Annotated in this window: 56 protein-coding genes (1 of these 56 running past the window's edge); 20 read left to right on the forward strand and 36 right to left on the reverse strand. The window is 68.2% G+C overall.

Annotated elements, in window-relative coordinates:
• The 3 genes from R8G01_08750 to R8G01_08760 form a co-directional block, all read right to left on the reverse strand.
• Positions 1-101, reverse strand: the 5' end (the start) of a protein-coding gene (locus R8G01_08750; protein MDW3214069.1) for a hypothetical protein. The gene continues 574 nt to the left of window position 1, outside the view; only the first 101 of its 675 coding nucleotides appear in the window; the start codon lies at positions 99-101; the stop codon falls past the left edge of the window.
• 104 nt (positions 102-205) lie between these two features.
• Positions 206-1,513, reverse strand: coding sequence for a HAMP domain-containing sensor histidine kinase (locus R8G01_08755; protein MDW3214070.1), 1,308 nt, complete (start codon positions 1,511-1,513; stop codon positions 206-208).
• Complete coding sequence (locus tag R8G01_08760) at positions 1,510-2,196, reverse strand: response regulator transcription factor (GenBank protein ID MDW3214071.1); 687 nt, start codon at positions 2,194-2,196, stop codon at positions 1,510-1,512. Before R8G01_08760 ends, R8G01_08755 begins: the two co-directional genes overlap by 4 nt.
• Positions 2,197-2,244: 48 nt before the next feature.
• On the opposite strand from R8G01_08760, the gene R8G01_08765 reads away from it, so the two are divergent.
• The gene (locus tag R8G01_08765; GenBank protein ID MDW3214072.1) at positions 2,245-2,607 is read left to right on the forward strand and encodes a CrcB family protein; all 363 of its coding nucleotides are present in this window, start codon (positions 2,245-2,247) and stop codon (positions 2,605-2,607) included.
• Entirely contained in the window at positions 2,604-2,921 is a 318-nt protein-coding gene (locus tag R8G01_08770; GenBank protein MDW3214073.1) for a CrcB family protein, read from the forward strand. Before R8G01_08765 ends, R8G01_08770 begins: the two co-directional genes overlap by 4 nt.
• Before the next feature lies 1 nt (position 2,922).
• Here the strand turns inward: R8G01_08770 and R8G01_08775 are convergent, their stop codons facing one another.
• From R8G01_08775 to R8G01_08785, 3 genes are read right to left on the reverse strand one after another with little or no spacing between them, the layout of a single operon-like run.
• Entirely contained in the window at positions 2,923-3,750 is an 828-nt protein-coding gene (locus R8G01_08775) for a class I SAM-dependent methyltransferase (GenBank protein ID MDW3214074.1), read from the reverse strand.
• Positions 3,747-4,964: a cytochrome P450 gene (locus R8G01_08780; GenBank protein ID MDW3214075.1), complete on the reverse strand. Its 1,218-nt coding sequence runs from the start codon at positions 4,962-4,964 to the stop codon at positions 3,747-3,749. Before R8G01_08780 ends, R8G01_08775 begins: the two co-directional genes overlap by 4 nt.
• Positions 4,961-5,155 (reverse strand): ferredoxin, encoded by a 195-nt coding sequence (locus R8G01_08785; protein MDW3214076.1) that lies wholly within the window; start codon positions 5,153-5,155, stop codon positions 4,961-4,963. The genes R8G01_08780 and R8G01_08785 overlap by 4 nt, the downstream gene beginning before the upstream one ends.
• 276 nt (positions 5,156-5,431) lie before the next feature.
• Here R8G01_08785 and R8G01_08790 point away from each other — a divergent pair, with 276 nt between their 5' ends.
• Positions 5,432-6,040 (forward strand): TetR/AcrR family transcriptional regulator, encoded by a 609-nt coding sequence (locus R8G01_08790; protein ID MDW3214077.1) that lies wholly within the window; start codon positions 5,432-5,434, stop codon positions 6,038-6,040.
• A 43-nt stretch (positions 6,041-6,083) separates the two neighbouring features.
• The gene (locus R8G01_08795; protein ID MDW3214078.1) at positions 6,084-6,707 is read left to right on the forward strand and encodes a DedA family protein; all 624 of its coding nucleotides are present in this window, start codon (positions 6,084-6,086) and stop codon (positions 6,705-6,707) included.
• A gap of 146 nt (positions 6,708-6,853) precedes the next feature.
• Here the strand turns inward: R8G01_08795 and R8G01_08800 are convergent, their stop codons facing one another.
• From R8G01_08800 to R8G01_08825, 6 genes are read right to left on the reverse strand one after another with little or no spacing between them, the layout of a single operon-like run.
• Positions 6,854-7,237 (reverse strand): SRPBCC family protein, encoded by a 384-nt coding sequence (locus R8G01_08800; protein ID MDW3214079.1) that lies wholly within the window; start codon positions 7,235-7,237, stop codon positions 6,854-6,856.
• Between the two features lie 21 nt (positions 7,238-7,258).
• The gene (locus R8G01_08805; GenBank protein ID MDW3214080.1) at positions 7,259-8,038 is read right to left on the reverse strand and encodes an alpha/beta hydrolase; all 780 of its coding nucleotides are present in this window, start codon (positions 8,036-8,038) and stop codon (positions 7,259-7,261) included.
• Positions 8,039-8,048: 10 nt separating this feature from the next.
• Positions 8,049-8,420 (reverse strand): NYN domain-containing protein, encoded by a 372-nt coding sequence (locus R8G01_08810; GenBank protein ID MDW3214081.1) that lies wholly within the window; start codon positions 8,418-8,420, stop codon positions 8,049-8,051.
• A gap of 1 nt (position 8,421) precedes the next feature.
• Positions 8,422-10,179, reverse strand: coding sequence for an acyclic terpene utilization AtuA family protein (locus R8G01_08815; protein ID MDW3214082.1), 1,758 nt, complete (start codon positions 10,177-10,179; stop codon positions 8,422-8,424).
• Position 10,180: 1 nt separating this feature from the next.
• Positions 10,181-12,190, reverse strand: coding sequence for a biotin carboxylase N-terminal domain-containing protein (locus tag R8G01_08820; protein MDW3214083.1), 2,010 nt, complete (start codon positions 12,188-12,190; stop codon positions 10,181-10,183).
• Positions 12,190-13,788, reverse strand: coding sequence for a carboxyl transferase domain-containing protein (locus tag R8G01_08825; GenBank protein MDW3214084.1), 1,599 nt, complete (start codon positions 13,786-13,788; stop codon positions 12,190-12,192). Before R8G01_08825 ends, R8G01_08820 begins: the two co-directional genes overlap by 1 nt.
• 76 nt (positions 13,789-13,864) lie before the next feature.
• Here R8G01_08825 and R8G01_08830 point away from each other — a divergent pair, with 76 nt between their 5' ends.
• The 3 genes from R8G01_08830 (at position 13,865) to R8G01_08840 (ending at position 17,206) form a co-directional block, all read left to right on the forward strand.
• Positions 13,865-15,097 (forward strand): GAF domain-containing SpoIIE family protein phosphatase, encoded by a 1,233-nt coding sequence (locus R8G01_08830; GenBank protein ID MDW3214085.1) that lies wholly within the window; start codon positions 13,865-13,867, stop codon positions 15,095-15,097.
• 73 nt (positions 15,098-15,170) lie between these two features.
• On the forward strand, positions 15,171-15,968 hold the full coding sequence (locus R8G01_08835) for a TIGR03084 family metal-binding protein (GenBank protein MDW3214086.1): 798 nt from the start codon (positions 15,171-15,173) through the stop codon (positions 15,966-15,968).
• Positions 15,968-17,206, forward strand: coding sequence for an acyl-CoA dehydrogenase family protein (locus R8G01_08840; protein ID MDW3214087.1), 1,239 nt, complete (start codon positions 15,968-15,970; stop codon positions 17,204-17,206). The genes R8G01_08835 and R8G01_08840 overlap by 1 nt, the downstream gene beginning before the upstream one ends.
• A gap of 26 nt (positions 17,207-17,232) precedes the next feature.
• Here R8G01_08840 and R8G01_08845 read toward each other — a convergent pair whose 3' ends face one another.
• Both R8G01_08845 and R8G01_08850 read right to left on the reverse strand, forming a co-directional pair.
• Positions 17,233-17,613 (reverse strand): nuclear transport factor 2 family protein, encoded by a 381-nt coding sequence (locus R8G01_08845; GenBank protein ID MDW3214088.1) that lies wholly within the window; start codon positions 17,611-17,613, stop codon positions 17,233-17,235.
• A gap of 57 nt (positions 17,614-17,670) precedes the next feature.
• Complete coding sequence (locus R8G01_08850) at positions 17,671-18,489, reverse strand: hypothetical protein (GenBank protein ID MDW3214089.1); 819 nt, start codon at positions 18,487-18,489, stop codon at positions 17,671-17,673.
• 142 nt (positions 18,490-18,631) lie between these two features.
• Here R8G01_08850 and R8G01_08855 point away from each other — a divergent pair, with 142 nt between their 5' ends.
• The 3 genes from R8G01_08855 (at position 18,632) to R8G01_08865 (ending at position 21,270) form a co-directional block, all read left to right on the forward strand.
• Positions 18,632-20,047 (forward strand): MFS transporter, encoded by a 1,416-nt coding sequence (locus tag R8G01_08855; protein MDW3214090.1) that lies wholly within the window; start codon positions 18,632-18,634, stop codon positions 20,045-20,047.
• Between the two features lie 183 nt (positions 20,048-20,230).
• The gene (locus R8G01_08860) at positions 20,231-20,497 is read left to right on the forward strand and encodes a hypothetical protein (GenBank protein MDW3214091.1); all 267 of its coding nucleotides are present in this window, start codon (positions 20,231-20,233) and stop codon (positions 20,495-20,497) included.
• Between the two features lie 80 nt (positions 20,498-20,577).
• Positions 20,578-21,270 (forward strand): TetR/AcrR family transcriptional regulator, encoded by a 693-nt coding sequence (locus R8G01_08865; GenBank protein MDW3214092.1) that lies wholly within the window; start codon positions 20,578-20,580, stop codon positions 21,268-21,270.
• Positions 21,271-21,289: 19 nt separating this feature from the next.
• Here R8G01_08865 and R8G01_08870 read toward each other — a convergent pair whose 3' ends face one another.
• Positions 21,290-21,838: a hypothetical protein gene (locus R8G01_08870; GenBank protein ID MDW3214093.1), complete on the reverse strand. Its 549-nt coding sequence runs from the start codon at positions 21,836-21,838 to the stop codon at positions 21,290-21,292.
• Between the two features lie 118 nt (positions 21,839-21,956).
• Between R8G01_08870 and R8G01_08875 the strand changes: the two genes are divergently transcribed.
• The 3 genes from R8G01_08875 to R8G01_08885 all read left to right on the forward strand — a co-directional run bounded on the left by R8G01_08875 (position 21,957) and on the right by R8G01_08885 (position 24,950).
• Positions 21,957-23,006: a LuxR C-terminal-related transcriptional regulator gene (locus R8G01_08875; protein ID MDW3214094.1), complete on the forward strand. Its 1,050-nt coding sequence runs from the start codon at positions 21,957-21,959 to the stop codon at positions 23,004-23,006.
• 106 nt (positions 23,007-23,112) lie between these two features.
• Positions 23,113-23,547 (forward strand): Rrf2 family transcriptional regulator, encoded by a 435-nt coding sequence (locus R8G01_08880; protein MDW3214095.1) that lies wholly within the window; start codon positions 23,113-23,115, stop codon positions 23,545-23,547.
• Positions 23,544-24,950: a multicopper oxidase domain-containing protein gene (locus R8G01_08885; protein ID MDW3214096.1), complete on the forward strand. Its 1,407-nt coding sequence runs from the start codon at positions 23,544-23,546 to the stop codon at positions 24,948-24,950. Before R8G01_08880 ends, R8G01_08885 begins: the two co-directional genes overlap by 4 nt.
• 728 nt (positions 24,951-25,678) lie before the next feature.
• Here R8G01_08885 and R8G01_08890 read toward each other — a convergent pair.
• Complete coding sequence (locus R8G01_08890; protein MDW3214097.1) at positions 25,679-25,972, reverse strand: hypothetical protein; 294 nt, start codon at positions 25,970-25,972, stop codon at positions 25,679-25,681.
• Positions 25,973-26,266: 294 nt separating this feature from the next.
• On the opposite strand from R8G01_08890, the gene R8G01_08895 reads away from it, so the two are divergent.
• From R8G01_08895 to R8G01_08910, 4 genes are all read left to right on the forward strand, one after another.
• Entirely contained in the window at positions 26,267-27,520 is a 1,254-nt protein-coding gene (locus R8G01_08895) for a hypothetical protein (protein ID MDW3214098.1), read from the forward strand.
• A gap of 41 nt (positions 27,521-27,561) precedes the next feature.
• A complete protein-coding gene (locus R8G01_08900; protein ID MDW3214099.1) occupies positions 27,562-28,386 on the forward strand; it encodes a hypothetical protein in 825 nt (274 codons plus the stop codon).
• A 64-nt stretch (positions 28,387-28,450) separates the two neighbouring features.
• Positions 28,451-29,185 carry a hypothetical protein gene (locus R8G01_08905; protein ID MDW3214100.1) on the forward strand — a complete coding sequence of 245 codons (735 nt, stop codon included), beginning with the start codon at positions 28,451-28,453 and terminating at the stop codon, positions 29,183-29,185.
• A gap of 131 nt (positions 29,186-29,316) precedes the next feature.
• Positions 29,317-31,275, forward strand: a complete 1,959-nt coding sequence (locus R8G01_08910) for a DUF4365 domain-containing protein (protein ID MDW3214101.1) — start codon at positions 29,317-29,319, stop codon at positions 31,273-31,275.
• Positions 31,276-31,306: 31 nt separating this feature from the next.
• Here R8G01_08910 and mobF read toward each other — a convergent pair whose 3' ends face one another.
• From mobF to R8G01_08925, 3 genes are all read right to left on the reverse strand, one after another.
• Complete coding sequence (mobF, locus tag R8G01_08915; GenBank protein ID MDW3214102.1) at positions 31,307-33,955, reverse strand: MobF family relaxase; 2,649 nt, start codon at positions 33,953-33,955, stop codon at positions 31,307-31,309.
• Positions 33,956-34,052: 97 nt separating this feature from the next.
• On the reverse strand, positions 34,053-34,472 hold the full coding sequence (locus R8G01_08920; GenBank protein MDW3214103.1) for a winged helix-turn-helix transcriptional regulator: 420 nt from the start codon (positions 34,470-34,472) through the stop codon (positions 34,053-34,055).
• Positions 34,462-34,737 carry a hypothetical protein gene (locus tag R8G01_08925; GenBank protein ID MDW3214104.1) on the reverse strand — a complete coding sequence of 92 codons (276 nt, stop codon included), beginning with the start codon at positions 34,735-34,737 and terminating at the stop codon, positions 34,462-34,464. Before R8G01_08925 ends, R8G01_08920 begins: the two co-directional genes overlap by 11 nt.
• 219 nt (positions 34,738-34,956) lie before the next feature.
• Between R8G01_08925 and R8G01_08930 the strand changes: the two genes are divergently transcribed.
• Positions 34,957-35,676: a DUF2071 domain-containing protein gene (locus R8G01_08930; GenBank protein MDW3214105.1), complete on the forward strand. Its 720-nt coding sequence runs from the start codon at positions 34,957-34,959 to the stop codon at positions 35,674-35,676.
• Positions 35,677-35,946: 270 nt separating this feature from the next.
• Here R8G01_08930 and R8G01_08935 read toward each other — a convergent pair whose 3' ends face one another.
• The 8 genes from R8G01_08935 to R8G01_08970 form a co-directional block, all read right to left on the reverse strand.
• Entirely contained in the window at positions 35,947-36,402 is a 456-nt protein-coding gene (locus R8G01_08935) for a VanZ family protein (protein ID MDW3214106.1), read from the reverse strand.
• 364 nt (positions 36,403-36,766) lie between these two features.
• Positions 36,767-37,285 carry a hypothetical protein gene (locus R8G01_08940; GenBank protein ID MDW3214107.1) on the reverse strand — a complete coding sequence of 173 codons (519 nt, stop codon included), beginning with the start codon at positions 37,283-37,285 and terminating at the stop codon, positions 36,767-36,769.
• Positions 37,285-37,512: a hypothetical protein gene (locus R8G01_08945; protein ID MDW3214108.1), complete on the reverse strand. Its 228-nt coding sequence runs from the start codon at positions 37,510-37,512 to the stop codon at positions 37,285-37,287. Before R8G01_08945 ends, R8G01_08940 begins: the two co-directional genes overlap by 1 nt.
• 352 nt (positions 37,513-37,864) lie before the next feature.
• The gene (locus R8G01_08950) at positions 37,865-38,956 is read right to left on the reverse strand and encodes a site-specific integrase (GenBank protein MDW3214109.1); all 1,092 of its coding nucleotides are present in this window, start codon (positions 38,954-38,956) and stop codon (positions 37,865-37,867) included.
• 119 nt (positions 38,957-39,075) lie between these two features.
• Positions 39,076-40,290, reverse strand: a complete 1,215-nt coding sequence (locus R8G01_08955) for an acyl-CoA dehydrogenase family protein (GenBank protein MDW3214110.1) — start codon at positions 40,288-40,290, stop codon at positions 39,076-39,078.
• A 32-nt stretch (positions 40,291-40,322) separates the two neighbouring features.
• Entirely contained in the window at positions 40,323-41,789 is a 1,467-nt protein-coding gene (locus tag R8G01_08960) for an O-antigen ligase family protein (protein ID MDW3214111.1), read from the reverse strand.
• Positions 41,790-41,919: 130 nt separating this feature from the next.
• A complete protein-coding gene (gene cysS / locus R8G01_08965; protein MDW3214112.1) occupies positions 41,920-43,278 on the reverse strand; it encodes a cysteine--tRNA ligase in 1,359 nt (452 codons plus the stop codon).
• A 48-nt stretch (positions 43,279-43,326) separates the two neighbouring features.
• Positions 43,327-43,815: a formaldehyde-activating enzyme gene (locus tag R8G01_08970; protein MDW3214113.1), complete on the reverse strand. Its 489-nt coding sequence runs from the start codon at positions 43,813-43,815 to the stop codon at positions 43,327-43,329.
• Between the two features lie 48 nt (positions 43,816-43,863).
• On the opposite strand from R8G01_08970, the gene R8G01_08975 reads away from it, so the two are divergent.
• Complete coding sequence (locus tag R8G01_08975; protein ID MDW3214114.1) at positions 43,864-44,577, forward strand: hypothetical protein; 714 nt, start codon at positions 43,864-43,866, stop codon at positions 44,575-44,577.
• Here R8G01_08975 and R8G01_08980 read toward each other — a convergent pair.
• From R8G01_08980 to R8G01_08995, 4 genes are all read right to left on the reverse strand, one after another.
• Positions 44,570-45,934: an SEC-C domain-containing protein gene (locus tag R8G01_08980; protein ID MDW3214115.1), complete on the reverse strand. Its 1,365-nt coding sequence runs from the start codon at positions 45,932-45,934 to the stop codon at positions 44,570-44,572. The genes R8G01_08975 and R8G01_08980 overlap by 8 nt on opposite strands.
• Before the next feature lie 181 nt (positions 45,935-46,115).
• The gene (ilvC, locus tag R8G01_08985; GenBank protein MDW3214116.1) at positions 46,116-47,144 is read right to left on the reverse strand and encodes a ketol-acid reductoisomerase; all 1,029 of its coding nucleotides are present in this window, start codon (positions 47,142-47,144) and stop codon (positions 46,116-46,118) included.
• A gap of 47 nt (positions 47,145-47,191) precedes the next feature.
• Complete coding sequence (ilvN, locus tag R8G01_08990; protein MDW3214117.1) at positions 47,192-47,722, reverse strand: acetolactate synthase small subunit; 531 nt, start codon at positions 47,720-47,722, stop codon at positions 47,192-47,194.
• On the reverse strand, positions 47,719-49,533 hold the full coding sequence (locus R8G01_08995; protein MDW3214118.1) for an acetolactate synthase large subunit: 1,815 nt from the start codon (positions 49,531-49,533) through the stop codon (positions 47,719-47,721). Before R8G01_08995 ends, ilvN begins: the two co-directional genes overlap by 4 nt.
• A gap of 190 nt (positions 49,534-49,723) precedes the next feature.
• Here R8G01_08995 and R8G01_09000 point away from each other — a divergent pair, with 190 nt between their 5' ends.
• Positions 49,724-50,416 (forward strand): MOSC N-terminal beta barrel domain-containing protein, encoded by a 693-nt coding sequence (locus R8G01_09000; GenBank protein ID MDW3214119.1) that lies wholly within the window; start codon positions 49,724-49,726, stop codon positions 50,414-50,416.
• Positions 50,417-50,450: 34 nt separating this feature from the next.
• On the opposite strand, the gene R8G01_09005 is transcribed toward R8G01_09000, so the two are convergent.
• From R8G01_09005 to R8G01_09025, 5 genes are all read right to left on the reverse strand, one after another.
• A complete protein-coding gene (locus tag R8G01_09005) occupies positions 50,451-52,490 on the reverse strand; it encodes a S9 family peptidase (protein MDW3214120.1) in 2,040 nt (679 codons plus the stop codon).
• Between the two features lie 110 nt (positions 52,491-52,600).
• Positions 52,601-53,698 carry a cupin domain-containing protein gene (locus R8G01_09010; GenBank protein MDW3214121.1) on the reverse strand — a complete coding sequence of 366 codons (1,098 nt, stop codon included), beginning with the start codon at positions 53,696-53,698 and terminating at the stop codon, positions 52,601-52,603.
• Positions 53,699-53,702: 4 nt separating this feature from the next.
• Positions 53,703-53,882 (reverse strand): hypothetical protein, encoded by a 180-nt coding sequence (locus R8G01_09015; protein MDW3214122.1) that lies wholly within the window; start codon positions 53,880-53,882, stop codon positions 53,703-53,705.
• Between the two features lie 5 nt (positions 53,883-53,887).
• Positions 53,888-54,427, reverse strand: a complete 540-nt coding sequence (locus R8G01_09020; protein MDW3214123.1) for a hypothetical protein — start codon at positions 54,425-54,427, stop codon at positions 53,888-53,890.
• Positions 54,424-56,532: a catalase gene (locus tag R8G01_09025; GenBank protein MDW3214124.1), complete on the reverse strand. Its 2,109-nt coding sequence runs from the start codon at positions 56,530-56,532 to the stop codon at positions 54,424-54,426. The genes R8G01_09020 and R8G01_09025 overlap by 4 nt, the downstream gene beginning before the upstream one ends.
• Positions 56,533-56,612 lie beyond the last annotated feature (80 nt).

Here is a 56,612-nt window from a genome sequence, read left to right on the forward strand (position 1 = left end):
ATCGCGCCGCCGGCGAGCAGACCGGCGGCGACGCCGATCGTGGTGGAACGCTTCGACCCTGAGGTCGAGGTGTCGGTGGTGGGAGTCGGGGTGTCGTTCATGGTGGTTCCTTTCGGGGTACGTCTGACGAGAACAACGATGACGACCCTCGGTGTGAACGAAACCGGAGCGAGTTGAGAGCCGGGTAAGAACCCGGCCGACCCGGCTACTCGGCGGTCGGAGGCGGGAGGCGACCGAGCCGAAACCCGACCGCTGCCCCGCCGCCGGGACGGTTGGAGGCGAACGCATCGCCACCGTGATGCTGTGCCACCTCACGCACGATCGACAGCCCGAGCCCCGACCCGGACATCGCTCGGGCCGCATCGGACCGGTGGAACCGATCGAACACCCTGTCGAGGTCGGCCTCGGGGATCCCGGTGCCGCGGTCGAGCACGGTGACGGTGTCGTCGCCGACGGTGACCACGATCGGGCCGCCCGTGGTGTCGAACTTGGTCGCGTTCTCGAGCAGGCAGGAAACCGCTCGTTGCACCGCCGAACGGTGCGCGGTGACGACATCCGATGCTCCGTCGACCTCGATGACACGATCGGTCCGACGGGCGTACCGGTCGGCCTGCTCCGTGACCACGTCGACCAGATCGAACGACGTCGCCGGCTCGTCGCGGGCGCCGCCGACCGCCACCGCGACCACCTCGTCGACGAGCGAGGTCAACTCCTGGGTCTCGGCGTGCAGGTCGTCGACGATCGCCCGCCGGTCGGCATCGGAGAGGTCGGGGTACCGACGCAGGGTGTCGAGGTTGGTGCGCAAGCTGGTCAGCGGGGTGCGGAGTTCGTGCCCGGCGTCCTGCACGAGACGGCGCTGCTCGTCCTTCGATCGGGCGAGTGCGGCCAGCATCCGGTCGAACGCGACGCCGAGCCGACCGACCTCGTCGCCGCCCTCCTCCCCGACGGCGACGTCGAGTCGCCCGGTGCTCTCGACGTGTTCCGCCGCCGCGGTGAGGCGCCGCAGCGAGGCGGTCGCACGTCCGGAGATCCACAGTCCGAGTGCGATGGCGGCGGCCGAGACCAGCCCAGCGATCAGCAGGGTTCTCCGGCGGAGACTGTCGAGGATCCGTTCCGTTTCGTCGAGCGACCGTCCGACCTGGACCGCCCCTCGCGACACGCCGATCGTGCGAACCCGATAGGTGCCATCGGCGGTCTCGACCGTGGAGAAGCGGCTGACACCGCGGCGCCCGAGGACACGGCTGTCGGGCTCCGAGATCGGGAGCGGGCTCGGGAAGGTGGTGCCGGTGATCGTCCCGTCGAGCAGGACGATCTGCGCATCGAACCCGACCAGCGGCCCGCGGTCCGGCACACCCTGCTGGCCGAGCAGGCGGCCGTCGATGCTCAGGAGCGATCGATCGATCTCGGCGAACAGTCGATCGCTGGTCGACCGGTAGCTGACGGTGCCGAACGCGACGGCGGTGGTCGCGACGATCGCCGCCAACGCCAGCGCGAACTTCCAGCGGAGACTCATGCGGGGTCCGCTCGAGCGACGTACCCGACACCACGAACGGTGTGGATCAGCCGTTCGGCACCGTCGGTCTCGGTCTTGCGACGGAGATAGCCGATGTAGACCGCCAGGTTCTTCGAATCAGGGCCGAAGTCGTAGTTCCAGATCCGCTCGTAGATCGTCGAGTGGTCGAGCACGACGCCGGCATTGCGGACCAGCAACTCGAGCAGGTCGAACTCGGTCTTGCTGAGTTCGATCTCGGTGCCCGCGCGGCTGGCGCGACGCCCGGCGAGGTCGAGGCGGAGGTCGGCGAGTTCGAGGTTGGCGTCGTCGTCGTTCGCTGTTCCGGTCCGGCGCCGCGACAGCGCGCGCATCCTGGCGAACAGTTCGGCGAGATCGAACGGCTTGGGGACGTAGTCATCGGCTCCCGCGTCGAGGCCGGCGACGCGGTCGCTCGTCTCGGTGCGGGCGGTCAGCATCAGGATCGGCACGTCGTTGCCTTCGGAGCGCAGCACACGGCAAGCCGTCAGCCCGTCGATGACCGGCATCGACACATCGAGCAGGACGATCTCGACCGGCCGTGAACGGAGGTGTTCGAGCGCCTGCGCGCCGTTCGTGACCGCCGTGACCTCGTGGCCCTCGAGGGTGAGCGCGCGCACCAGCGACTCCCGAACGGCCCGGTCGTCTTCTGCCAACAGCACCTGCACGAGTACGAGTACACCAGAATCACGTGAGAGATCGGTGAGAATGTCCGAATGCGTTCCCTGCTGGTCGTCGCCGCCGGCGGCGCGATCGGTGCCGGCGCCCGCTGGGGCGTCGGTGAGGTCGTCACCGGTACCGACGGCGGATTCCCATGGGCGACGTTCATCGCCAACGTCGTCGGTTGTCTCCTGATCGGCCTGGCGACGCATCGGCTGACGCGCGGATCCGATGCCTGGCTGGCGGTCGTCGTCGGCGGACTCGGCGGGTTCACGACGTTCTCGGCGTTCGCCGTCGAGACACGAACGCTGCTCGACAGCGGTCACGGTGCCACCGCCCTCGTCTACATCGGGGCATCGCTGATCGTCGGGCTCGGGGCGGTCGAGCTGACCCGAGCCGAGGACCCGCCGCAGCGATGACCGCGATGTGGTTCGTGCTGGCGGCGGCCGGCGGTGCCGTGGCCCGGCATCAGGTCAACCGACTCGGCACCGGATGGCGCGGCACCATGGCGCTCAACGTGCTCGGTGCGTTCGCACTCGGACTCCTCGTCGCCGCCGAACCCGGGCAAGCGACCGTGATCGTGGTCGGCACCGGCCTGCTCGGCAGCCTCACGACGTTCTCCACGTTCGCGCTCGAGTTCGCCGAGGCACCCCGACGCATCCGACTGGTCATCCTCGTCGGCACGGTGGTACTCGGCCTCGCTGCCGCGGCGCTCGGCTGCTCGCTCGGCTGATTCAACCGACCGGCTCGGCCGCGCCGGGCCAGCGCACCGTCGCCACCTGCGCGACGAACACGGGCGGGTTCGCGTCCAGCCACGTCGCCAACTCCTGGTCGCGCGACGCCGGGAGGCAGAGCCTGCGCCGCGCCGTCGGGACCAACACGGCGGGGTCGGCTGCCGAGCGCGACAGCGGGTTCCGGCGGCTGACCTCGATCTCGGGATCAACGCCGATCTCGCGCAGCACCGCGACGAAATCGTCGGCGGTCGGCCCCGGCGGACGGGTCACACCCCAGAAGTGCTCCCACGCCGCCGACCACGCGGACATCGGATGTGCGGTCGGGAGTTCGACCACCACCGCGAGCCGCGCGTGATCGGTGAGCGCCAACACGAACGGCAAGATCTCGGGCACGTTGAAGACGACGTGGTGGCAGACCACGACATCGGCGACCGGTGTGTGACCTGCCACGTCGGGCCACTCGCCGTGCACGGTGCGTCGGGCGACGCCCACCTCGGCAGCTGCGGCGACGAACCCGTCGAGCATCGCGCCGCTGGCGTCGACACCGATCAGCTCGGTCGCAGGGGGTACGAGCGGGATCGCTGAGCGCCCGCCGCCGCACCCGACGTCGAGCACCGTGCCACCGAGCGGCGGCAGCACTTCGCGCGCCCATCGTGCCGACAGGCCGTCACGGGTCAGGGTGTCGTCGACATCGAAGCGGCCCGGATCGTGGAACCACGGCGATTCCGGTGCCTGGTCGAGGATCTCCTGCGGGATGCCCCATCCTTCGAGCTGCGCGGCCCAACGTTCCGCCGCGGGGAACAGCGACGGCGCATCGTCGGCGGTCACGCGGTGTCGAGCACCCGGATCGGCAGCTCGCGCGGTCCGCGGATCTGACCGACACTCCAGCGGGTCGACCCGGCCAACTCGAACGCAGGGAACCGCACGATGAACTCTTCGATGGCGATCTTGAGTTCGAGGCGGGCGAGGTTGGAGCCGAGGCACCGATGGATGCCCAACCCGAACGCCGCGTGTCGATTGGCTTCGCGGTCGATCACGAACCCGCCGGCGTCGTCGAAGAACTCGGGATCGCGGTTGGCCGCCGGGAACGGCAGGAGGACCCACTCGTTCTCCTTCATCGGACAACCGTGGAAGTCGTGGTCCTTGGCGACGAGCCGGGCCATCGTCACGGGCGCGTAGGCCCGCAGGAACTCTTCGAGCGCGAACAGCATCACGTCGGGCTCGTCGACCAGCCGCTGCAGGTCGTCGGGATGTGAAGCGAGATGCCAGATCGACGACCCGATCGCGCTCCAGGTGGTGTCGATGCCCGCGATCAACAGCAGCACCATCGACCCGCGCACGTGCTCGTGGCTGAGCTTGTTGCCACCGATCTCGGCGTTGAGGAGGTACGTGGTGAGGTCGTCGCGTGGATCTTGCCGGTGCTCTTCGATCTGGCGATCGAGGTACGCGTCGAGATGGAGGTCGCTCTGTTCGCGTTCCTCGACGGGCACGTTGACGAGTTCGAGGAACTCGTGCACGCAACGGCGGAAGTAGTCGTCGTCCTCCACCGGGAAGCCGAGCATGCGCGAGATCACGTTGACCGGGATGTGCTGCGCGTACTGGAGCGCCGCGTCGACGATCGTCTCGCCGGGCTCGATCTCGCCCATCTCGTCGAGCAGCTGGTTGCACAGCCGCCGGATCTCGGGCTCCCACGGGTTGATCGCCTTGGGCGAGAACGGCGGGAGCAGCAACCGGCGCGCATGCTGGTGGAACGGCGGATCGCTCGTGATGGGCGGTGCCGGCCCGACCGGTGCCTCGGCGATCGGGCGCCCGGTGTTGACCACGACGCCACGGCTCGTGAAGTTCTCGGTGTCGTACGCGACCTCTTTGACGTACTCGTGCGTGAGCGGTGCCCACATGCCGCCGTAGCGGTCGGTGTGGGCGACGGGACAGCCGCCTTCACGGAGCTCGTCCCAGATCTCGTGGGCGCGTTCGTTGTACTCGGGTTCGGCGTGGTCGATGTCGTTCGCCCAGTCGCTGACGGGGCCGTATGCGCTCGTCATTCGATGATCGTGATCGCATACTCGGGGCAGTTGGCGACGGCCAGCTTGGCCTTCTCCTCCAACTCCGGGGTCACCGTGCCGTCGCCGATGACGACCGCCGTGCCGTAATCATCGACGTCGAACAGTTCGGGCGCCAGCGCATAACAGCGATTGTGCCCCTGGCAGAGATCCGCGTTCACCTCGACTCGCATGGACCGATCGTAGAGGTTCGCGTGCGGCCGTGGCGGGTCGGCGGCGGGCGGGACGAGGTCGTTGCCGACACAATCACTGCGGTCCGTCGCCACACCGAACGGTTCGCCACGCAGAGCGTTCGGTCGCCTGCCATTCGCGAGAAAAGTACGGAATATGGTGCGAATGGACCGGTTCGCCGCCAGTCCGAGCGCATAGCTTCGTTTGTGTTCACGTGACCATGACACGTCAGCGTGAACGTTCCGCCGCCCCCTGCGCGAACAGAGGACATATTTCTCATGCAATCGAACCACGACGAGACGAGCCTGGCGTTACTCGAGGCCGCACACCGTCTGCTGGCCGAACACGGCTCCGAAGCGCTCACCGTGCGACGCATCGCCACCGAGGCCGGAATGAGCACGATGAACGTGTACTCCCGGTTCGGGGGGAAGGACGGCGTCATCGACGAGCTCTACATCGACGGCTTCTCGCGGATGTACGCCGCCATCGACGCCGTCCCGACCACCGGCGACTTCGCGGCCGACCTCGTCGCGATGGCGAACGCGTACCGCCGATTCGCGCTCGAGAATCCCACGTACTACAAGGTGATGTTCCGCACCGCCATCCACGAGTTCGCACCGTCGGCTCGAGCCGCCGAGCTGGCTCGCTCCGGTCTCGCGGTCATCGCCGAGCGTGTTCGACTGGGCCAGGACGCCGACCAGGTGCGCAGCGACGACGGGCACGAGGCAATGGTCGTCGCCGCCTGGCTGTGGGCGTCCTGCCACGGGCTCGTGACGCTCGAGATCTTCTCGGTCGGGAACAACCAGGTCGACTGGTCGTCGGTGTTCGATCGCGGTATCCGCACCTCGGTCGCCGGGTTGCACCCGTCGGCGATCAGCCCCGGCTGAGCCGACCCCCGCCAACGGGCCGACCCGGTAGCGTGCAGCGACAATGCTCGCCGCTGTCCTCGCCAACGTCTTCACGGACGTCTCCGACTGGCTCGCCGACTTCTCGTCGAACTGGTACTTCCTCGCCATCATCTTCGCCGTGGCGTTCTTCGACTCCGTCGTACCCGTCGTGCCCAGCGAGACCATGGTCATCATCGGTGGGGTCGCCGCCGGCATCGGAGAACAGCAGTTGCTCGCCGTCATCGCCTCCGGAGCGGTCGGCGCCTTCCTCGGCGACAACACGGCCTACCTGCTCGGCGATCGGCTGAGCGGATTCATCCGCCGTCGGGCGAGCACCCGCCCGAAGCTCGGACGACAGCTCGCCTGGGCCGACGAACAGATCCGGGTCCGGGGCGGGCTCCTCCTGATCACCGCCCGCTTCATCCCCGGCGGCCGCACCGCACTCACCGTCACGTCGGGGATCACCGCCCAACCGCGTCGCTGGTTCATGGGCTGGGTCGCACTCGCCGTCGTGATCTGGGCCACGTACGCCGGGCTCCTCGGCTACCTCGGCGGGCAGGCGTTCGAGGACAACCACACCATGGCGTTCCTCGTCGCGTTCGGTGCCGCCCTGGCGATGACGGGCGTCATCGAACTCGTGCGACACCTCCGCCAACGGGCCCGCTGACCCCATCGGCAGGATGGAGGCGATGCTCCGAGGCCGTCGCCGCCCGCCGCTCGAACCCGCCTCCGGCCCCGACGCTCCCATCAACTCGCTGTCGAGCGAGCGGTTGCCACTCGATCAGCGGGCGGTCTGCGTCGACCGAGCGACCGTCACTCCGGAGTCGGAGCGGCGAGATCGGCGATCCGCTCGGCCGCCACCCGGCACACCGCCAGGTACGGCGCCGCGAACCACGGCACCCCGAACGTCAGTGCGCAACGATCGGCACCGAGCGGCTGCACGGAATGACTCGTGGCCGGCATCCCGGCGACGTCCCACGACCACCGCTCGCCGGCGACCCACCGGGTCACGACGAACGGGACGCTGACGCCGACGGCCGTGGTCACCGTCCCACGAGCGGCGGCGCGCAGTCGCCGACCGCCGCGGTCGAGTTCTGCGGCGCGCACGGTCGGCCCCCACCCCGGCCACTGGTCGAGATCGACGAGCACGTCCCACACCGCCGCCGCCGGCGCCGCTGCCTCGATCGTCGTGTGCACGAAGCGCATCGCCGCCCGCCGTCAGAGCGCGGCGAGGAACTCGGCGAGCGCAGGATTGACCACGTCGGGGTGGGTCATGTTCGGGGCGTGAGCGGCGCCGTCGACCTTCACGATGCCCCGATGGTCGGTCGACGATGCAGCGAGCGCCTCGGCCCGCTCGATCGCGATCGCCTGATCGTCCGTGCCGTGGACGCCGAGGATCGGGCAGGAGATCTCCCCGACCCGGCCGCTCACGTCGTCCCGGCCGAGCAGGGCTCCGCCGGCGAGGACCAGTTGGTCGCTGTCGATCGCCATCCACTTCGGGATCCAGTCGGCCGCCAGGTCGTCGTCGCCGAGGATCAGACCGGCGACGATGGCGAAGACGCCCGCCCGGTCGTCGTCGGTGCCGTGCTCGAACACGTGGAGCATGCCCTGGTACCCCTGGATCGTCTCGTCGTCGTCGACGTCGGCCGCCGAGTCGATCAACACGACCGCACGCACTCGATCCGGATGCGCGAGCGCAGCGCGCAACGAGAGGAAGCCTCCCTGCGACATCCCGACGAACACGGCCGACTCGACCCCGAGATGATCGAGCAGTGCGACGGCGTCGGCGGCGGAGTCCCAGTAGGTGAACGGGCCGTCGGCCCTGGTGCCGCCGAAGCCGCGCTCGTCCCATCGGATGCACCGATACCGGTCGCGGAGCGCCTCGACCTGGCGGTCGAACATCGTGTGGTCCATCAGGAACCCGTGGCTGAAGAGCACCGCCGGCCCGTCACCACCCGTGTCCTCGAAGTGAACCTCGATGCCGTTGATCCGTGCCATCCCGAGGACACTACGCGTCGAGCATCGACAGGAAACGACCGGAACCCATCACCCGTGCACGGTCGGGCAGCCTGGCCCGGAGCCCGCGATCCGAGGTGACGACCTGCGGTTCGTCGTCGAGCTCGCGTACCAACTCGACGATCCGGTCGTCGGCGGCGTTACGCCCGCGGCGACGCGACTCGACGATCGTCAGGTTCCCGCCGCCGAGTTCGAACGTCGTGGGCGCCACCGGCGCGTCGAACACGAGGGCGACCTCGTCATCGTGGGTGCGACACCACTCGGCGACCGACTGCGCCAATCGTCGTGCGGCGGCGTCACGGTCGTTCCACCATCCGTCGGGCCGCGACCCGAACACGTTGTTGCCGTCGATGATCCAGCGCACGTCAGGCCAGCAGCGACGTCGGCACATCGACCACGCGAGCCCGGAGCCACTCGCCGAGGCTCTTGGCCTGCCCGTCGATGCGGGTCGATGCGGCGACGCCCTCGTCGAGCAACCCGTGCACGACGAAGTTCAGCGACCACAGGTTGGCGAGGTCGTGGCGCTCGACACGCAGTTCGGCGGTCTCGGGCAACAGTTCCCGGAACCGTTCGACGGTGAGGAACGCGTCGAGCCACGCGAACGCATCCGCCGTTCGGGCGAAGACACCGAGGTTGGCGTTGCCGCCCTTGTCGCCGGACCGTGCGCCGATCACCCGACCGATCGGTGCACGGGTCGTCGGCGCGTGCGTCACGGGCGTCCCCGGCGTGTCCGTCGGGATCGGCGCCTCGACGCCCAGCGCCGGAGCCACCGAGCCGATCTCGGTCGTTCGGCCGTCGACGTGCACGTACGCCGGGGCGAGATCGGCGGGAACGGTCGCCGGCCGGTACACGCCGTACGGTGTCGCGGCGGTGGGACCACCCGTCAGACCGTAGAACCCTGGGATGCTCGCCAACGCCGTCTCGACGAAGGCGTTGGAGAAGGCGCGCCCGACCTTGCGCTCGTCGGCGTCCTTCACCGTGAGTCGCCACTGCGCCGTCGCCGCCTCGTTGGACGTCGGATCGTCGTGATCGGTGCGGATGACGCGCGAGCTGACGGCGTCGAAGTCGTCGGGATCGTGCGGACACGCCCGCCAGAAGGCCGCCGCTGCCGCCTCGGCCTTGGCCTCGATGTCGAGCCCGGTGAGCGCCACGCCGAGGGTGTTGCGAAAGCCTCCGAGTTCGTTCATCGCGACCTTCAGCGTCGGCGGTGGTGGCTCGCCGACCGTGCCGGAGATGCGCACCCGGTCGGGTTCGACCTGTTCGAGCCGGATCGTGTCGAACCGTGCCGTGACGTCGGGGCCCAGGTAGCGGGCACCGCCGATCTCGTAGAGGAGCTGCGAGGTGACGGTGCCGATCGAGACCTGCCCGCCGGTGCCGTCGTGCTTGCCGATGACACACGAGCCGTCGTCGGCGACCTCGGCCCACGGGAAGCCGAGGCGTTCGATGCCGGGGACTTCGGTGAAGAACGAGTAGTTGCCGCCCGTCGTCTGCGCCGAGCACTCGATCACGTGCCCGGCCACGACCGCGCCGGCGAGCCGGTCCCAGTCGTCCCGGGCCCAGCCGTGGTGCCAGGCGGCCGGGCCGCAGGCCACGGCGGCGTCGGTGACCCGGCCGGTGATCACGATGTCGGCACCGCTGCGGAGCGCTTCGACGATGCCCCAGCACCCCAGGTACGCGTTCGCCGTCAGGTAGCGGCCGACGTCGCCGAGGTCGCCGTGCTCGTCGAAGGGTCGGAGTGCGCCCGACTCGGCCAGTTCGTCGATCCGGGGCAGGAGGTCGTCGCCGTCGACGTAGGCGATCGTCGGTGAGAGCCCGAGCCGGTCGGCGACCTCGTGCACGGCCTCGGCGCAGCCGGCAGGGTCGAGGCCCCCGGCGTTGGAGACGACCTTGATGCCACGGTCGAGGCACGGGCCCATCACATCGTCCATCTGACGGACGAACGTCGACGCGAACCCACCGCCCGGCTTCTTCGCGCGTATCCGGCTCAGGATCAGCATCGTCAGTTCGGCCAGCCAGTCACCGGTCAGGACGTCGATCGGCCCGCCCTCGACCATCTCCGCGGCACCCGACTGGCGGTCGCCGAAGAACCCCGAACAGTTCGCGATCCGGATCGGGTCGGACACGTCACTCCCCTCCGTCAGCGACGTCGAGCGCCACGAGCAGATCGCCGGTGTCGACTCGGTCACCGACGCCGAACCGGACCTGGGTCACCGTCGACGCAGCCGGCGCGAGGATCCGGTGCTCCATCTTCATCGCCTCGACGACCATCAGCAATTGTCCTTCGGCGACCTCGGCGCCGTCGTCGACGTGGACGGCGATCACCGTGCCGGGCAACGGGCAGATCGGGCCACCCCCGGCCGCGACGTCGTCATGGTCGACGAACCGTGGTGGGCGCTGCCAGACGAGCGAGCCGGACGGCCCGGCCGTGCGCATCATGTCGCCGTCGAACCGGACGTCGACCACATGGCGGGCCCCGTCGAGCTCGACCACCTGGCGGTCGGGTGTCCGGTCGAGCAGCCGAACGGCGACGGCGCGACGGGGGTCGTCGGGCAGCGAGCCGTCGGCTCCGGCGACGGGAGGTGCACCGACCAGCGCCGTGGCAGCGTCGCCCGTCAGCACGTACTCGATCTCGTATTCGTCGTCGTCGAGGAGCCACGTTCGTCGCTGCCCCCGCGTGCGCAGGTTGCGCCACCCGGACGGGGCGAATCCGGTGACGGCGTCGGCGGCGCGGTGCCGCATCTCGTCGGCGAACACGCCGCCCAGCAGCAGCGCCAGTCGGTCGTCGCCGTCCGGGCCGGCGGCCGACTCGACCGCCGGGTGATCCGCGAGGTAGCTGGTGAACGTGGCACCCGCGCGGAAGTCGGGTTCGTCCATGATCGCCGAGAGCGCAGCGGCGTTCGTGCGGACCCCTGCGATGCGTGAGCCCCGCAACGCCCTGGCGATCCGGCCTGCCGCCACGCCGCGATCCGCGTCGTGGGCGATCACCTTGGCGAGCAGGGAGTCGTAGTCGGACGAGACCTCGCTGCCGGCGCGGAACCCGGTGTCGACCCTGACGTCCCCCGGGATGTCGAACTCGGCGATGTGACCGGTCGACGGCAGCCAACCGGCGGCCGGGTCTTCGGCGACGAGCCGGACCTCGATCGCGTGGCCCGTGAACATGATGTCGTCCTGTGCGAGCGGCATCGGATGTCCGTCGGCGACGCGGATCTGCATCTCGACCAGATCGAGCCCGGTGATCGCCTCGGTGACCGGGTGCTCGACCTGGAGCCGGGTGTTGACCTCGAGGAACGTGATCGTCGGCGCGCCGCCGTCGCCCGCGTCGCCGACCATGAACTCGACCGTGCCGGCGCCGACGTAGCCGACGTGGCGCGCCAGCGCGAGCGCTCCGTCGTGGAGACGACGGCGGGTCGCGTCGGAGATGCCGGGCGACGGCGCCTCCTCGACCACCTTCTGGTTGCGCCGCTGGATCGAGCACTCGCGGTCGCCCAGATGGATGACGTTGCCGTGGGTGTCGCCGAAGATCTGCACCTCGACGTGTCTGCCTCGCTCGATGTACGGCTCGATGAAGACGGTGCCGTCACCGAACGCCGATGCGGCCTCGCGCGCCGCCGCCGCGACGGCGTCCGGCAGGTCGGCGGCATCGTGCACCACCCGCATGCCACGCCCACCGCCGCCGGCTGCGGCCTTCACCAGCACCGGCATCGGGAGACCGCTCGGCACGTCGTCGGGTGAAGCCTCGATGATGTCGGTCGTCGGCACGCCGGCCTCGAGCGCCGCTCGCTTGGCCGCGACCTTGTCGCCGAGCAGTCGGATCTGATCGGGGGTCGGACCGATCCAGATCAACCCGGCATCGCTCACCGCCTGTGCGAAGTCGGCGTTCTCGGCGAGGAACCCGTAGCCGGGGTGCACCGCCGTGGCGCCGTGGTCGAGTGCCACCCGGATCACGGCATCGCCGCGCAGGTACGACTCGGCCGGCGTCGACCCGCCGAGCGCCACCGCGACATCGACCGAGTCGACGTGCAGCGCGTTGCGGTCGGGCTCGGAGTACACGCCGACGGTCGGGATGCCCATCCGGTGCGCGGTGCGTGCGATGCGGCAGGCGATCTCGCCGCGGTTCGCGATCAGGATCCGCATCAGTGCCGCCAGATCCCGTACTCGCGCGTGCCCTGCACCACGTTGCTGTGTGCCGCCGACAGCGCCAGGCCGAGCACCGTGCGGGTGTCGTTGGGGTGGATGATGCCGTCGTCCCAGACCCGGCCGGTGGAGTACAGCGCCGACGACTCGCTCTCGATCTGGGCTTCGAGCGCCTGCTTCTTGGTGTCGAGGTCGGCCTCGTCGACGTCGATCCCTCGTCCGGCCGCAGCGTTGCGGGCGACGATGTCCATGACGCCGGCGAGCTGACGACCGCCCATGACGGCGATCTTGTGGTTCGGCCACGAGAAGATGAAGCGAGGGTCGTACGCCTTGCCGGCCATGCCGTAGTTGCCGGCGCCGTACGAGGCCCCGACCATCAGACAGAAGTGCGGCACCTCGCTGTTGGAGACGGCGTTGATCAGCTTGGCGCCGTTGCGGATGATGCCGCCCTGCTCCGCCTTCGATCCCACCATGAACCCCGTGATGTTGTGCAGGAACACCAGCGGTGTGTCGGTCGCATTGCACAGCTGGATGAAGTGCGCCCCCTTCTTGGCCTCTTCGGAGAACAGGATGCCGTTGTTGCCGATCAGGCCGACCGGGAAGCCGTGGACCGAGCCCCAGCCGCACACGAGCTTGTCGCCGTACAGGGGCTTGAACTCCTCGAAGCGGCTGCCGTCGAGCACGCGGGCATAGATCTCGCGGATGTCGAACGGGATCCGCACGTCGGCCGAGGCGCACCCGATCAGTTCGTTCACGTCGTGGACCGGGTCGTCGGCCGGCTCGGTCGGGCCGGGTCCGAGTTTCTGCCAGCGGAGGTGACGCACGACGTCGCGAACCATGCGCAGCGCGTCCATCTCGTCGTTGGCGAGGTAGTCGCTCAGCCCGCTCGTGCGGGCGTGCATCTCGGCGCCGCCCAACGTCTCCTCGTCGACGACCTCGTCGATCGCCATCTTGACCAGGGGCGGGCCACCGAGGTAGGCGGTGCCGCGCTCCTTCACGAAGATCGTGTAGTCGCTCATCCCGGGCGTGTACGCGCCACCGGCCGTGTTGGGCCCGAACACGGCGGTGATCGTGGGGATCCCCAGCTTCGAGAGCTGCGTCTGGTTCTTGAAGCCCTCACCGCCACGGATGAAGATGTCGGCCTGGTGGGGCAGGTCGGCTCCGGCCGACTCGTTGAGGTTGATCCACGGCAGCCGGTTGCGACGGATGATCTCGTGGAACCGCATGTTCTTGTCGACCGACCGCGGGTTCATCGACCCACCCCGGTACGTCATGTCGCTCGCCGCGATCGCGCACTCGACCCCCTCGACGATGCCGATGCCGGCGACCGACCCGGCACCGATCGGGAACTCACTCCCCCACCCGGCCAAGGCACTCAGTTCGAGGAACGGCGTGTCGGGGTCGACGAGCTGCTCGATGCGTTCGCGCGGCAGCATCTTGCCACGCTTGCGATGACGATCGACGTAGCGCTGCCCGCCGATCGACGGCACCGACTGCATGAGGTGCTCGACGTCGGCCCACAGCGCCTCCATCGCGGCGACATTCGCCCGATGGTCGTCCGTGCGCGTGTCGAGACGGGACCTCAGGATCTTCGGCACGGGCGAGACCGTAGGGCTCGGTACCGAATGGCGTCAACCGGTACCGCATCCGGAGGTGATGCGATACGATCTCCGGGTGCCCAGCGACGCCATTCTCGATCCGGCGCGGCTCGCGGCGGTCGAGCAGTCCGGGCTGCTCGATTCCCGTCGCGAGGCCACCTTCGACGAACTCACCCGGCTTGCCGCCGAGGTCCTCGACGCCCCGTTCGCGTTCATGACTGTGGTCGACGATCGGCGGTCGTTCTGGAAGTCGACGCACGGCATCGCCGACGGGACTCGGGCCAACTCGGTGAGCGATTCGTTCTGCCAGTACGTCATCGAGATCGGCGACGAGCTCATCATCGACGATGCGGTGCACCACCCGACCACAGCGAGCAACCCGTCGATCGAGTCGATGGGTGTCAAGGCGTGGGCCGGATGTCCCGTCGTGCTCGAGGGCATGACCCTCGGGACCTTCTGCGTCGTCGACCAACGGACTCGCGAGTGGACCGAGCGCGATCGGCAGATCCTCCGCACCCTCGCCTCGAGCGTCAACTTCGAGGTGGCTCGTCGCAGTGGTCCGAACGGGCTGGGCGTCGACGAGGCACAACTCCAACTGGTGCGTCAGAGCCTGATGCCGGCCGAGTTCCCGCCGCTCCACCGACTCCAGATAGCGGGGTGGCACCAGGCGGCGTCCGACAGCGTGCTCCTCGGCGACTTCTACGACGCGATCGATCTCGGCGACGGACGATCGCTCGTCGCGATCGGCGATGTGTGCGGACACGGCGCGGCCGCCGCCGAGATCACGGTCGTCGTGCGCGACTCACTCCGGCGCGCCGTCGAGATGAGCGGTGACCCCGCGGCGATCCTCGGTGAGTGCAACGCCGAGTTGCTGAGATCCGCATCCGAACACGGTCGGTTCGCCACCGCCTCGGCGATGGTGCTGACCCCCGACGACGACGGGGTCGAGGTGCAGACCTCGTCGGCCGGGCATCCGGCGATCATCACGATCGATCCCGACGGAGCGGTCGACGTACTTCCCGCACCCGACGGTCCGCCACTCGGGGTCACCGACGACGTGGCCTACGGTGGACACACGCACCGCCTGCCGTACGGGCACACGCTGATCGCGTTCACCGACGGGGCCACCGAGTGCCGCAACGCCGACGACGATCTCCTCGGCAACGAGGCGCTCACCGCGATCGTCAGAACACTCCCGGCACATGGCTCGCCACGCGAGCTCATCGACACGCTGTCGGCCGCGATCCTCGATTATGCGAGCGAGTTGACCGACGACATCGCCCTCCTCGCCATCCGGCTCGGCGACTGATCGAGCCGGCCTCGGAGCCGCCGGGGCCGCTCTGGTACCGTCCGGCACGTATCGGTACCGCCCGGGAGGTTCCATGGACGTCAGCGAAGTACTCGACGATCTCGTCGCGGAACAGGAGGCGCTCGATCGTGTCGTCGGCGACATCGACGCCGAGCAGTTCGACACCCCGACACCGAGCCCTCGCTGGACGGTCACCGATCAACTCGGCCATCTCACGTACTTCGATACGAGCGCGGCATTGGCGATCGTCGACCCGGCCGGGTTCGCCGAGCACAAGGCCGAACTGCTGAGTTCGTTCGCCGATGAACTCGCCGTCGACGAAGCGACGCTCGGCAAGTTCCGCGAGCGTGAGCCGGCCGCCCGGCTCCTCACCTGGCGCAGTGCCCGGCTCGATCTCGAAGCCGCCGCTCGCGGGCTCACCAACGAATCCCGTGTCGAGTGGTACGGACCGTCGATGGGTTCGAAGTCGTTCCTGACCGCCCGGCTGATGGAGGCCTGGGCCCACGGGCAGGACATCTGCGACGCGCTCGGTGTCGATCGTGAGCCGACCGATCGGATTCGCCACATCGCCCAACTCGGGGTGATCACGCGCGGCTGGAGCTACCTGGTCCGCGGCGAACCACCCCCGGAGGGCGACGTGCGCGTCGAGCTGACCGCACCGTCGGGCGAGGTGTGGACGTGGGGCCCCGGCGACGCCGAGGACTCCGTCGTCGGGCCCGCGAACGACTTCTGTCTGGTCGTCACACAGCGCCGCCACGTCGCCGACACCGAGCTGGAGGTCACCGGCGAGCGAGCGACCGACTGGATGAGCAAGGCCCAGGCGTTCGCAGGCACCCCGACGACCGGACCAGCGCCGAAAGGGAACGACTGATGGACTTCGATCTGCCTGCCGACGACGACCCACGCCGCGTGGCGGTCCGGGAGTGGCTCGCCGAGCACCCCGAACCGAGCAACGCCACCTTGCACGAGGGCGGGTACATCGTGCCGCACTGGCCGGCTCCGTACGGACTCGGGGCCGACCCGATGCACCAGCTCATCATCGACGACGAGCTCAAGCGCGCCGGGGTCACGAAGACCTCGGTCGCCACGAACGCGATCGGCGTCGGGTGGGCGGCTCCGACGATCTACCTCGCCGGCAGCGAGTGGCAGAAGGAACGATTCCTCGAACCGATTTTCACCGGCGACGAGGTCTGGTGCCAGCTGTTCAGCGAGCCCGACTCGGGGTCCGACCTCGCGAGTCTCGGCACGCGTGCCGTGCGCGACGGCGACGAGTACGTCGTCAACGGCTCGAAGATCTGGTCGAGCGGCGCCCACCACTCGAAGTTCGGGATCCTGATCGCCCGCACGAATCCCGATGTGCCGAAGCACAAGGGCATCTCGTACTTCATCGTGCCGATGGACCTGCCCGGCATCGAGCTGAGCCCGATCGTCGACATGACCACCGCGCACTCGTTCAACCAGACCTTCTTCACCGACGTCCGACTGCCTGCGAAATACCTCGTCGGCGAGGAGGGTGACGGCTGGAAGCTGGCCAAGGTCACGCTGGCCAACGAGCGCGTGTCGCTGTCGTCGGCCGGGTCGATGTGGGGGACCGGCCCCACCGCCGACCACCTCATCGACCTCGTGCGGGACGCCGGCGGCGTCGCCGACCCGATCGAGCGACAGCGGTTCGCCCGCTTGCACATCGAGTCCGAAGTGTTGCGGCTGGGACGGCTGCGCACGCTGAGCGCCCGACTGCAGGGCAAGACACCTGGCGTCGAGGCATCGATCCAGAAGATCATGGGCGACGAGCACGGTCAGCACGTGATGGCGTTGGCCAAGCGGGTGGCCGGTGCCCACGGCATGATCGCCGGCTCGGGCCCGGTCGGCAACCTGCCGACCGGCGCCCAGACCGGCGCCACCGAGATCAACTTCCCGCGCGGCAAAGGGGAGTATCCGGACGTCGACCCGGTGTGGCACTACGGCTTCCTGTTCGCACCGGCCCTCACGGTGGGCGGCGGCACGTTCGCCGTCCAACGCAACATCATCGCCGAGCAGGTGCTCGGCCTCCCGCGTGACATCAACGTCGAGCAGGGCCTCACCTGGACGGAATCGCGCCGCCAACTCTGATCGGTTCGGCTGCTCGCAACGACCGCTCAGCCGACGACCGGCGAACCGTGGTGCACGACCAGCTTCCACACGCCGTCGGTGCGCATGAACAGGTTGGTGGCCGCCACGGTGCCGGTCATGCCGCCCTCGACCAGGTTCTCGTCGAGCGTGACCCATGCGGTGTCACCGTCGATCGCGACGGCCTCGTTGGTGAGGATGAACTGGTTGCGGCCCGGACCGGCGAAGATCTGACGCCACGATTGCTCGATCAGCGGCCACGTCCGCAAGATCGGCCAGCCCGGATGCACACAGACCGTCCGATCGTCGTGTTCCCAGACCGCCGCCATCGCTGCCAGGTCTCGCGCTTCATGTGCGTCGTAGAACGCCTGGTTGGCGGCCAGAACACCGTCGATCGTCGGGTCGGTCATCGGACCGACGGTAATCCGCGCCGACGGCCGCCGCGGGGCGAACCGACTCGAGCGGGTTCAGCCCTTGCCCGACTTGCCCTTGCCTGAGCTCTTCGACGCCGCACGCTCCGACTTCTCGGCGGCCCGGTCGGCCTTGCGTTCGGCATGCTCGGCGTCGCGGACGTCCTTCCACTCGGCCTTGCCGTCGTGGTGCAGTTGCTTGAGTTCAGCCTGCATCGCCGCGCACTGGGGTGAGCGCTCGTCGCCGTCGCCGCAGGCCGCGACGTAGGCATCCTTCGCGTCGTGCCAGGTTGCCTTGGCGTCGTCTCGAACGTCCTTCCAGCCGGCCTCGTCGTCGGCGCCTTCGACCTCCTCGGTGGCGTCGTCGTCGTCGACGGCGTCGTCGGTCGCGTCATCGCCGCACTTGGCGAGATACGGCGCCAGGTCGTCGTCGAGGCTCGGTGCGGACGGATCGACGTCGCCCCGTGCCACCGCCGCGGTCGCCTGACCCTTCTCGCAGCCGATCAAGTCCGTGGTCTTCGTGAACTCGGACACGACCGCGCCGTGTGTCTCGCCCGCGCCCGACTGCTCGTCGCTGCTCTGCTCACCAGATTCCTCACCGGAGCCCTGCTCACCGGACTGCTCGTCACTGCCCTGCTCACCGGACTGCTCGTCGCTACCCTGCTCATCGGACTGCTCGTCGCTGCCCTGCTCACCCGATTCCTCGTCGGAGCCCTCGCCGGTCATCTCGGCCGTCTCCTCCTGGGCGACGTTCGAGAGCGACGGCATCTCGGCGCCGGCGGCCGCGGCCGCACCGACCCCCATCGTCGCGACGGCCGCACCGAGTGCGACCTTGCCGGCCAGGGTCTTTGCGAGCGTGGTGAACAGAGGAATCATGAGGGCAGACCTTTCGTGGCGTTCCACAGAGACATCGGTCCGGCGCGGGGGTTCGTTACCAGATCCCCCACAAGTTCGGGTCAAGGTCCTCACCACGCTCCGTAGGCGTCGAGCGGACTCCCCTGCGTAGAGTCCGATCCCGATGCACACCGCGCCGGCCCCTCCGACCGGTACCGGCCGGAATCCGTGGGCCGCCGTCGTGGTGACCACGCTCGTCTTCTTCCTCGTCGTCATCGACGTGTCTGCGGTCAACGTGGCGTTTCCGTCGATCCGTGACGATTTCGGTGTGCCCGAGTCCACGCTCGGCTGGGTGATCTCGGGCTACAACATCGCCGTCGCGTCGCTGCTCCTCGTCGCCGGGCGGTACGCCGACAGCCTCGGCCGCAAACGCTTGTTCATCCCGGGCGTCGGGATCTTCGTCATCGGTTCGATGCTCAGCGCGCTCGCGCCGAGCGCCGGGTTCCTGATCGCTGCTCGCGTCGTGCAGGGAATCGGTGGCGCGATCATCTCCCCCACGGCGATCGCTGTCGTGCTCCCCGCCTTCCCGCCCAACAAGCGGGCGACCGTCATCGGCCTCACCGGGGCGACGGGCGCGCTCGGTGCGGTCGTCGGACCCGCCCTCGGAGCATTCTTGACCGACGCGTGGTCGTGGCGCGGCATCTTCTGGATCAACGTGCCGATCTCGGCCCTCGTGCTCGTCCTCGCACCTCGGCTGCTCCAGGAGTCGAAGAACGAGCACGCGACCGGGAAGGTCGATCTGATCGGCGTGCCGATCGGCACCCTGGGCGTCGGGCTGATCATGTTCTCGATCGTGCGAGCCGAGTCCGCGGGGCTCGCCGACCCCCGCGTGATCGCGATCTTCCTGGTCGGTGCGGCCATGATCCCACTCCTGATCCGCCGGTCGCGTGTCCAGCCGGAGCCGCTGATCGAACTCGACCTGTTCCGCCTGCGTTCGTTCTCGAGCACCAACGCCGCACTCGCGTTCTACTCGATGGCGTTCACGTCTGGGTTCCTCGCGAACTCGCTGCTGCTCCAGGAGCTGTGGGGCGAGTCGCTCCGCACGACCGGCCTGGCCCTGATCGCCTCACCGCTGCTCGCCGCGATGATCTCACCGTTCGCCGGTCGGTTCGCCGACCGCATCGGCCACCGGTGGATCCTGGCTGCCGGGAGCGCCGCGTGCGCCGTCGGCAACCTCTCCTTCCTCGTCACCCTCGATGAGACGCCGGCGACGTGGACCGTGTACGTCCCCACGTCGTTGCTCGTGGGTGTGGGCGTCGGGGCGACGATCGCCACGTGGGCGAGCGCCGGGTTGGCCGACGTGAGCCCGAACCAATTCGGTACGGCGAACGCGACGGTGCGGACCACGCAGCAGGTCTGCTACGCCCTCGGGATCTCGGTGATCGTGGCGCTGCTCGCCGACGTGTCGATCGATCCCGACATCGGCCAGTTCCGGTGGGCGTGGCTGTTCGTCGGCTCCTGCTACCTGCTGGCAGCCGTCGTGGTGGCACTCACGTTCCCCGCCGGGTCGAGCGACGACCGGACGCCGGCGCCACACTGAACGGTGCCGCCCCGTGGCATCGGTGCGCCCGGTAGGGTGACCGCCCTTGGGATGAGTCGCCCCGCTTGGGCAGGATGGCCGGTAGCGCTGTCGCCCCGTGCAGGCTCGACGCCTCGACCCGAGCCGAACGGTTCGAGGAGTCGACATGCCCAGCAACCCATGGATCCCCGTCGGGGTCCCCACGTGATCCGTCAGGAGTGGAACGCGCTCGAGGTGGGCGATCACGTCCTCGTCCACGAAGACAGCGGACAGGATCTGCCCGCGATCCCCGGCCGGGTCGTCGAGGTCGAGGTCGCCGACGGTTCGAACGTCCTCGCCATCCGGATCTCGCCGGTGCGCGGCAAGCCGCAGGTGGTGCATCCACGCCGACTCGCCGTGCACCTCGAAGAGCTCGATCCGGATCGGCGCTGCTGGCGCTGCGACAGCCACGCCAGGTCGGTCACCAGCTGACGGAGCACCGCCTGACGGAGCACCGTGGCGACATCGACCGTACATAGTACGCTCGACGGCGAACCCGACGGGAGAGATCGATGCCACGGCAGCAGCACGACGCGTCGAGCGTCGAGAACGAGACGGCACGCCGGCCCCTGACGCCGAAGCGCGTCATCGCCGGTGCCGTTGCGCTCGCTGACGAGATCGGCATCGATGCGCTGACGATCCGGCGCCTGGCCGAAGCGCTCGACGTGAAGCCGATGGCGATCTACCACCACGTCGCCAACAAGGAGGCGATCATCGACGGGATGGTCGACCACGTCTTCGCGGAGATCGAACTGCCACCCACCGATCTCGACTGGCGGTCCGCCATCATCGTGAGGTCGCATTCGATGCGCCGGGCGCTCGCCCGGCATCCGTGGGCGTCCCCGTTGATGGAGACCCGCACCACGCCGGGCAGGGCGACGCTCCGCCACCACGACGCGGTGGTCGGCTGCTTCCGGAACGCCGGGTTCTCGCTCGGGCTCACCGGCCATGCCTACGCCGTCCTCGACGCGTTCCTGTACGGGTTCGCCCTCCAGGAGGCGTCGCTGCCGGCGACCGGCGGCGAGGAGATGAGCGAACTCGCGGGGTCGATCGCCGAGGCGATGCCGGCCGATCTGTTCCCGCACCTCACCGAGTTCACGATCGGTCACGTGCTCCAGCCGGGGTACGACTTCGGCGACGAGTTCGAGTTCGGACTCGGCCTCGTCCTCGACGGCCTCGAGCGCGCCGCAGCCGACGAACGCTGACGCTGTTGCGAGCCGGCGGTCAGCAGTCGACGTCGAACGTGGCGCCGATCTCGTCGCCGTAGGGACGGTTCGGCCCGATCGGCTTGAGCGTCACGGTGCCGGACACGTTGCCACCGTCGACGGTCGCCACCAGCACTTCGCTCCCCTCGGTGTACAGCAGCCCGGCGTTCTTGCCCTCGTCGTCGAACTCGCCCTCGAGCACGGAGGTGTCGATGACCGAGTCCTCGTCGAAGCCGGCACGGATCAGCTGCACGGTGAATTCGCCGTCGGACGTGCGCCCGAACAGGTCGAAGCCGTCCTCGATCAAGAACCCCGCGGCACCGTTCTCCGAGGTCTCACACGTCGTCATCTCGAGCGTGAAGGCGGTCCCGTCGTCGAGGGTCAGCGTTCCGGTGCGCGAGCCCGTCGCCGGCTCGTCGGCCGGAGCGGCATCAGCCGTGTCAGCGCTGTCGGCGCTGCCGTCGGTGTTGGCAGCCGACTCGCCCGACGCCCCGTTGTCGTCGCTGGAGCCGCACGCGGTCACCCCCAGGAGCACCGCCGAGATGAACAGGGTACGAACCTTCGCCATCTCATCAGGCTGCACGCGGTCTGCGCCATGCGGCAATACGTCGTTCGACGTAACAGTACGAGGGCAGCACAGCACGAGGGCAGCACAGTACGAGGGCAGCACAGTACGATCGCTGCCGGTGGTGCTCGACGAACGCGATGTCCATGCGGTCCTCGAGATTGCGGCCGCGTTGGCGACCGACCCTGCACCCGACGTCGAGGCCGTGCTCGAACTCCTCGTCACGCTGATCCCCTCCGACGGTGCCTCGTTCAACGACATGACCCTGGCGACGGGCGACTTCCGCCACGTCATGTTCCCGCCGGACGACGAACCGCTCGCGGCCTCCCTCCGGCCGATCTACGACCGGCTGGCCCATCAGCACCCGTTGATCCTTGCCGCGCAGCAGCAGGCGGGGATCGGGGCGATCCGGTTCTGCGACGTACCGGGCGGCGACGATCTCACCGACACCGACATCTACCGCGAGTTCTTCGAGCCGTTCGGTGTCCGATACCAGCTCGCCATCCGCCTCCCGTCGCCCCCCGACGTGATCGTCGGACCGGCGCTCAATCGGAGCGAGGCGCTCGGCGAGTTCAGCGACCGCGACGTCGCGGCCATGAATGCCCTGGCGCCGCACCTCGCGATGCACCACCGCCACATGGTCGATCGTGAGCGGGCCAGCGCCATGGCCGTCGAGACCGACCGGGAAGGCGGGTGGACCGTGTTGACGGTGCGCTCCGACGGCGTCGTCGAAGCCTCGTCGTCGCAATCGGCCGCCGCGGCGTTCGCTCGCGACGGGCGCATTCCCGCCGAGGTGGTCGCGCTCCTCCCCCGCTACGGCGACCTGTTCGACAACACGCACAGCCACGACGTCACGGTCGACGGCGAGCGCTGGCGGTGCGCGGTGCAGCCGGTCCCGGTCGGGCCGACGGTGCTGCTGATCCGACGGCTGGGCGAGGAGCCCGCCGCGGCGACGCCGCTGATCGATCTCGGGCTCACGCCCCGTCAGTCCGATGTGGCGATCGCTCTGGCACGGACCGGAGGGACGAACTCGCAGCTGGCACGGTCGCTCGACATCTCCGAGGGCACCGTGAAGAAGCACCTCGAGACGGTGTTCCGAGTGCTCCGGGTCGACAGCCGCGCCGCCGCGGTCGTCGCGCTGCGATCGATCACGGGCGCCGCCACCCCCTGACCCGACCGGGGTCGCACCGGACGGCGCTCGCCATGTGCCACCCGGCGCCCGAGAGGACGTTCGGCCCTGGCCGACCATGAATCTATGAGTCCATGATTCATAGATCATGAAGCTCGAATTGATGCCGAGAACCGATCTGACGCTGCGCACCATCGCCGCCCTGACCGACGGGGAACGCTGGAGGGCCGCCGATCTCGCCGAGAGCGTCGGGACCACTGCGGCGTATCTCGCACATGTCATCGGGCCGCTCACCAAGGCCGGTTGGGTGCACTCGGCCCCCGGCCCGACCGGCGGCCACCGGCTCGTCGCCGACCTCGGGACGGTCTCGCTGCTGGACATCATCGAAGCCGTCGAAGGCCCGACGGACGACGGACGGTGCGTGATGGCCAACCGCCCCTGCCCCGCTCCGGAACCGTGCGCCGTCCACGAGACCTGGCTCCGGGCACGGTCAGCACTGACCTACGAGCTCGCATCGACGTCGCTGGCATCGATCACCACCGAACACGCCAACGCCAACCAGCAGAAAGGTGTTCAACCATGAACCGGAATCTCACCAGCGTCGGGGTCGCCGCCCTGCTCGCGCTCACCACGGTCGCGGCAGCGGCCTGTGCCGACGACGGTCCTGCGGCACGGATCAGCGGAGGAGCAGCGGCCGGAAGCGGCGCCGGCGCGGCCGCCGCATCCGTCAGCGAGATCTCGCCCGGCGACACCGTCGAGTTCTACGCCGGCGAGTTCATGTTCGCTCCTGCAGATTTCACCGCAGAACCCGGCACGTACTCCGGCGTTCTCGTCAACGACGGCGACATCGAGCACGACATCACCTTCGAAGGCGGTGATCCGATCGTCGCTGCGGCCGGCGAATCCGTCGAGTTCGAATTCACGGTCCCCGCAGAAGGCATCCGCTACTGGTGCTCGATCCCCGGCCACGAGGACGCCGGCATGGTGGGTTTCGTCAGCACTGGTCAGACGCCGCCGGCGGCAGCCGATGCCGAAGGCCACGCGACCGACGCCGCCACGCCATCGGTGAACGCCAACCCCGATGCCGCCCCCGCCGTGATCCGTGACCCGCGCCCACCGGCGCGAGGCGAAGGTGACGGCGTCACGCTGGTCGCGGGCGGCGCCCCGAATGGCGGCGATCTGATCGAGGTCGAACTCGTGATCGAGGAGAAGCTGATGACCGTGGCCGATGGCTTCGAGCAACTCGTGTGGACATTCGGCGGCGACGTGCCCGGCCCCGTGCTCCGCACGCGGGTTGGCGACACCGTGCGGGTCCACCTGGTCAATCCTCCCAAAGCGAGCGTGTCACACTCGATCGACTTCCACGCATCCCAGGTGTCGATGGACGACGAGATGGCCTCGATCGCCCCCGGTGAGGATCTCGTCTACGAGTTCACCACCGACTACGCCGGCGTCTGGATGTACCACTGCGGCACGGCACCGGTGCTGCATCACATCGCCAACGGCATGTTCGGCATGGTGATCGTGGAACCCGAGGAGGGCCTGCCCCCGGTCGACGACGAATTCTTCTTCGTCCAGAGCGAGTGGTACCTCGGCCCCCAGGGCGAGCCCGGCTCGTTCGCAGCGGCGAACCAGGCAGCCCCGGCTCCCGACTTCCAGATGTTCAACGGGGTGGCGGGCCAGTACGCCGACTCCCCCATCGACATCGCGACCGGGGAGGACGTGCGGATGTTCGTCCTCAACGTCGGCCCGTCGATCGACACCTCGTTCCACGTCGTCGGCACGATTTTCCACGACGTGATCAAGGAAGGGGTGCATCTCGCCGCCGGCAACGAGGGCAACTGGGGCGCCCAAGCCGTCGATCTCGCTCCGGCGCAGGGCGCCGTCATCGAGATGCGAGCCGCGGAGGACGGCACCTACGCCTTCGTCAACCACGCGTTCAACTTCCCGGGGCGCGGCGCCATCGGTCTCTTCACGGCCGGCTGACGCACCGGGACAACCGGCCGGCGACCGAAGTCGCCGGCCGCTCAGGATCCCGCAGAATCACTCGATACGCAGGCCAGAGATGGCCCGGCTGATCACCAGCTGCTGGATCTGCTCGGTGCCTTCGAAGATGTCGTGGTTCACCCTCCCCAGGTCTCTGAGTGCCGGTGAGTGTTGCTGAGTCCCGCTGACCAGGGGTTTCGCGATCGACGTGTCCGCTGGGTGTTACTCAGTCCACCCAGTACTAGGGATCACTAGGGCGGACTCGGCTCGTGGAACACGCCCCAACGTGATGGTCTTGCCCCAGCTATCGACGTAGGTCTCGACGTGGTCGAGCCAGCTGTCGCATCCGCGGCCTGTAGCGGACCAAGCGCGAGAATTCGTTCGTGGTCTGGGTCGCGTTCGTCGGAATAGTCGCACAGCTGCTCGGTCTAGCGCTGGCGATGATTGGTGTGCGCGGCGCCTACCAATCCATCGTCGGGAACGATGGCCCGCCAATCCGATTGGCGATCCGGGGGATGCTCCACCACGCGGCGACACGAGCGGCGCGTCTCATTGGACACGCGCTCTCGTGGCCAGTCCGGCTGATCCGTCGGCGGTTCGGGCGTCCGTCTCCGCAGTCCGTTGTCGTGACACCTGCGGGGGTCACCGTTCAGGCAAGCGCGGGTAGCCCGAGCATCACGGTCGGACCAGCACCAGTACCACACGACGCGCCGCTCGACGAGCAGGTGTCATACCTTCGCCAGCGGGTCGACGACCTTGCTGCAAACGCAAGTACCGAGCGCACTCGATGGCGCCAGGCGGTCAACAACACGAACCGGAAGCTCAACGAACGAATCGACGATGTCGAGCAACGGCTGGGCGAAACGGACCGAACCGTCCACGCAGTTCGCGATGCGACTGTCGGTGTGGATGGAAGGGCACTCGCCGAGGCATTTGCGGGTCTGATGCTGACGGCGGTTGGCGTCGCGCTCACAACTGCCGGGTTGCCCTGGTAGGACTCGCCCGATCAGTCGAATGTGCACGCTCGTCAGGCGAGGGGGCGTCGGCAGTCCCTTCCGTCGTCGCTGCGAGCAGCGGGCGCCGGTGCGGCATTGTCCATCCGCTGCGCCCGCGGTAGTTCCCGGTCGGTCGGGTTCCGACAGGACACACCCGGGTCCGTCTCGTACTCCGGGTCGCTGCCACAGGGTCTCCCTACAGTTGACGGGATGACGGACTTGCCAGCGGTTGGGAAAGGCGACCATGGGGCGCCGCCGGCGTCCAAGTCCCCGGCCGCTCCGACGATGGCTCGAGCGGGCTCGTCGCTCGGCGTACTGCCCATGCGCGACGACGACCACCGAGCTGGCGCTGTCTTCTGGTTGTCGGAACCGCTGACGCAGCCGTGGGACGTCAACCTTCAAGACGACGCGACCGGCCGTCGCGTGGCGCAGATCGTCGGCTTCCAGGGCCGACCACACCTCGTCGTCCGCCTTTGCGATTCTGCGTCGGGGTACGCCGCCGCGCGCCGCGCGTCCCTGCGCGCCGTGCAGCGAGTGCTCGACGTCTTGAGCGTCGTGTCGCCAAGCCATCTCCAACTGCGAGCTCTGCGGGGCGAGCAAGAGCACCTGGTCTGGTGGGAGTCCAAGGAGTTGGGGCACGTACTCCGCTGCACCGTTCACGGCTACCTGGATCACGAAATGGTGACCGCGCCGCTCCAGCGGATGGCGGAGCAAGTACGCGCGGCCATCCCCCCTGAACTCATCGCGCCGGCACCTAAGCCCCCCGATTGGCACCCGAGCTTCCGCTACTTCCGAGCCGCGCAATGCAGCGACGATCTTGCGAACGCGTTCCGCAACATGTACCTCGCTCTGGAATCCGTGCTCGACGCAGTGGTTCCGAAGGCTGGATCGGGGCTTGATGAACGTCACTGGCTGAAGGCTGCGCTCGAGGCGACGGTGCCCAGCTGCCAAGTCGCGGAACGGTTCGCGACCCGATCAGCATCGGGCTCAGCCGTCGATTTCGTCATCTCGATCTATCAGGACAAGCGGCTACCCACGTTCCACAGCAAGGCAGGCGCCGGGAGTCGGCTTCCCTTCGTCGAAGACGACGAGCGCCACGGTGAGCTGGAGCAGGCGTTCACAGATCTGTCCGACCTCTACCTCGACCTCGCCCGTATCCACCTGGGAGCCGACCGCCGCGTGGGAACGATCCTTGCCAGGGGAGGATGGGATCTGCTGACCAGCAATCTGTTCCTCGGTGCGACGGATCTCTACGTCACGACCGACGATGCTCCGATCGAGGACCGCGTGGACGACACGGAGCTGAATCCCAGAAACGCTGCGGTACACCTCATGCGCACTCGGAACGCCACCAGGTTGGAGGGGCCGTTCGACCGGGTGTTCATCGGCAAGTCGCGACCAGGCGACGCCGGCCACCCAACACCCGTTCACGGCTGGACGGTGTCGGTGCGAGGCGAGCCCTTCTCCGGCGGCACGTTCGAGGCTCCACTTCACCTTGACGGAGTCGACCAGCTCCAGCTCGTGGTCGGCTACTCGTACCAGCGACCCGACTTGCGGGCGACGTTCAAGAGCTAGAACTGACGACAAGGACGCGGGTGGTGGGCGACAATGGTGGGATGGCCGGTCACCAGATCGACAACCCAACCAGGACGAAGCTGGAGAAGCTGTTCGACATGTCAGGTGGGTACGTCCTCGACTTCAGCAACGCTTCGTTCGCTGCGTTCGTCGAGACGTGCCTCGGGTTTGATCCGTACGATCGCTACGACGGCTCCAAGGCAGCCATCCTGCGGAAGATCTGGATCTCGGAACCCTGGCCGGACGTTGCTCGACTCAATCGCGAACTGCTTGAGCACTGGCATCTCGAGAAGCTCGCCGGCGATGTCGAACTCACCCCGTTCGAAGCACGCGCGTATGAGGGGTTGTCCGCCGCGTTCGCGGAGAACGAATCGACAGTGTCGGCAGACACGTTGACCTTCTTGGAACGCGACCTCTCGAAACTCGACCTCCGCTCGCTACCGGTCGAGCTGACTGCTGAGAAGATTGTCCGCGCCCGCCTCGACGAGATCGAACGCTGCATGTCATCGGACGCGCCGCTCGCGGTGATCTTTCTCGTGGGCAGCACCCTTGAGGGCCTCCTCATGGAGCTGGCGCTGGCGAATGCCGCAACCTTCTCCGCGAGTTCGTCCGCTCCGAAGGTTCGGGGGAAGACGAAGCCGGTCGGCGAGTGGACTCTCGCCGAGCTCATCGCCGTGTCGCGATCGCTGGGATTCGTTGGCGAGGACGTGCTCAAGCATGCCGACCACGTTCGCAACTTCCGCAACTACATCCATCCTCGACAACAGATGCACGAGAACTTCGAACCGCGGATGATGACTGCGCAGATCGCCCGCCAGGTCCTGCTCGCTGCGCTCGGCGACCTGAACAGCCTTGCGGAGCGGTAGGGCGTCGGCGAGTGCCGGGTCCTGAGCGCTGACCCGTGACTCCGATGCGACGTACGGTGCGGTCATGACGTCCGATAGCAGCAGTCGAGGCCCCGACCACGCGTTCGAAGCTCAGCAGGCAATCGGACCGAGCCTCAAGCGCATCAGCGAGGAGCCGACCGCGCGCGGGTTCGGAGGTGTCGCATTGACCATCCACACGAGCGGGGGTGACGACGGTGAGAACGACCCGCGCGAGGAAGCCGAGATCGTCGAAGCTCTGACCGCGAGCGGTCTCGACGTGCGAGCCGAGCCGACGGGCGTCGGGTGGGGCGGTGACTCAGGGGCGTTGACGGTCGTGCTTGAGTCCCTCGCCGCGGTGGGGACTTACGGCGGCGGAGCCGTCTTGTCGTGGCAGGCGATCAAGATGTCGGTGAACTCGCTGGTGTCTGCTCTCCGAACGATCGCCGGGCGGTCGGCCCACGTCCACCTCTCGCTCGGCGCCATGACGTACCTCTGCCTCGCCGATCTCCACGACCTCGTTGGCGAGGAGTTCGAAGGCGTCCGCCTCGTCCACGCAGGCGAGTTGAATCCAGCGCTCGGATCGACACTCGGCTACTCCGGGGCCGGTGAGCTCTACACGGTGCTCTTGGTGAACCGAAGAAGCAGTTGGCTGTATCTCGTCGATAGCAACGGGCATCTGCTTCATCGCAGCGAAGGCCATCCGCCGCAGTTCGGGATGTACTCCATCGCTGGCTATTTCGAAGACATGACTGAACAGGCACTGCCGAAGATCTATGACTGGACCGTCGAGGAACCCTGACCTCGCGCATTGCGACGAGCACCGCCTCCGAGGAGGTGACACGCACCAGCACGCGGGCCTCTCGTACCCAAAGGGCCAAGGCTCGATGGAACGGAGACCCGCTGCGTACGGCAGATGAGAGTATGGCGGACATGAGCATTGGCGATGACCTTCCTCGACGCGGCCGGAGTCACGTTCTGGAGTCGGTGTCGGAACGAGCTTTCGCCTGGGCGATGCCGGAGCAGTGGATCGAGACGAAACCCGACAAGGACTACGGGATTGACCGCCACATTGAGGTGTTTGAACTCGACCCAGGCAACCCGGGTTCGGCCGTTCCAACGGGCTTCGACTTTGGCGTGCAGTACAAGGCCACCGACGACGAGACCGCTCGGGCGATGAGCGTCGGGATCAGATGGTCAACCCTGCACTACTGGTGGCTGAAGCCATACCCAGTGTTGGTCGTGCGCTATCGCGCTGACACCGATTCGCTCTATGGCCGATGGGCTCACAACCGCCCCAACGACGTGGAGAACGGTCTCCAGGCTCAAGCCTGGTTCCACTTCGATGACCGCCACCTGCTGACCAATGGTGGCGATTGCTGGGACGCGCTTGTCGAGGACGTCCGATCCTTTCGAGATGCGCGGGAGCGCTCCGTAGAACTCCCGCTCGAGCTGTCATTGATCGGCGATCGTTGCCAATCGTCGACCGCTGCGCGGATCAACGCTGAGCTGCGCGCTCGCATGAACGGCGACGAGGTGCTCATCGTCCCGGACCGTACAACGGAGCCGAGGTTCACGGTCGACGATCATCGCTCCGGAGCGAGCCTCGGTGGGCCGATCGGTGTCTACTTCTATGGTGAGCAGCCCGACCCAGCTGATGCAGCCACGCTGCTGCTATCGCTTGCACTGTGCTTCGGTCGCATGGGGAGATGGACGGAGGCCCTCCGGATTCTTCGCAACTGCCGCGACGCCGCACCACTCAACGATCCCGAGTGGCTCACACTCGCGGCGACCTTGAGCGCGACCGGAGGCGATGCAGGACTCGGGATCGACCTCCTCGAAGACTTCGCACAAGCCCACGGCGTGCATGGCCAGCTGGCAGCCGCCCTCGCCCGCGTGGTCCACGAGGCCACGCACCCATCGGACAACACGGATCGGTTGATCTCTATTGCCGACCGCTGGATCGAGGCCACGCCCGACGGCGACGACCGATCCACGATGTGTTTCAACATGGCGACGATCTGCTCCACAGTGGGGGCGTTCACATCGGCGGTCCGGCTCTTCGATCGATGCCTTCACGAGAGCGACCGCTATCTCGGACGCGGCTACTACTGGATCGGCACAGCACGAGCACTCCTCAGCGTCGGCGAAACCGGTCGCGCTGCCCAAGCCTACGAGCAAGCAGCCACGCTGTCGGGCGATCCGCTGTTGCTCGCAGAAGAACACGCCGAGGCAGCGCTGTTCAGCGGGCACTACGCCGACGCTCGGCAGCTGATCGACGATGTTGTGGCCAAGCGCGGTGACCCAACGGTCGCAGAGCATCTGCTCATGATCGTGTGTAGCAGCGTGATCGCATTGAGTGACAGTCGCGAACAAAGCCGCGACACGGCCGCCGCCCTTCAACGTTGGTCGGACACTGGGAGCGATCGCGGCGACTCCCGGTACGACATCACTTCGATCTTGGATCTCGACGGCCTATTCGCACCCGCCTGGGAGTGGATGACTCAGCACATGCGCGAGTTGCCGACTCACCCAGACACGGCGCTCGTCGCCGCCATCACTGCACGCGATGATGCGGTCGCGTGGGCATCCGCCCTCGTTGCGGCGCAAGCATGGAACTGGCACGACGAGGTGATGCTCGAGATGATCGCACGGGGCCGAGCATGCGACCATCGGTTCGATCGCATGGCGGTGAGGACGATTGACGAACTCCTTGCCACCTCCACCGATGGATACATGACGGGAGCCAAGGCCGAGAACCTCTTCCGGCTTCTCGCGACGCACGTACCCACCGAGCGTCCCTTCTTCATGCGGTCAGCCGACGATGGCGAGTGGCTCGGCGACTTCGCTGGGTCCACTACCGTTCGCCCGGAGCGGGCTGACGGGGAGTAGATCACTGACGCTCTCGCTTCGGCTTGCGCTGTCATAGGCCGATACCGAGGTCGGGAGGTTCGGGCCGGACCTCGTGGTGGCGGGCGCCCGTCGCTCGCAGTTGGTCGCGCAGGTCTCGGTTCGACGGCTGCGGCGCTCGGGCCGGTCCCGCTTGTTGGGCCAGCGATCGACGTTGGGCGATGGCGGGGAGGTCGGTGCGGTCGAGGGTGACGGCGGTGTTGAGGATGTTGATGGCTTCGGTGAGGTCGTGGGTTTGGGTGACGACGAGGGTGGTGTTGTTGGTGCGGCCGCGGGTCATGCCGACGTAGAGGTTGCGGCCGCTGGTGGCGTTGGTGGCGAGGGTGATGCTGCGGTCGGCGGTGTCGCCTTGGGCGCCGTGTTCGGTGGTGGCGTAGGCGAGTTCGACGTGTTGGCGGACGTAGTCGGCGGGCAGGGTGATGGTGCCGTGTCCGCCGAGGCGGGTCACGGTGATGCCGGCGTCGCTGGTGTGGGTGACGGTCCAGCGGTGGCGGTTGCGGACGTGGTCGCCGGTGGTGGTGCGGAGGCGTCGGTCGTTGTGGCGGGTGGCGACGACGTCGCCGACCATCACGGAACCGCTGGCGATTCGGGTGGCGGTCACCGTGTCGAGCTCACCAGTGAGCAGCCGTGCGTTCTGGATGTGATTGTTGATGGCGGTGACGTGTTCGTTGCGGGTGGAGGTGATCGACAGCGTCTCCCCGGCGATGTGCGATTGCTGCCATTGGTGGGCGATGGTGTCGAGGTGTTGGTCGAAGGTGCCGGGTCGGATGCGGCCGAACGTGGCGTAAGTGGCGAGGGCTCGGCTGTCGCCTGCGCGGAGGCGGAGCGAGGCGGTGGCTTCCCAGGGGTGTTCGAAGCGGTGGAGTCGGTCGAGTTCGACGGTGCGTCCGGTCTCGCAGAGTTCGGCGAACATGCCGCCGCGGCCGACGGCTTGGAGCTGGTAGGGGTCGCCGACGAGCACGAGCCGCCATTGGGATCGTTGGGCGTGGTCGACGAGGCGGTCGAGGTCGGCGGTGCGGACCATGCCGGCTTCGTCGACGATGACCGTCGTGCCCGGGCCGGGGTCCCACCACGTGGCGCCGGCGGTGGGTTGGTCGAGGTCGCGGAGGAACTTGGCGATCGTGTCCGCGGCGACACCGGTCTCGCGGGAGAGGACCGCGGCGGCCTTGCCGGTCGGGGCCACGCCGACCACCGGGCGCCGGTGGGTGTGAAGGTCATCGACAGCGGCGGCGAGCGTTCGCGTCTTGCCGGCACCGGCGGGGCCGACGACGAGGACGAGCCGGTCATCGCCGGCGACCGCCCGGGCCGCGGCGTGCTGGCCCGGGTCGAGGTCGGTGTCGGTGATCGCGGTGGACGGTGCCGGGTCGTCGGACTGGGCGTCGAGCGCCCAGGTGATGATGCGTTCTTCTTGGGCGAGGACGTGCTCGCTCGTGGCCTGGTTGGCGACCGGTTCGATCAGTAGTGACCGACCGTCAGACCCGCGCCGACGCGCGTCGGCGATGTTCGGGTCGAGGTCGATGCAGGCGTCGAGCACCGTGTCGGCACCGGCCTCGAGCGCTCGCGCCCAGGTGGTCGCGTCGTGTCCGGGGTGTGGTCGAGCGGTGCCCGCGAGTGTGCGCAGGACGTCCATCCGGTTCCATGTTGAGCGTCGCTCGGCGAGCTCCTCCAACACCTCGGCGACCGACATCCCAGTTGTCTCGGCGACATGCTCTCGCGCTGCCGTGCGGACGGAGTCGACGAGGTCGATCGCGTCGCAGCCGACACTCTCGGCTTCTCGGTCCCACCGCGACCTCAGATCAGTGACACCGAGCCCGGTCTTATGGTCACGGGTGTCCGCGGCGGCTTCGCGTTCCATCGCCGCGTACTCGCCGTCGGTCGGCTCACGACCGGTGCGGCCGATGAAGTCGGCGACCCGGGCGTCCATCTCGACCGCGATCACGTGAGCCCGCTTCGAGAACTGATGCAACAACTCGGTCGGCACTCCGGCGATCTCGGCCTGGCCGTTCACGATCTCGTCGAACGCCACCCCGTACCGGGTGGTCAGCTCGGCACGCAGCACCGACTGGTACACGTAGCCGAACGTCTGCTGATACCGCTTCAACACCCGGGCGTCGAGCGCCCACCAGCGGCCGTCGTCGGTCTGCACCTTCGCCGAGACCACGACATGGGTGTGCAACTGCGGGTCATCGGCACGGCTCGTCGACTGGCGGAACACCGCCGCGGTCAACCCAGCGGTGTCAGGGTGGAGCCGTGTCCCGTTCGAACGGATGCGGGTCGTCGACCCGTACTGCTCGATCATCGCCACCGCCGCGTCGACGGCGCGGTCGTGGCACTCGGCGAGACCGTCGTCGCCGGTGAGCGCCCACAGCACCGACAGCGACTTCGGCGCCGAGAACGTCGCGTCATACCCAGCCACCGCCTTCGTCACGTTGCCGTGCCGATCAACCCGATCCAACAACTCACGCCCGAGGACCTGACCGGCGACCGGATGCCGGCCCGACAGCAGCAACTCGAGCGCCTCGGTCGACACCTCACCGCCGAGCCCGAACGACGCCGCCTGCCGGCCGGTCCACCGTCCCGGCAACTCGCCATCGGGCTCGGTCAGGTAGCCGGTGTAGTAGCGAGCCGACGCCCCCGCCGACGCCGCATAGATCCTCGTCACCCGGATCACAGCAGTTCCCGACCGCCCGCGGGCACCTGTCTGTCAGTTCGAGGTTCCGGGTTGGGTGACGTGGGTTCGGTCATGAGGGATCGGCCGATCAGGCGTCGAGGGTGAGCGCGAGTTGGCCGGTCGTGCGGCGGGTCGCGCGCTCGCTGGATGCGGGTGGCCGGGTGAGTTCCGCTGGTGTGGCCGCGGGTGCGACGGTGAGGCAGGCGGCGGGGACCGCGAGTCGGTAGACGCCGGTCTGGAACATGCCGCTGTCGGCGCGCCGCTGATCGGCCTCGATGACGCCGAGGTCGCGCAGCCGGCGGACGGCTCGTGCGACGGTGTCCTTCGCCACGCCGAGTGAGTCGGCCAGTGAGCGGATCGACACCTCGGCGACGAGACGATCGGACGGGCCGGTGGCGACGTGCATCATCTCCTCGAGCACCGCCCACGAGATCGAGCCGACGTAGCGGCGGAGCTCGTGCGCCTTCGGTCCGACGACGATCGACCGGCGGGTCAGCTCAGCGGGCACCGGAGGCTCCCGACGTGGGCGCCTCCGCATCGCAGAGCCTCACGACCCGGCCCGTCGTCGCCAGCTCGACGAGCGCCCACCGAGGAACCCGGTAGCACTTCTCTCCGAACCGGATCACCGGCAGCCCCGACGTGCCGCCCGAGTTCAGATACTCATGGGCGAGCTGGTAGCCGAGCGAGCGGCCGATGCGCAGGTAGTCGGTCGCCTCTTGCACCGTGAGGAGCTCGCGCTCCCCCGGCCCGGCGACGTGATCCAGCGACGACATGGGCCATCTGAATTACACGTCTGGCATTCGCCCGACAAGGGGCCGCAATCGAGCGCCTCTGGACGGGCTGGCACCAGTGGATACCAGCGCACACCAGAGGACATCAGTGGACACGAAACGGACGGTCGCATGTGACGAACGTCACTGCGCGTGCGGCTGTCCCGAGATCGAGGACACGGTCCTCAGACGCGCAGCTGCCTCCCCCGTAGCCTGAACGACGTGAGGATCCCAACGATTCGCGGCATCATCGAGCGCCGTATCTTGGTCAACTTTCGCGTCGACCCCGATGCGTTGTCGTTCGTTCTCCCCGAGCCGTTCACGCCGCAACTCGTCGATGGCGTCGGCATCGCAGGGGTCTGCCTCATCCGGCTCGCCCATCTTCGTCCGGCGTTTCTCCCTGGCGAGTGGGGCTTCCGCTCGGAGAACGCCGCTCACCGCGTCGCGGTCAAGCTCCCCGACGGTTCGAACGCCGTCTACATCCCTCGGCGAGATACGAACTCACGCCTCAACGTGTTGGTCGGTGGCCGGCTGTTCCCCGGAGCACACCACCACGCTGATTTCACCAGCGTCGAGACCGGCGGTCGGTTCGACGTCACGATGCGGAGCGACGATGGCGAGACGCGACTCGCGGTTGAGAGCGCGGTCGGGGAAGGTCTGCCCGACAACTCGGTGTTCGCGAGCCTCGCCGAAGCCTCCTCGTTCTTCGAGGCCGGCTCGCTTGGCTTCTCCGACACGCGGGAAGGGGGTTGCTTCGATGGGCTCGAGCTCCGCACCGATCAATGGCAGGTGTCGCCGCTCGATGTGTCGCGCGTCGAGTCCAGCTTCTTCGACGACCGATCCTCGTTCCCGCGGGGAGTGGTCGAGTTCGACAACGCACTTCTGATGCGCGACATCGACCATGAATGGCACACACGGGCGTCACTGCGCGCCGCTGATTGAGGCCCGGTGCGCGGATGCGAGGAGCCTCTCGACTGCGGTCGTCCGCGAACCACCTTGTGCCGGTCGACGGTTGCGGCGAGAATCGCGTCGGCACCGGGCGTCGTGAGCCTTGATGAAGTAGAGCCTCGGAGGAGCCGGCGACACCGCTTGGTGATCGTCGGAGCCGAGGCTCATGCGCGTCGGGCGCCGATTTGCGCTTGCAGCGCGACCAGTTCCGGCGCACACTGGTGATGCCTCCGGCAAAGCGCTGGAGGAAGTGGACCCGGTTGCCTACCGGAAGGGTAGGGGAGCCGGGTTCTGCGCGTTTCGGGTCGTCATGGCCAGGCCAACGCCGATCGCGATCCCAAGTACGTTGGCGACGACATCGGTCGGGTCGCCGGCACCGGACAGCACGGTGGCATGGAGCGTCTCGATTGCCAAGACGAGGGCCACGAGCACGCCCGACACAACGGCGGGTCGGCCTGTGAGAACCGTCCAACCGGTCGCGGCCGGTACGAACAGGGCGACGTTCAGCCACCAGCCGATGTCACCGCCGACGAGGCCGGGAAGCGCGTCCCAGTTGCGGCTCCACCACGTGAGGTCGTACGCCAGGCCCTCGTCGGAGACGACGATGCCGCGGTTAGCGATCGTCATGGTGGCGATGAGGACGGTGCCGGCAAGCGCCAGGAAGAGACGCCAGGCTGGGCCTCCGCGCCTTCGAACCGCGACGGCCGCCAGCGCCGACACCCCGAAGAGCACCGCAGCGATGACAACGACCCGGCCGTCGACCAGTGTCAGAACGTGACGCATTGCTGACGGCGGCGAGCGAACCGGCGCTCCGAGTGTGAGCCCATGACCTCCCGAGGCTAGGACTCCTCTACGCGCAGACCCCGACACCCCATTGCACCGAAGCGTCCGCCGGGCAACAGCGCAGGTCGATCCGGGCGGGTCCGAGCAGAACCACCTTGCGATCGCGCGCTTCTCGGCGCATGCTGAGAGGGCCTCGGGTGAGTACCCGTAGGAAGTGGACCCGGTTGCCTGCCCGTAGGTAGGGGAACCGGGTTCTGCGCGTTCGGGGCCCGTGCCGAAAAGCCAGCTCCGATCGAGCGGATCAGCTGGCTGTCAGCAGGTCGCCGACGAGCCGCCGCTCGTCGTCTCCGTGGAGGTTGTGGCGCGCGAGCAGGGTCGCGTTCGCCAGGGCGATGATGCGACCTCGATCATCCGCCGACGGATCATCGTCGAGCCATGACTGCACGTCCGACCAACGCCACAACGGTGATCTCGTCGACGCCCCGTACGCGGGAGGCGGGAACCCGGAGCTGTCTGCGTCCCGCTTGATCCAGTGGTTGACGGCCTGCCGACTGCGACCTGTCCGTTCGGCGATGTCGGATTGCGAAACGAGTTCTTCGCCCTCGACGCGGACGACCCGCACACCATCCACCGACTCGGCCTGTCGGACTGCGGAGGCAATGGCCTCGAGGAGACCTGGCGCATCTCGGTCGACGTCGAGCGCGGCGTTCCCGTCGAACGAGGTGACAGCGGCATCGTCGAGACCAGCTTCGAAGAGACGGTCGCTGGTCGCCTCGTCGACCGCTCGATCGAGGATCAAGATGAAGTTGTAGGTGTCCATCACGTCTCGTCTCGGGTATTGCGGCGAATGTGGCGCCTGATCTGCTTGGCGTGATTGTCGGCATTCTTGGGTGTCGACCACACCCGGAACGGATGCGGTTGGTCTCCGCTGATGACGTGGGTTGAGTGACCGCCACCGGATGCGTCGGTCACGACCAGCCCCGCCTGCTCAGCCTCTCGGAGCGCCTTCTCGATCTCCTTCTTCGGATGCGTCTTGCGCTCCGCCATCAGACTGTACCCGGTCCGTAGACAATGTCAACAACGTGACCGGCGGCCAACCGAACCACGTTCCAACAGTGTCCGGGTCGAGAATGTGGGCCGGGCTCGCCGCTATCTCCTGGTCGGCAGCTGGTCAGGCGCGGGCGGAGACGCGCAACGTCACCGACGGGCGCGTCAACGCATGGCTGGCTCCGGCGAGGACTATTCAGGACACCGATCGTGTGCCACGCGTGCGAGCACCCCGTGACCCGCCTTGTACTCCCGCCGGTTCGGCCGAAGCCTCGGGCGCACCAGCACACCTGTTGTCGGGACACAGCAAGACTATTCACCGTCAGCTGAAGCCCGAGACAAGGAATCAACTTCACTCGTCCAGCTCTGCGTCGAGGAGGTCGGCCAAGCTCGCGGCGAGCTTCTGGTCGGCAGCTGCGAAGGCGTGGGCGTAGACGCGCAAGGTCATCGCCGGGTTGGAGTGGCCGAGACGATTCGCAACGGTGCGAACGTCGTGGCCCTGGCCGATGGCGACGGTGGCCGACCAGTGGCGTAGGTCATGCAGCCGCCACTTCTTGTCGATGCCCGACAGCTTGCGCGCCCGCGTCCACCACCAACCGATCCGATCGGGAGCGCACATCTCCTCCCCCACTCCGAACATCCACGGGCCGTACTGCTCCCGCTCGCGGCGCAGCTCCCAGATCGCCGCATGTGTCGTCGGGTCGAGCGTCAGCCGTCGGGCGTTCGCCGTCTTGGTCGGCGCATCTCGCAACTCGCGTGGCGCGACCTCGTGGCGGATCACTTCGATCGCCGAGTCGATCGTGAGCATCCCGTCGTCGTCGACATCGGTCCACCGGAGCGCCGCGAGCTCGGCACGCCGAGCGCCGGTCATCGCGGCGATTCGTAACGCCAAGGCGGCAGCCGGATCGAACGACTCGGCGGCGGCGATCACGGCCCGCACATCGTCGAGCGACATCACTCCCCTAGGCTGCTTCTTCGACGTCTTGCGCTGAGCGAGCGCCACCACGTTCTGGCTCACCCAGCCCCACCGGACCGCCTGACCGAACGCCGCGCTCAGCGCGCCGTGCTGATTGCGGATGCCGGCGTCTTTCATCCCCGCCCGGCGCAGCCGGGTGTGCCAGCGCTCGACATCGGCGATCGAGAGCTGCGCGATCGGGATGCGGGCGATCCTGTCCTGCTTGATCGACCGCACCCGGCTCTGCTGATCGCGCGCCGAGGCCGGCGCCCACGTGTCGATGTTCTGGTCGACCCACGCGTCGAGCACGTCCTCGACCCGACGACCCGCGGGCGACGCGCTCCCCGGACCGACCTCGAGCTGCGCCGCCAGGCGCTGCGCGTCACGCTTCGACCCGCGCACGGTGCGCGAGATCTGCGTGGGGCGTCCGCGGGCGTCGTTGCCCGTGAAAACGCGGACCTCCCACACGCCCGGCTGCTTCTCGCGCATCGTCGCCACGGCGACGACACTACGCCGGGGGTGTCACACTCGCCAGCGCGAATCACTAGGGATGAAACTAGGGATGGACGATCGGCGGCTATCGACGCCGATCGAACCCAACCCGAAATTTACTCGATACGCAGGCCGGAGATCGCCCGGCTGATCACCAGCTGTTGGATCTGCTCGGTGCCTTCGAAGATGTCGTGGATCTTCGCGTCGCGGTGCCAGCGCTCGACCGGATACTCGCGGGTGTAGCCGTAGCCCCCGAGGATCTGGATCGCACGCTCGGTCGACCAGGTGGCGACCCGACCGGCCTTCAGCTTGGCCATCGACCCTTCGGCGTTGACGAACTTCTTCTGCTTGCCGAGCCAGGCGGCCCGCCAGATCAGACCGCGGGTGGCGTCGATCTCGGTGGCGATGTCGGCCAGCATGAACGCGATCGACTGGTTCATGATGATCGGACGACCGAACGCGTGGCGCTCCTTGGCGTACTCCAGCGAGTATTCGTAGGCCGCGCGGGCGATACCGAGCGCCTGCGCGCCGACCGACGGGCGAGTCGCCTCGAAGGTCTGCATCGCGGCCTGCGCGTTGCCCTTCTCGCCTCGGCGCACCCGGGCGAGACGCTCGTCGAGCTTCTCCTTGCCACCGAGGAGGCAGCGGCCGGGGACCCGTACGTCGTCGAGCACGACCTCGGCGGTGTGGCTGGCCCGGATGCCGTGCTTCTTGTACTTCTGCCCCTGCGACAGGCCCTTGGTTCCCGGCGGGACGATGAAGCTGGCATGCCCCTTCGAACCCAGTTCGGGGTCGACGACCGCGACCACCACGTGGATGTCGGCGATGCCGCCGTTGGTGATCCATGCCTTGGTCCCGTTGAGCACCCACTCGTCCTTGGCCTCGTCGTACACCGCGCTGGTCCGGTAGCCACCCACGTCGGAGCCGGCATCGGGCTCGCTGGCAGCGAACGCACCCAGCTTGAGGTCGGCGGCGTCGCCGTAGCACTGCGGCACCCACTCGAGCACCTGCTCGGGCGTACCCGACGACGAGATGCCGGCGGCGGCGAGGGCGGAGCCCATGATCGCCATGCCGATGCCGGCGTCGCCCCAGAACAGCTCCTCGATCGCGACCGGCAGGGTGAGACCCGACGGGTCGTTCATCATGCCCTCGGCCAGGAACTCCCAGCCGTAGAGACCGATCTCGGCGGCCTGCTGCACGATGGGATACGGGAACTCTTCACGCTCGTCCCATTCCTCCGCGTTGGGTCGCATCACGTCTTCGGCGAAGCCGTGCACCCACTTCTGGAGTTGGACTTGGTCCTCGTTCAGCGCCATGGAGAATTCGGTCATACCTCCAAGTTACTCCTCGGTAACCGAGATGTCTACTCTTCGGTAACTTCCGATCCGGGTCGCGCGCCGGCCACCCCGTGACCGTGACCACGATGTCGACGATTCGACCCGGTCGCCGAACCACCCCTCGACCATCGCTCCGCCGATTGATCGACCTGCGACAAGAGCAGGGCGACCACGATCGCGAAGAACGTCAGCGGGACGAACTGCTCGAAGATCGCCTCCGTCAGTCCGAAGACGCCGTAGCCGAACACGACCAGGAGGCCGGCGGCACCCACCGACTGCTGATCCGAGTCGGATGAATGCCAGGCGGCCCGCCAGAAGTACCGGGCAGGGATCACCATGACCGCACACCACGCCACGAGGCCGGGAAGACCGGAGTTGGCTGCGGCGCTGATGAGTTGGTGGTGTGCGTGATCGAACCTCGCGATCCGCGGATTGCGATAGCGAGCCCACGCCAACTCGCCGAACTGCCGCTGCAGATTTCCCCAGCCGACGCCGGTCAGCGCATGCTCGCTCGTGGCCCACAGCGCCGCACGCCACGCCTCGAACCGGGCACCGATCGACGTGCCCGCCGCAGGGTCGAGCGGCGATCGTGCCGCCTCGTACGCCCGCACCTCTCCGATGGCCGAGCGCGTGCGATCGATCGGCATCGAGCCACTGAGTCGGACCACGAGCACAGAGATCGCGACGCAGGCAGCTGCGAGTCTGGCGGCGCCCAAGGCGCGCAACGCGTCGCGATGCCGGACGGCGAGCACGCCCGCCAACACCGGTACCGCGAGCCACGCGCCGCGGGAGCCGGACACCACGGTCGCAGCCAAGCCGAGCATCGCCCCCGTTGCCGTGATGAGACGCCACCTGGCGACGGCTCGGCCGACCGGCGTGCCGTAGCGTCCCTCGGCTGCAACCGACCGGACGAGTGGCATCAGCACAACGGTGAGCAGGGCCATCACCAGCGACAGATCGCCGAAGACGATCGCATTGCGCGTCGTCCCGTCGGCACGACGCGCCCCGAACACGACGACCTCGACGAGACCGAAGATCCCGGCGAACGACGCGCCGGCGGCCGCGCCGCACCACACCACCACCGCCACGCGCCGATCGACCGGGACGGCACACGCGGCGACCGCGGTGATCGGCAGCACGGCGAACGTCGCCACCAGCAGCAAGCCGCCACCGGTGAGCGGCTGGGACACGAACGGCGCCACCGCCGAGATCCACAGTGCGACCGCCGCGGTGGCGAAGACGACCACGGGAGTCGATCTCGACGGTGCAGGGACGACGACCGCTTCGTGTTGCACCCGGACCGCCACGACGACCAGAGCCACGCCGACCAGTCCCAACCAGAGCGGCGGCAGCACGAGGAGACCGGCGAGGAACACGGCGAGCGACAGCCCCAGCAGGCCGACCGGTCCGGCCTGTGCCTGGCCGACCCGCGCCGGATCAACCCGTGGTGTACCGCCGGCGGCGTCGCGACGCGGGCGAACGGCAACGTTCATCGGAGTTCGGACCTCTCGATGCGGCCCGTCCGGTCGTCGACCGAACGGGATGGGGCGGACGGGTGCCGCGCCACCCAGTTGTTCACGCTGCGTGTACGGCGCCGCCAGCCTACGCGCGCGCCGGCCCTGGTCAGCGTCGGACCGCGGTGCCGTCCTTGGTGGTCTCGACGGTCCAACCGTCGGCCTGCAGTTCGGCACGCAGCGCATCGGCGACGGCGAAGTCTTTCGCCGCCCGAGCCTCGTCGAGCGCCGCTGCCTTCGCGGCGATGTCGGCGGGCACGTCGGCGGCGGCTCGGAGGTCGAGTCCGAGGGCGACGCACATCTCGCGGACCGTCGCCGCCACCTGCGCTGCCGTCGTGTTGTCACCGGCGTCGATCAGCGCGTTGGCCTTGCGGACCGTGTCGAACAGCAGCGCGGCAGCGCCGGGCGTGTCGAGATCGGCGTCCATCGCAGCGCGGAACCGATCGAGGATCGCCGGGTCGGGGTCGCCGTCGCCGATCATCACCGACCGGGCCGCGAACGAGTCGAGGCCGCCGAGCGTGCGCTGCGACGCCTCCAGGCTGTCGAGGCTGATCCGGACCGGGCTGCGGTAATGCGTCTGCAGGAGCAGCATCCGGTAGGCACGCTCGTCGTACTGATCGAGCAGGTCGAGCATGTTCAAGACGTTGCCGAGGCTCTTCGACATCTTCTCGCCCTCGGCGTCGATCACGAACGCGTGGTGCATCCAGTGGTTCGCGAACCGCTTCCCGAGCGCCACCGCCTGGGCCCGCTCGTTCTCGTGGTGCGGGAATCGGAGGTCCTGGCCACCGCAGTGCAGGTCGAAGCCTTCGCCGAGGAGGTCGAGGCTCATCACGACGCACTCGCTGTGCCAACCGGGCCGGCCATCGCCCCACGGCGACGGCCATGCCGGCTCGCCCGGTTTCGAGAACTTCCAGAGCACGAAGTCGGCCGGGTGCCGCTTCTGGTCGGCGCCGAGCACCTCACGGTCGCCGCCACCGGCGAGCATGTCGTCGAGCGACTGGTGGGCGAGCATGCCGTAGTCGGGCACCGCCTCGACCGAGAGGTAGACGCCGTCGTCGGTCGTGTAGGCCTGGCCGGCGTCGACCAGTTCACCGATCATCGCCACCATCTCGTCGACGTATTCGGTCGCGTGCGGCGTGTCGTCGGGCCGCGCCACACCCATGCGGGCCTGTGCGTCGAACCAGACCCGCTCGCACTTCTGTGTGATCTCCTGCCACGGGCGATCCTCGGCGTTGGCCCGCTTGATGATCTGGTCGTCGATGTCGGTGACGTTCGAGACGAAGCGCACGTCGAGGCCGGTCCACCGGAGATAGCGCACCAGCACGTCGTAGACGATGTTCTGTCGACCGTGTCCGATGTGGGGCGGGGCATAGACGGTGGGACCGCACAGGTAGATGCTGACCTTCCCGGGCTCGCGCAGGGCGAGCTCGCGGATCTCTCGGGTCGCGGTGTCAAACAGGTGCAGCACGGTCGACCATCCTACGAGTCGGAGTCGGCCCGGCCGACCAGGATTCGATCAGCGCCGTTGCCGACGGAAGTGGGGATTCTCCGGCGTCTCGACGGCGGTCAGGTACGGATGCCACGGCCCGCCGGCGGCGCCCTGCTTCAGCGACGCCATCGTCGCGTCACGGGTGTGCTCGAAGACCGCTTCCTCCGACTCGGCCCCCGGCGGCACCCACACCGACACGATCAGGCAGTGGTCACCATCGGGATCGTCCATCTGCAGGTCGAGCACGGCCGCTGCGACACCCGCCTGCGCCGCGCCGAGCGTGAGGTCGGCATGGCGCTGGTCGCTCACACCGATGGCCGGAACGAGCAGCGTCACCGGCACCACGGGCAGGTTCGGCTTGGCGACGACCACGAATGGCGAGTGCCCCATCGTCGGTGTCGCGATCGCCGTCGCCCACGCGGTTCCGACCGGCCCCTCGCGCTCGCCGAGGACGGTGGTGACCCGGATGCCGTCGACGCCGTCGCCGGCCGAGCCCTCTCCGATCTGTGTCGCCACGATGCGCCTCCCTTTCGATTTGCTGCCGTCCGACTCTACGCTGAGGGCATGCCGATCCACTTGCGCGCCGAACCCGGCGACTACGCCCCGAACGTCCTCTGCCCCGGCGACCCCCGTCGCGCCGCGTACATCGCCGAGACGTTCTTCGATCCCGGCTATCGGACCGTGAACGAAGAGCGGGGCATGCTCGGCTTCACCGGCACGTTCGAGGGCAAGCCGATCAGCGTGCAGACGACCGGCATGGGTTGCCCGTCAGCCGGCATCGTGTTCGAAGAACTCGTCATGCTCGGCGCCCAGCGGCTCGTGCGGGTCGGCACCAGCGGTGGCCTGAAGGACGGGATGCAGATGGGCGACACCGTGATCGGCATCGCCGCGACCGCCGAGGATGCGACCCCCCTGCGGTACGCACAGATCGACTCGTACGCGCCGACGGCAACGTTCGAGCTCGCCGAGACCGCGGCCCGACTCAGCCGCGAGCAGGGTGCGACCGTGCACGTCGGAACGATCCTGACCAGCGGCGTGTTCTACGACCCCGATCCCGGCACGTTCGCCCGGTGGAAGCGCACGGGTCACATCGCGGTCGAGATGGAGGCAGCGATGATGTACACCGTCGCTGCGATCCACGGCATCGAGGCGCTCGCCATGATGACCGTGTCCGACATCCTCGAAGAGTCGGGCGACACCACGCGCATCAGCGACGACGACCTCAAGCGAGGCGTCGACGACATGATGCGTCTCGCCTGCCGCGTCGCCGTCAGCTGACGCCGCTCTCCCCGTCGGTCGGCTCGGCCTCGCCCGTGTCGCCGGCACCGCCGAGTTCCGCCAGCAGTTCGTCGAGGGCGCTCATGTCGAGCCCTTCGTCGAACGCCTCGCGGAGTTCGTCGTGCGTCGCCGCGCTCTCGAAGATCTGACCGATCGCGAGCGTCACGGTCTCGAGCTCACGGCTCGCGAACCCTTCGAGCATCGCCGGGGCCATGTCGTCGTTGACGGGCAGGAACCCGCCGTACGCCCGGTATCCGCTGCCGACCGGAACGAGTCGACCGATGATCTTCCAGCCGGCCTCGAGCGGTGCGTCGGGCAGGGTGTCGACCACGGTCCGGCGCGAGCGGTCGGCGAGGTCGATGACGTCCATCGTGCCCGCGCGTGACCGCTCGACTTCGTAGACCGAGCGGGTGGCGTCGATCCACGACCGCAGGAGTTCCACTTCATCGGACGGGAGCAAGGTTCCACGGGCATCGAGGAACCGCTGCGCCACGCCACCTTCGAACAGGGCGAGATCGACCGTGAGGTAGGAGTCATGGACCATCCGGCTCAGCTCCGGATCGGTGACCCCGTCGACGATCTCGTCGCCGATCGACGCCGGCAGCAGCGCCGCATTGACCTGCATGAACCGCATCAGCTTGACGTACAGCCAACCGGCCCGGTCGGCGATCGGGTGCAGTTCGCGGCCCAGGTGACACTGCTTGTACTTCTTGCCAGACCCGCACGGGCAGCGATCGTTCCGTCCGGCCATCGGTCTCGGCCGCACGGCGGCGAAGGGCGCGATCTCCTCGGCCAATTCCTGAGCGAACCCTCGATCGGCGGCGTGCGGATCGAACGCCGTGTCGAGGTCGATGTCGACATCGGCCCCGGCCTCCCGGAGCAGTTCGCGCGCCGCCGTGGCGTTGCTTCGGTCGGCTTCGACCGCGCCGAGGTCGGCGAGCACGAGCCGGTTCCCCGACGAGCGGGCGGCGGCGAGCAACTCGATCGCGGCATCGGTGTGACCGTGCCAGGCGAGATGACGGGCCCGCAGCCAGGCGACACCCGCCGACGGATCTTCGAGCTCACCGAGTCGGTCGATCAGTGCATCGAGCGGCTCTCCGAGCTGATCGTCGTCACTCCATCGGGTCCACGCCGCCTCCGCGATGTCGGGGTCGCCCAGCGACTCGATGACGTCGGAGAGATCATCGGGCACATCACCCGCCGCATCGACCACCGCCTCCAACCGCTCCGCCGAGGCAGCATCGAGCCCGAACTCGACGGTCGCCCGATGCACCCGATCAGCAACCGGGTCACCGACGGGCCGGTCGTCCGACCCCGCGTGCCGACCTACCTCGGACACACCGTCGACGTCACTCATGAAGGAGCACTCCCTGGGTTCGAGAACGAGTCATCACACGCCGATCCCAACGTGTGATGACCCATTCTGAGATTGCTGAGACGGGATCAGATCGTTCGAGTGCAAGGCGCGATGAACCCGAGTTGCCTGATGGGCAACGAGCGGTGAAGCGCAACGCAGCAATCGGACGATCTGGCCCGTCTCAGCCGCCGGAGGCTTCGGAGACGGACTGCTTGCCGGCGCTGATCCACGGCATCATCGAACGCAGCTGGGCGCCGACGACCTCGATCGGGTGCGTCTTGCCCTCGTCCTGCATGCGGTGGTAGTTCTCACGGCCCGACTCGCTCTCGGCCACCCATTCGTCGGCGAACTGGCCCGACTGGATCTCACCGAGGATCTTCTTCATCTCGGCCTTGGTGTCCTCCGTGATGATGCGCGGGCCACGGGTCAGGTCGCCGTACTCGGCCGTGTCGGAGATCGAGTACCGCATGCCGGCGATCCCCTCCTCGTACATGAGGTCGACGATCAGCTTCACCTCGTGGAGGCACTCGAAGTACGCCATCTCCGGCGCGTAGCCGGCCTCGGTCAGCGTCTCGAAGCCGTACTGCACGAGCTTGGTGAGGCCACCGCACAGCACGACCTGCTCGCCGAACAGGTCGGTCTCGGTCTCCTCGGGGAACGTGGTCTCGATCACGCCGGCGCGGGCGCCGCCGATCGCGTCGGCGTACGACATCGCGAGCGCCTTGGCGTTGCCCGTCGCGTCCTGATCGACCGCGATCAGCGCCGGTACGCCGCCGCCCTCGGTGTAGGTGCGGCGCACGAGGTGGCCGGGACCCTTGGGGGCGATCATGATCGAGTCGACACCCTCGGGCGCCGTGATCCGACCGAACCGCACGTTGAACCCATGAGCGAAGGCGATGGCGTCGCCCGGCTTCAGGTGCGAGGCGATGTGGTTGTCGAAGATGGTCTTCTGCTCGGTGTCGGGAGCGAGGATCATGATCACGTCGGCCCACTCGGAGGCGTCGTCGATCGTCTTCACCGTGAGCCCGGCGTTCTCGGCCTTGGCCTTCGAGGAGGAACCTTCGCGCAGCCCGACGCACACGTCGACGCCCGACTCCTTGAGGTTCAGAGCGTGAGCGTGGCCCTGCGAGCCGTAGCCGATGATGGCGACCTTTCGACCGCGGATGATGGAGGAATCGGCGTCAGCCTCGTAGTAGACGTTGGCGGCCATGGCAGCCCAACCTTTCGGGGTAGTGATGTTTGATGTGAGAAATGTGGTCAGTTCGCCAGGCGTAGACGCGCCGTGCGGTCGAGCTTGGGGAGAGCGACACGACCCGTGCGCTGCAACTCGATGATGTTGTACGAGCCGAGAAGCTCTTCGAAATCATCCAGCTTGTCGGGGTGTCCCTCCAAACTGAGCGTCAGCGCGTCGGCACCGACCGCGAGGATCTTGCCCTCGAAGATGTTCGAGAGTTCGACCACCTGGCCGCGCTCCTCGGGCTGCACCCGCACCGTCAGGAGCAACAATTCCCGCTCGACGGACCGGCGCGGGTCGAGCTCGCTGATCTTCACGACATCGATCAACTTGAACAGCTGCTTGACGATCTGCTCGAGCGGCGCCGACTCGAGATCGACCACGATCGTGATCCGGCTCATGCCCTCCTGCTCGGCCGGCGCGACCGCCAGCGAGAAGATGTTGTACCCGCGGCGGGCGAACAGACTCGCGACGCGGGCGAGCACGCCGGGGCGGTTCTGGACGAGGACCGACAGGATGTGATGGTGGCGCGGTGTGCGATCGGAGACGGTCACGTCAAGAGCTCCCGGTTGTGCTGCTGGGTCGGATGGACGAGGACCTCGTCGTTGGACTTACCGGCCGGAACCATCGGGAAGACGTTCTCGTCGGGGTCGGTGCGGAAGTCGATGACGACGCACCGGTCGTTGATCGAGTTGGCCTTCTCGATCGCGGGTGCGACCTCTTCGGGTGACTCGACCAGGATGCCGACACAGCCCATCGCCTCGGCCCACATCACGAAGTCGGGGCAGGTGCCAGAGTGCAGGTCGGTCTGGCTGTACCGCTCGTCGTAGAACATGTTCTGCCATTGGCGCACCATGCCCAGCCAGCCGTTGTTGAGGATCGCGACCTTGATCGGGATGTTCTCGAGCGTGGCGGTCACGAGCTCCTGGGCGGTCATCTGGAAACACCCGTCGCCGTCGACGGCCCACACGGTCCGATCGGGCTGGCCGACCTTGGCACCGATCGCGGCGGGGACGGAGAAGCCCATCGTGCCGAGACCCCCGGAGTTGACCCAGGTATAGGGCTCTTCGAACTTCCAGAACAGCGACGACCACATCTGGTGCTGGCCGACGCCGGCGGTCAGGATCGTGCCGTCCGGAGCGTGGTCGCGCAGCTGCTCGAGGCAGAACTGCGGCTTGAGCGCCGAGCCCGGCTCCGACGGTTCGTAGACGGTCGGGAACGTCTCCTGCCAGCCCGAGATGCGGCTCTTCCACGCGCTCGTGTCGGGCTGGACGACCCCCGACTCCTGCAGGGCACGGATCTGCTTGACGATCTCCACGGTGACCTGGCGGCAGTCGCCCACGATCGGCACGTCGGGCTTGCGGACCTTGCCCTGCTCGGCCGGGTCGATGTCGACGTGGATCACCTTGGCGTCGGGTGCGAACGACGCGACGTTGCCCGTGATCCGATCGTCGAAGCGGGCCCCGAGCGCGATCAGCAGGTCGCTCTTCTGCATCGCGGTGGTCGTCGCCGCGTTGCCGTGCATGCCGGGCATGCCGAGGTTGAGCGGGTGGCTGTCGGGGAAGACCCCCCGCGCCATCAGCGTGGTCACGACGTGGATGCCGGTCAGCTCGACGAGCTCGGCGAGCGCGTCGGCCGCTCGCGCCTTGAGCATGCCGCCACCCACGTAGAGCACCGGCCGCTCGGCCTGCATGATCAGCTTGGCAGCCTCCTTGATCATGCGCGGGTGACCCTTGGTGTTGGGCCGGTACCCCGGCAGCGCGGCGATGACCTCGTCGTCGGTCGGCCACGACCACGTCATCTCCTCGTTGAGAACGTCTTTCGGCAGATCGATCAGCGTCGGGCCCGGGCGACCGGTGGTCGCGATGTGGAACGCCTGACGGACCGCCATCGGGATGTCGTCGGCGCTCATCACGAGCTCGTTGTGCTTCGTGCACGAACGGGTGATTCCGACGGTGTCGCACTCCTGGAAGGCGTCGGTGCCGATCGCGGCCGTGCCGACCTGGCCGGTGATCGCAACCATCGGGATCGAGTCCATGTAAGCGTCCATCAGCGGGGTCACGAGGTTCGTGGCAGCGGGGCCCGAGGTGACGATCGCCACGCCGGGTCGCCCGGTGACGTGGGCATACCCCTCGGCCATGTGGCCGGCGCCCTGCTCGTGACGGACGAGCACGTGCCGGATCGACGACTCGAGCAGCGGGTCGTACACGGGCATGATGCAGCCACCTGGCATGCCGAACATCACGTCGACCTGTTCCAACTCGAGCGCTCTGATCAGGGCCTGCGCTCCTGTCATCGTCGTCGTTGTCATGGTGTTTCTCCTGTGGGCGGGTGGGGTTGAGTCTGACGAAGGGTCCGGAAAAATGAAACGACCTCCCGTGTCGGGAGGTCGGGGCGCACGCGGCGAGGGAAACCGGGTGCGCTAGTCGATGAGTACTACGAGGGCACGGAAGTCGGCGCGCATGACCCAGATTCTGCCAGACGAAGCCGGATCGCGCAACATCGACGCGGAACGGTGCCGTCAGAGCGGCCGCACCGTCGAATAACGTCCGTTCATGCACGTGCGGGAGATCTGGCGCTATCCGGTCAAATCGATGGGTGGGGAATCGCTGACCGGCTGCGACGTCGACGAGCGAGGGCTCGAGTTCGACCGGGCGTGGGGCGTGTACGACCCGGCGACCGGCATGGTGCTCACGGCCCGACGCGAACCGTCGCTGCTGTTCCTGTCGGCGAAGGTCGTCGGCGGCCGTCCCGACATCCGGACCGAGACCGACGACGACGTGTCGAGCGACGACGATCTGTCCGCGTGGCTGGGACGACCGGTCGAGATCCGTTCGGCCGCCGACGGACCGGCCACGTTCGAGAACCCCGTCGACGTCGACACCGAGACCGACTGGATGAGTTGGCAGAGCGCCGGGACCACGTTCCACGACGGCCGCTCGACGATCTCGTTCGTGACGCGGGCGACCCTGCGCGACTGGGACGGGCGCCGCTTCCGCATGAACCTGACGCTCGACGGCGACGGCGAGGACCAACTCGACGGGTTGATCACGGTCGGCACGAGCACGCTGTCGATCCGCAAACCGATCGAACGGTGCGTGATGGTGTCCCGACCGCAGCCGGGCATCGAACGTGATCTCGGTGTGCTGAAGACGATCATCCGCGAGCGGAACAACCAGCTCGGCGTCGGCGCGACCGTGGCGTCGTCGGGCCACATCGACGTCGGCGACGTCGTGCTCCCCGGCTGACGGGCGGGCCGACCAGCGGCCGGACCACGCCGTCTCAGAGCAGCTCGGGTCGCCGCCACTCCTCGTCGAGCACGTGCTCGGCGAGAAACGCGAGCACGGTGTCGTACCAGATGCGCGCGTTGCCGGGCGCCAGCACCCAGTGGTTCTCGTCGGGGAAGTAGAGGAACTTCGACGGCACCTCACGCTTCTGCAGGTCGTACCAGAGCCGCAGGCCCTCCCCGATCGGCACCCGGTAGTCCTTGTCGCCGTGGATCACCAGCATCGGGGTGACGATCGCATCGGCGTACCGGTGCGGCGAGTTCGCCTCGTAGCGCTCGGGCTCGTTCAACGGGTGTCCGAACTCCTTCTCCCAGTAGAACGACGCGTCGGTGCTCCCCACGAAGCCGTCGAGATGCCACAGGCTCGCGTGCGTGACGATCGCCCGGAACCGGTCGGTCTGCGTCGCCACCCAGTTCGCCATGTACCCACCGAACGAACCGCCCATCGCCGCCGTACGGGACGCGTCGATCTCGGGCAACTCGACCGCCGCGTCGACGGCGGCCATCAGGTCGGTGAACGGCTCGTTGCCCCACGCGCCCCAACCGCGACGGACGAAGTCCTGGCCGAAACCCTGCGACAGTCCGGGGTTGGGCATCAGGACCGCGTAGCCCTGGGCAGCCAGATTCCACGGACACCAGCGCCATGACCACGCGTTCCAACTCATGAGCGGCCCGCCGTGGATCCACAGGACCAACGGCGCCGGCGACTCCGCCGAGGCACCGTCGGGAAGCACGAGCCACGACTGCACCCGCGCGCCGTCGGCGGCCTCGGCGTCGACCGAACGGAAGGTGCCGGGCACCGACGTGATCGCTCCGGGGTGCGGCAGCACCGTGGGGACCTGACCCGCCGCGCTCGGGTCGAGCCGGACCGGTTCCGGAGGCGTGTCGACCGTCGATCGGAGGGCGTAGATCGCCGATCCGTCGGCGGCCACCTGCAGGTCGCTGTAGGCCCCTTCGGCGGTCAGGCGAACCGGCGTCTCCCCGGGGACCACCCGGAAGATCGGCCGGTGCCCGTCGTCGTCGGCCACGAAGTAGACGGCCGTGCCGGCGGCGTCGAACTGCGGACTGTCGGGCCAACGATCGAAGCCGGGCGTCAGCTCGTCGGCGTCACCCGTAGCGAGATCGACGACCACGAGCGTCTGGTCCGGCGGTTCGTCGTGCGTCGACTGCTGCTGACGGACGAAGACGATCCGCGAGGAGTCGGGCGAGAACGCCGGTGCCTCCATCGACGCGTCATCGGCATCGCCGAGCACACGGAGCTCGGACGTGCCCGTGTCGACGACCACGAGCCGACTCCGCCAACCCGCCGGGCCATCGGGCACACGCTGCGGGTAGGCCAACAGGCGACCGGAGGGCGACAGCACGACCGACTCCCCCACGCCATGCGGCACGCCCGCATCGGGCGTCAGGTCGCGCCACGAAGCCTCGTCGACCGCGGTGTCGCCGGGCAGATCGCCGACCCAGAACGCGTGTGGCACCGACGAGCCGAGGTCGTGGTCCCAGTAACGCACCGGATAGTTCTCGTGGAGGACGGCGCTGACCCCGGCCTGCTCCCGGGCGTCGCGCAACTCGGTGTCGGCGGCCAGGTCGTCGCTCGTCGGCGCGATCGAGGCCGACACCACGACCTCCCCCGTGTCGGCGGCGACGGCGACACCGTCGAGTCCTGCCGCACGCGAGACGACCAGGCGGGCCTCGCCGCCCTCCGCCGGCAGGCTCCAGAGGGCCGGCTTCGGGTCCTTGGCATCGGCCCCGGCGTCGGGATCGGGACGCTTCGACAGGAACAGCAGCGAACCGTCGGGGGCGAACACCGGAGACGCCTCGCCGGGGGCACTTCGCGTCAGGCGCCGCGCCTCACCGGAGCCTGTGGTGTCCAGCTCCCACAGCGCTGTCTGGAACTTCTTGCCGTCGGCGTCGAGCGTCGCGACCGAGGTGACCAGTCGGCTGCCCCCGACCGACAGTGCGAGTCCCGAGAGTCGCGGGATCGCGACGAACTGGTCGAGGCGATGGAACGGCGTCGGGGCCGCTTCGTCGGTCACTGTCGGGTTCGTCGCCATGGTGCGTTGTCTCCTGGTTCGCCGGATGTCGTGCCCTGGCGGGCGACGGTACCGGATCGTCGGGTGGCGGCCGGTCGCGACGCCGGCCGATCTCAGGTCGTCAGGACGATCAGGCCCTCGTCGGCCAGTCGGCGGACGAGTACGAGCCGGTCGTCGGTATCGAGCCCCGGCAGGTCACCGACCTCCAGTCGGTCACCGTCCGGGCCGTCGCTGTCGGCGATCGCGACCAGTGCCGGGGCGACGAAGCCGGGCATCGTCAGCGAGCCACCGTTCCACCGACACCGCACCCGCTCACCGGCCTGCTCGACGATCGGATCCGACGCCGCGACCAGTTCGATCCCGGTGTGTTCGTCGATCGGTCCCCTGGTGACGGCGCGCTCGATGATCCCGCCGGGGTCGCGCCGGGCCGGGCGGCGGACGGCACGCTCGACCTCATCGGCGTCGACGTCCGCCAGCGCTCGGCGGACGCCGTCGAGCGCGGCCGACAGCGTGGTCGACAACGGTGCCGACCGACCGATCGGCACCGGCGGCGCGGTGACCTCCAGCCGGTCGAGCGCTGCCCGCACCAGGCGTGACGGGCCGGGCCGGTGGACGCCCACGGTGACGTGGAGCGAAGGTCGGTCGTGGGTCGAGGCGTCGTGGTGCACACCGGCGGGCAGATAGAGCACCTCACCGACGCGCAGTTCGAACTCGCCGAGACCGTCGACGTCCCAGTGTTTCGACCCGTGGGTCTGCACGACGAACACGTCGTGGCCGTCGGCATGACGGCGGAGACCGCTGGTTCCCGGTGGGGTCAGGTAGGCGTTGCACTGCACCGGCCAACCGATCTCCGCTTCGAGTTCGGCGCACCATGTCGACATGGGCGACCAAGTGCGTTGCAGCGACTGCAACACGATCGTCGCTCCCCGTCGGTACTCGTCGAGCACCTTCGCTGCGTCGGCGACGTCGCGCAGCGTCGTACTGCCGATCCGGGTCGGTGAACAGAAGTCCGCCGACGGGACGCGTCGACCGCCGCGGACGAGACGGATGGCGGGCACCCTCGCCGACGAGGTGATGATGCGATCGACATCGGCGAGCGTGAGGGGAACGGGCGATGCGAGATCGGCATCACCCGTGCGCAACGGTTGCGTCCCCCACACTTCACGGCCGAAGCGGTCGACGTCGCCCACGAGGGCGGCGAGGGTGCTCACCTGGTCAGGCTTCGTCGCCGGTGTCCTTCGAGTGCTCGCCGGGGGCGTCGAGGTTCTCGTCGTCTTCCGTCGGTCCGTCGGCTTCGTCGCCGGTGTCCTTCGAGTGCTCGCCGGGGGCGTCGAGGTTCTCGTCGTCCTCCGTCGGGCCGTTGCGGGTGATGTCGTTGTCTGCCAGGTTGCTCATGGCGATCAGGTACCCGCTTTCGCCGCATTCGATGCACATGATCCGTCGGATTCTTCGCCGCCGACGAACGCGATCGATGTGGCGAGCCGATGGAGGCGCTGGAGCTCCGCGACCTGAGCGTCCGCGCGACTGTCGAGCTCGGCCAGATCGACACCGGCGAGCCGTTGGCTCCCGGCGTACGTCCGCAACGACCGCCAACCGAGCTGCTTGCCGACCACACCGGCGATCAACGCTTCCAGCTCCACCACCCGCGAGAGCGGGCTGGGTCGGACGAGGTTGCCGTTCAGCTTCAGACGGGCGAGCCGCTCGCCGACGACGGCGCCCAGTCGCTTGACGCAGCCGCCGTCGGCCCCCACGCCCTCGCGGACGATGTCGAGGGCGCGCCGGTCGTCGTCGATCTCGTCGGCGAGCGAGACGAGCGATGCGAAGTCGGGCTCGTCGCCGTAGCGATCGGCGAGCCGCCGAGCCAGCGAGACACCACCGGCCGCGCCGGCCCGGTGGTCCTCGAGGTACGTCGAGAGCAGATCGTCGCGCTCGGTGCTCATGAGGCGTCGTCCTGCGCCGGCAGCTCCCGGGCCCACCGGCGAAGATCGCGACACGCTGCCACGAACGCCTCGGCCGACTTCTTCGTGGAACCGAGCGCGAGGTAGCCATCGTCCCGCATCGACTCGTCGAGACCGGCCGCCTCGAGCAGCGGATCGGCGTTGGGTCCGCACGCCACGAATTTCGCGTGGGCGTGTGCGTCGGCGACGAAGTCGCGGGCGGTCGGGGTCGCCGCCATCGTCGCGGCACCGTCTTCGGTGAGGACGATCGCGACCGCGTCGAACAGCACCGACGGTCCACCGTCGACCTGTTCGTCGATCACGAGTTGGTTGCCGTCGCTGTCGGTCACGCCCTCTCGCGTCGGTCCGACGAGCATCAGCTGCGCGCCCTCTGACTTCAGCGCCCGTCGCAGCGCCCGCAACGTCTTCGCGTCGGCCCCGTCGGTCACGAGGGCGCCGACTCGGCGACCGGCGAACGACTCCGGTCCGTTCCGGATGATGCTCAGCGCCGGCGATTCGGGCAGGTCGGTCATCGGCTGCGCCGCCGGCGCGATCCGCTCGGGCACGTCGATGCCGAGGCCGACGGCGACACCGGCCGCGAGGTCGTCGTCGATGTTGCGGAGCTGGCCGACGACACGCTCCCGGATCGCCGGGACCTCGACCTTCGACAGCTCGAACACGAGGGCGTCCTGGAGGTGCTGCTGCTCGACGGGGGTTTGGCTCACGTAGAACTGCCGGGCCTGACTGAAGTGGTCGGCGAACGAGTCGGGGCGGAGACGGCGCTGGTCGCCCTCGACCGCCGAGGCGTGCGACCGGTAGCCGCCCTCGGGATCCTCGCGCGGCCCGCCCTGATCGCCCCACGAGTTCGGCTCGTAGTTGGCGCGACCGACCGGGTTCTTCATGGCCATGTGCCCGTCCTGCTGGAAGTGAGCCATCGGGCACCGGGGCGCGTTGACGGGGAGGTGGGTGAAGTTCGGCGAACCCAACCGCTTGAGCTGCGTGTCGAGGTACGAGAAGTTGCGACCCTGCAACAGCGGGTCGTTCGTGAAGTCGATGCCCGGCACGACGTTCTGGGTGCAGAACGCGACCTGCTCGGTCTCGGCGAAGAAGTTGTCGACCGTCCGGTCGAGCACCATTCGTCCGATCGGACGCACCGGCACCAACTCTTCGGGGATGATCTTCGTGGCGTCGAGGATGTCGAAGTCGAACGAGTCGGCGAAGTCGTCGTCGAAGAGCTGGACGCCGAGTTCCCACTCGGGGTGATCGCCCTGCTGGATCGCGTTCCAGAGATCGCGGCGGTGGAAGTCGGGGTCGGCACCGTTGATCTTGACGGCCTCGTTCCAGACGACCGACTGGAGGCCCTGCTTCGGCTTCCAGTGGAACTTCACATAGGTGCTCTCACCCGCCTCGTTCACGAACCTGAACGAGTGGACGCCGAAGCCCTCCATGAATCGGAACGAGCGCGGGATCGCCCGGTCGGACATGATCCACATGACCATGTGCATCGACTCCGGCATCAGGCCGATGAAGTCCCAGAAGTTGTCGTGCGCGGTCTGTGCCTGCGGGAAGCCCCGATCGGGTTCCGGCTTGGCAGCGTGGATCAGGTCGGGGAACTTCATCGCGTCCTGGATGAAGAAGACCGGGATGTTGTTGCCGACGAGATCCCAGTTGCCTTCCTGCGTGTAGAACTTGACCGCGAAGCCGCGCACGTCGCGCGCAAGGTCGAACGAGCCCTTGTTGCCCGCCACGGTCGAGAACCGGACGAACACGTCGGTGCGCTCTCCGGGCCGCTGGAACAGGTCAGCCCGCGTGACGTCGGCGAGCGACTCGTACGTCTCGAAGTAGCCCTTGGCACCGAATCCGCGGGCGTGAACGACCCGCTCGGGAATCCGTTCGTGGTCGAAGTGGAAGATCTTCTCCCGCATCACGAAGTCCTCGAGCAGCTGTGGTCCGCGCGGGCCGGCCGTCAACGTGTTCTGGTCGTCCGAGATCGGAACGCCCTGCTGGGTGGTGAGTCGGGTGCCGTCCCCGGCCTCGCCGACGACCTGGTGCGTCGCGCCGCCGTCGCCCTGCTCGCCGCTTCGGGCCTTCGAACCTGTTCGTGCCATGGTGACCTCCGGTGTCGTGGGTGTGTCGTGTCTGCGTGTCCGAACGGATTTACCCAAAGGTGTCCGCGGTGATGCATCCA

It is taken from the genome of Ilumatobacteraceae bacterium (assembly GCA_033344875.1).
Lineage (GTDB): Bacteria > Actinomycetota > Acidimicrobiia > Acidimicrobiales > Ilumatobacteraceae > Ilumatobacter.

What these genes read in the sequence shown, in the direction of transcription:
- R8G01_08755 (MDW3214070.1), bottom strand. Translation starts at nt 1,513, where the DNA reads ATGAGTCTCCGCTGGAAGTTCGCGCTGGCGTTGGCGGCGATCGTCGCG.
- R8G01_08765 (MDW3214072.1), top strand. Translation starts at nt 2,245, where the DNA reads ATGCGTTCCCTGCTGGTCGTCGCCGCCGGCGGCGCGATCGGTGCCGGC.
- R8G01_08770 (MDW3214073.1), top strand. Translation starts at nt 2,604, where the DNA reads ATGACCGCGATGTGGTTCGTGCTGGCGGCGGCCGGCGGTGCCGTGGCC.
- R8G01_08780 (MDW3214075.1), bottom strand. Translation starts at nt 4,964, where the DNA reads ATGACGAGCGCATACGGCCCCGTCAGCGACTGGGCGAACGACATCGAC.
- R8G01_08785 (MDW3214076.1), bottom strand. Translation starts at nt 5,155, where the DNA reads ATGCGAGTCGAGGTGAACGCGGATCTCTGCCAGGGGCACAATCGCTGT.
- R8G01_08790 (MDW3214077.1), top strand. Translation starts at nt 5,432, where the DNA reads ATGCAATCGAACCACGACGAGACGAGCCTGGCGTTACTCGAGGCCGCA.
- R8G01_08795 (MDW3214078.1), top strand. Translation starts at nt 6,084, where the DNA reads ATGCTCGCCGCTGTCCTCGCCAACGTCTTCACGGACGTCTCCGACTGG.
- R8G01_08805 (MDW3214080.1), bottom strand. Translation starts at nt 8,038, where the DNA reads ATGGCACGGATCAACGGCATCGAGGTTCACTTCGAGGACACGGGTGGT.
- R8G01_08820 (MDW3214083.1), bottom strand. Translation starts at nt 12,190, where the DNA reads ATGCGGATCCTGATCGCGAACCGCGGCGAGATCGCCTGCCGCATCGCA.
- R8G01_08835 (MDW3214086.1), top strand. Translation starts at nt 15,171, where the DNA reads ATGGACGTCAGCGAAGTACTCGACGATCTCGTCGCGGAACAGGAGGCG.
- R8G01_08840 (MDW3214087.1), top strand. Translation starts at nt 15,968, where the DNA reads ATGGACTTCGATCTGCCTGCCGACGACGACCCACGCCGCGTGGCGGTC.
- R8G01_08845 (MDW3214088.1), bottom strand. Translation starts at nt 17,613, where the DNA reads ATGACCGACCCGACGATCGACGGTGTTCTGGCCGCCAACCAGGCGTTC.
- R8G01_08850 (MDW3214089.1), bottom strand. Translation starts at nt 18,489, where the DNA reads ATGATTCCTCTGTTCACCACGCTCGCAAAGACCCTGGCCGGCAAGGTC.
- R8G01_08855 (MDW3214090.1), top strand. Translation starts at nt 18,632, where the DNA reads ATGCACACCGCGCCGGCCCCTCCGACCGGTACCGGCCGGAATCCGTGG.
- R8G01_08865 (MDW3214092.1), top strand. Translation starts at nt 20,578, where the DNA reads ATGCCACGGCAGCAGCACGACGCGTCGAGCGTCGAGAACGAGACGGCA.
- R8G01_08870 (MDW3214093.1), bottom strand. Translation starts at nt 21,838, where the DNA reads ATGGCGAAGGTTCGTACCCTGTTCATCTCGGCGGTGCTCCTGGGGGTG.
- R8G01_08880 (MDW3214095.1), top strand. Translation starts at nt 23,113, where the DNA reads ATGAAGCTCGAATTGATGCCGAGAACCGATCTGACGCTGCGCACCATC.
- R8G01_08885 (MDW3214096.1), top strand. Translation starts at nt 23,544, where the DNA reads ATGAACCGGAATCTCACCAGCGTCGGGGTCGCCGCCCTGCTCGCGCTC.
- R8G01_08895 (MDW3214098.1), top strand. Translation starts at nt 26,267, where the DNA reads ATGCGCGACGACGACCACCGAGCTGGCGCTGTCTTCTGGTTGTCGGAA.
- R8G01_08900 (MDW3214099.1), top strand. Translation starts at nt 27,562, where the DNA reads ATGGCCGGTCACCAGATCGACAACCCAACCAGGACGAAGCTGGAGAAG.
- R8G01_08905 (MDW3214100.1), top strand. Translation starts at nt 28,451, where the DNA reads ATGACGTCCGATAGCAGCAGTCGAGGCCCCGACCACGCGTTCGAAGCT.
- R8G01_08910 (MDW3214101.1), top strand. Translation starts at nt 29,317, where the DNA reads ATGAGCATTGGCGATGACCTTCCTCGACGCGGCCGGAGTCACGTTCTG.
- R8G01_08925 (MDW3214104.1), bottom strand. Translation starts at nt 34,737, where the DNA reads ATGTCGTCGCTGGATCACGTCGCCGGGCCGGGGGAGCGCGAGCTCCTC.
- R8G01_08940 (MDW3214107.1), bottom strand. Translation starts at nt 37,285, where the DNA reads ATGGACACCTACAACTTCATCTTGATCCTCGATCGAGCGGTCGACGAG.
- R8G01_08945 (MDW3214108.1), bottom strand. Translation starts at nt 37,512, where the DNA reads ATGGCGGAGCGCAAGACGCATCCGAAGAAGGAGATCGAGAAGGCGCTC.
- R8G01_08950 (MDW3214109.1), bottom strand. Translation starts at nt 38,956, where the DNA reads ATGCGCGAGAAGCAGCCGGGCGTGTGGGAGGTCCGCGTTTTCACGGGC.
- R8G01_08955 (MDW3214110.1), bottom strand. Translation starts at nt 40,290, where the DNA reads ATGACCGAATTCTCCATGGCGCTGAACGAGGACCAAGTCCAACTCCAG.
- R8G01_08960 (MDW3214111.1), bottom strand. Translation starts at nt 41,789, where the DNA reads ATGAACGTTGCCGTTCGCCCGCGTCGCGACGCCGCCGGCGGTACACCA.
- R8G01_08975 (MDW3214114.1), top strand. Translation starts at nt 43,864, where the DNA reads ATGCCGATCCACTTGCGCGCCGAACCCGGCGACTACGCCCCGAACGTC.
- R8G01_08980 (MDW3214115.1), bottom strand. Translation starts at nt 45,934, where the DNA reads ATGAGTGACGTCGACGGTGTGTCCGAGGTAGGTCGGCACGCGGGGTCG.
- ilvC (MDW3214116.1), bottom strand. Translation starts at nt 47,144, where the DNA reads ATGGCCGCCAACGTCTACTACGAGGCTGACGCCGATTCCTCCATCATC.
- R8G01_09000 (MDW3214119.1), top strand. Translation starts at nt 49,724, where the DNA reads ATGCACGTGCGGGAGATCTGGCGCTATCCGGTCAAATCGATGGGTGGG.
- R8G01_09015 (MDW3214122.1), bottom strand. Translation starts at nt 53,882, where the DNA reads ATGAGCAACCTGGCAGACAACGACATCACCCGCAACGGCCCGACGGAG.
- R8G01_09020 (MDW3214123.1), bottom strand. Translation starts at nt 54,427, where the DNA reads ATGAGCACCGAGCGCGACGATCTGCTCTCGACGTACCTCGAGGACCAC.
- R8G01_09025 (MDW3214124.1), bottom strand. Translation starts at nt 56,532, where the DNA reads ATGGCACGAACAGGTTCGAAGGCCCGAAGCGGCGAGCAGGGCGACGGC.